This window comes from Microcoleus sp. FACHB-672 (assembly GCF_014695725.1).
Lineage (GTDB): Bacteria > Cyanobacteriota > Cyanobacteriia > Cyanobacteriales > Oscillatoriaceae > FACHB-68.
Window position 1 is genome coordinate 1 of sequence record NZ_JACJOU010000023.1, and the last position, 57,671, is coordinate 57,671.

Consider the following 57,671-nt stretch of genomic DNA (forward strand, 5'->3'; position numbering starts at 1 on the left):
GCCAAATCCCACTCCAGCTCCTACGCCAAATCCCACTCCAGCTCCTACGCCAAATCCCACTCCAGCTCCTACGCCAAATCCCACTCCAGCTCCTACGCCAAATCCCACTCCAGCTCCTACGCCAAATCCCACTCCAGCTCCTACGCCAAATCCCACTCCAGCTCCTACGCCAAATCCCACTCCAGCTCCTACGCCAAATCCCACTCCAGCTCCTACGCCAAATCCCACTCCAGAACCGACACCTACGCCAACACCAGAGCCGACACCAAATCCCACGCCAAATCCCACTCCAGAGCCGGCACCAGTTCCCACGCCAAATCCCACTCCAACACCAGAGCCGGCCCCTGTTCCCACGCCAAATCCCACTCCAGAACCGGCACCCAGCCCAACACCAGAGCCGGTACCAGTTCCCACGCCAAATCCCACGCCAAATCCCACTCCAGAACCGGCCCCAGTTCCCACGCCAAATCCCACTCCAACACCAGAGCCGGTACCAGTTCCCACGCCAAATCCCACTCCAACACCAGAACCGTCACCAACACCAGAGCCGGTACCAGTTCCCACGCCAAATCCCACTCCAAATCCCACTCCAGAACCGGCCCCAACACCAACACCAACACCAGAACCGGCGCCTGTTCCCACGCCAAATCCCACTCCAGAACCGTCACCAACACCAGAGCCGGTACCAGTTCCCACGCCAACACCAACACCAACACCAGAACCGTTACCAACACCAGAGCCGGTACCAGTTCCTACGCCAAATCCCACTCCAGTGCCGGCCCCATCACCAACACCAGAGCCGACACCGACTCCAACACCAGAGCCGACTCCAACACCAGAGCCGGTACCAGTTCCCACGCCAAATCCCACGCCAAATCCCACTCCAGAACCGGCGCCCAGCCCAACACCAGAACCGGCCCCTGTTCCCACGCCAAATCCCACTCCAGAACCGGCGCCCAGCCCAACACCAGAGCCGGTACCAGTTCCCACGCCAAATCCCACTCCAACACCAGAGCCGGCCCCAACACCAACACCAGAGCCGACACCGACACCAACACCAGAGCCGGTACCAGTTCCCACGCCAAATCCCACTCCAGTGCCGGCCCCATCACCAACACCAGAGCCAGTACCAGTTCCTACGCCAAATCCCACTCCAGAGCCAAATCCCATTCCAACACCAGAGCCGGTACCAGTTCCCACGCCAAATCCCACGCCAAATCCCACTCCAGAACCAGAACCGGCCCCAGTTCCCACGCCAAATCCCACTCCAACACCAGAACCGTCACCAGTTCCCACGCCAAATCCCACTCCAACACCAGAGCCGGCCCCAACACCATCACCAACGCCAAATCCCATTCCAACACCAGAGCCGGTACCAGTTCCCACGCCAAATCCCACACCAGAACCGACACCAACACCAGAGCCGGTACCAGTTCCCACGCCAAATCCCACTCCAGAACCAGCACCTACTCCAACACCAGAGCCGGCCCCAACACCAATACCAGAACCAGCACCTACTCCAACACCAGAACCAGCACCTACTCCAACACCAGAGCCGGTACCAGTTCCCACGCCAAATCCCACTCCAGAGCCGGCCCCAACACCAGAGCCGGTACCAGTTCCCACGCCAAATCCCACTCCAACACCAGAGCCGATACCAGTTCCTACGCCAAATCCCACACCAGAGCCGGCCCCGTCACCAACACCTGAGCCGGTACCAGTTCCCACCCCAAATCCCACACCAGAGCCGATATCGTCAGAAATACCAGAGCCAGCAGCAGAACCAAATCCAACACCACAGCCGGCCCCAATTCCCGCCCCAAGTCCAGTTCCCGCGCCCTATGCCACTCCAAATCCAACACCAGAACCTACACCAACACCAACATTAGAGTCGGCACCTGTTCCGCTGCCACGTCCCAATTCAACACCATCTCCAGATCCAGCTTCCATGCCCAGTCCGATTCCGGCACCCAGTTCTAGTTCTAATCCCACACCGGCACCTATTGCCACGCCTAGCCCGATTCCGACACCGGCACCAGATCCCACGCCCAGTTCACCATCCTACCCAGCGAGCGGCCTGCAGTATCAGCAGATCGTCACATCTTTAGTCACATCCGCTCCTAAACCACAAATTGAAACTAATAACAATTTTCCAAGGCTCAAAATCGATACCGCTGCTTTTGAAATCGACCAATCTTTCACGAATCAATTTGAAGCTTATCTGGGGATTTCTCAGGAAAACCAGTCTCCAACCCTGGCAGAAACCCGTAAAATTCTGAGCGAAATTGAACAGGCAACGGGTGTGAAACCGGCATTGCTGTATATTCGCTTTATCCCAGATGGGGGTGAAATTAATCCTTCAGTCAATCCTGAGTCTCAAACCCAAGGAAATAACAAGGGACGGGAGAACGATTCGCTAGAACTGGTAATGGTGACGGCAACGGGAGAGCCGGTTCAGAAGCGATTACCGTCTGTGATGCGCTCTCAGGTGCTAGAAGTGGCGAAACAATTTCATCAAGAGGTAACGACTGCCTCAAAACGCAACACTAACAGTTACTTGGAGCCGGCACAGCAACTTTATAAATGGATGGTGGCACCGTTAGAGGATGAACTTCAAGCGCAAGGCATCCAGAATTTGGTGTTGATTCTTGATTCTGGACTGCGAACAATTCCAGTTGCCGCACTGCATGATGGGCAACAGTTTCTCATAGAAAAATACAGTCTTGGCCTGATGCCTAGCCTGAACTTAACCGATACTCGTTACCAAGACATCAGGAAGATGGAAGTGCTGGCGATGGGAGCATCGGAATTTACTGACAAGAATCCACTGCCGGCAGTGCCGGTGGAACTCAACGCGATTGCCAAAGATGTGTGGACAGGTGAGTCGTTCCTTAATGAAGCATTTACTTTAGACAATCTGAAATCCCAGCGCAATACGCGTGCCTTTGGAATTATTCACTTAGCCACTCATGCAGAATTCCAAAGGGGGAAAGCTAGCAATTCCTACATTCAATTGTGGGACTCTAAGTTGCGAATGGATCAAGTACGGCAGTTGAGCTGGCATAATCCAGCAGTGGAGTTGTTAGTGCTTTCTGCCTGCCGCACCGCAGTCGGAGATGAGGAAGCCGAACTGGGGTTTGCCGGCTTAGCCCTGCAGGCAGGGGTCAAGTCAGCTTTAGCGAGTCTCTGGTATGTGAATGATGAGGGCACCTTGGCGTTAATGACCGAGTTTTACCAACAGTTGCATACAGTGCCTATCAAAGCCGAAGCATTACAGCAAGCACAAATTGCCATGATTCAAAATAATGTGCGCTTGCAGCAGGGTCATTTGCTAAGTTCTACAGAGAATATTCCCTTACCGGCCAGTTTAATAAATTTGGCAAATAAAAATTTATCCCATCCCTATTATTGGGCAGGCTTCACAATGATTGGCAGCCCGTGGTAAAAACAACAATAAACACTTAAAAGGCAAAAAGAACCATCTTTTATAGGCTAAAAATTCTGCTAAATTATTTAGTCAATAATAACGTCTGTTTGAGGTTCTTCTAAATAATGCTGCCAATCGATATTTGGCATATGATCAAACGCATTTTTTAGATATTCTTCCCATAATTTTCGCATTTTCGCGAGGTAAGGATCTCCCAGGCGCAATTGTAGCTGATGCCGAATCACAAACGTGTCAGTTTCGTACATCACCATGTTAATAGGAGGGCCAACAGAAATGTTAGATTTCATGGTGGAATCTATTGACAAAAGGGCGCACTTAGCCGCTGCTTCTAAAGGAGTTTCAAATGTGAGAGTGCGGTCTAAAATTGGCTTGCCATATTTAGTTTCTCCAATCTGAAGAAATGGCGTTTCTTTAGTGGCGTGAATACAGTTTCCCTGACTGTAAACCAAATATAATGACGGATCTTCTCCCTTGATTTGACCGGCAACAAGTACGCTAGCTTGAGCGTTAATACCATCTTGCTTCAGCCAAGCTTTGTCTTGCTCCTGAATCTGCCGAGTTTTGCTGCCAATATAGCGGGCAATTTCATACATCGTGGGCAGAGTATGGAGAGAGATTTCTTCCTGAGTTTGGATGTCTTTGCGTAATAAAGTGAGTACGGCTTGGGTCATCGACAGATTTCCTGATGTGCAAATCAGCAGCACTCGTTCCCCCGGATTGGAAAAATCAAAGAGCTTTTGATAAGTGGAAATATAATCGACACCGGCATTGGTGCGAGAGTCGGCAGCAACGACTAAACCACAACGGGTAACGATACCAAGGCAATAAGTCATGAACAAGCGCGTTGAAAAAACCCTTTTTAATCTTATTCTTTCTACCGGCTCGCTTTCGGTTCGATGACAATTTCAATCCGGCGGTTGCGCTGCCGGTTGAGATCGGTGTTATTTTCCGCCACAGGGCGAGTCTCACCGTATCCCATCACAACCCAGTGATATTGGTTGCCCAAGGTGCCGGCCAGATAAGCCAGCACAGCTTGAGCGCGTCGAAACGATAAAGCTTGATTTTCTTGAGCATCACCGGCATCATCTGTATGCCCTGCTATGCGGACACTCGCCCCCTGATAGTTTTTCAGATCTGCAATCAAGTTATCCAAAATTACCCCAGTTTGCGGGCGCAGCATTGCGCTACCTTCTGCAAATAAAACATCACTGGGTAACGTCACCATTGGGCCATTCGTGGCAGATACAGCCTCAGCAGTGCCGGTTGTTGCCTCTGAAGGTTGCGGAGTTGCTGCTGCCCCAGGTACATTGGCTGCGGGTGCAACTTCTGGAGTGCCCAGCTGCCGCGAAAGTACCTGCAACCGGCTTTCTACGGTCTCCGTCGGACGACTGCTACCCAGTTTGGTTTCCAACGTTGCAGTCCGCCCGATTAATTCATTTAACTGTGTCTCTAACTGCTGCAGTTCTGAACGCAGTTGTTTGCTTTGTTCAGGCGTGAGATTGGGTGGCGGAGTGGGGGTGGCAATTGGCGGTGGGGGCAGTTGTCTAGTGTTGGTGGCGAAATTTTCAGGCCCGCGGAAAACGTTTTGCCAGATAGGTGCTTGAGGATTTCTAGCGGGATGGAATTGTGCAATCGCCATGCCCACTGCAAATGCTAAACCGCCGCCCAAAACCAGCAGCAGCAGTCGCAAAGTGAAAAACAGAAGTCGCTGATTTTTGCCGGCTGGCTTGGGAGTGCCGGTAGATGCAGCAGAGGGCTTAGTCACGGGTTTCGATGCAGCAGAGGACTTTATCACGGGTTTGGCTAAATTTTATCGATATTTAATATCACATTAGATGCTACCGTGAACTACTCCCAATAGCCGGTAGTCTCAAAAAAGTCCGTATTTGCCGGCAAAGAAAGCAAGCCTAATCAATTGCTCCCCTAGCTTAGGGCAATGCATTCGGATACTCTCATCCTTGGCAAGCCACTGATCGCGCTCGCCGAATGCTTTGCCCTTACAGTATTTACATTTTGTGGTTTTTGTCAAACACTTCTACGAGACTAAGGATTTTGGAGTTTTTGAAATGGTTGCAATATCTATATCTCTCGTCAAATCAAGCATCTGTTAACCGGCCTTTCTCAAAGATATCTTCTAAAAACGTTTAATCTCTTTGACAGCCAAAAGCAGAGAGCTAACAGTCAAGCCAATGTAAACCAGCGATAGCCCACTCAAAAAAAATCCCTCAATTAGCTTTTCTCCGCTCAGGAAGGCCAGCGCAACTGCCCAAAGCCAAAAAGCAAAGCCGTAGCCCCCCACAGCGCCGGCAACTGCCACAGCAACCGCTCCCACGCCAGTGCGGAACCTCAAGCTGCCGGCTCCGATAAGTATCCCTCCAATGACTGCTGCTGCCACAGCAAACGCTGGGTTTTTACCCGCAGCGAGTCCACCATAAAAAAAACCAAGCAACGCTCCCGATGCGGTTGCTGACAAAGTATTTGCTACGGTTCTAAACCGTCGCGGCATAAAAGTTTTCAAACCAGAGCCGGCACCAGCAACGCTCAAGCTCACCAGCAACGCCACAATATAAGACCACTTCCGTCCTCCCACCGGCTCACCTAGAGAGGAAAATACAGTACGCGCTACCGCCGATCCCATTAAAACCGTTAGGATCACTGCCACTACGACTAAAACCGCCACCCGTTTGAAAGTTATGCCGGTGGGCACTCGTTCAAAATTAGTTTTCATCACTCAAACGCTTAGCCGGCGATATTAACTTTTACTATTAAAACTGACAGACTAACCCTATAACTTTTCACCCTGCCGGCCTGTGAGCGTAAATCAACAGAAACCAATCTGGATCAAGCAATTGCCATTGGCAGCAGGTATCGGTTTGTTGCTGCTGCCACTGCTGCTGTATGCACGACAGCATTTGCTGCGCCCAGTTCGCACCAACCTTGAGATGACGCTGTTTCAGGGTATTACCTACAAGCGCCAAGCCCGGAATACGCCCCGCCCGTATATGCTGCACATCGTCAGCATTGATTTAACCGCGTCAGGGATTGGAGTGCTAGTGACACCGGGAAACAGCCAGGCAGGGGACAACACACTCGACGCCAGCAAGGAGATCCAAGCGCGAACCACGTCTGAGTTTGTTAGTGAGTTCAAGTTGCAACTAGCGATCAACGCCGGCTATTTTTTTCCGTTTCGTGAACATACCCCGTGGGATTTTTACCCTCGTAGCGGTGAGCGCGTCAATGTAGTCGGACAGGCAATTGCCAACGGATCTACCTACTCTGGTGTGCAATCTGGCAGGCCGGTGTTGTGTTTTAATAGCGGCAATCGTGCTCAAATTTTTGACAGTGGGCAGTGTCCAACGGAGACGGTTCATGCTGTCGCCGGCAGCCATATTGTGCTGAAAAGGGGCGTTTTATCGCTGAGTCCAGAGTCAAGCCGGCAAGATAAACCTTACTCTCGTGTGGCGGTGGCGATAGACCGGCAGGGTCAAAAATTATGGCTGATTGTCATAGATGGCAAGCAACCACTTTACAGCGAAGGCGTTACTTTAGGGGAATTAAGTGAGATTGCACAGGAGTTGGGTGCTTTTGAGGCGCTCAATCTCGATGGCGGCGGTTCTGCCACTTTGGTTGTTGCCAATGATTCTGGCGTCAAGGTGTTGAATGCACCCATTCACACGAAGGTGCCGATGCGCCAGCGCCCTGTTGCCAATCATTTAGGTTTTTTTGCTGACTTCTAGGCGGAGTATTCACTGGGAGTTTTGAATGCCCCATGCCCCATGCCCCCTCAACATTTCGTGATTTCCCGAAACTGCTTGAAAATCCGCAGATTCTTTCCCTACCATAAAGTTATGTAACGACAATCGATGGAAAATCAGATTTAGAACTTATGGGAATATTTGGATTGGGCAAGAAGCTAACACTGCCGTCTCCCCAAGATGCTTTACCGGGGCGGACACAGGCGGTTAAAGTTCCCTCTAATCACTATGTCAATGGGAATCCGCTGCAGCCTCCTTTCCCTGCCGGCATGGAAATGGCCATGTTTGGCATGGGGTGTTTCTGGGGTGCAGAACGCAAATTCTGGCAGCTTGAGGGAGTGTTTAGCACAGCAGTCGGTTATGCCGGCGGGATAACGCCCCACCCCACCTATGAAGAGGTTTGCACCGGCATGACGGGGCACAATGAAGTCGTTCTCGTTGTTTTTGATCCGAAAGTGATCAGTTACGAAAGACTGTTGAAAGTTTTTTGGGAAAGCCACAACCCGACTCAGGGAATGCGCCAAGGTAATGACGTTGGCACCCAGTACCGTTCTGGAATTTATGCCTATTCAGATCGCCATAAAAAGCTCGCTGAAGCTTCGCTCAACGCTTACCAGAAAGCCCTTAGCGCTGCGGGTTACGGGACGATTACCACTGAAGTGATTGAGGCTCCTGAATTTTACTATGCAGAGAGCTATCACCAGCAGTATTTAGCCAAAAATCCTAATGGCTATTGCGGCTTAGGTGGAACCAACGTGGGATGTCCGGCAATGATTGAAATTTAATTGTAGGAATGCCGGCAGTAAAAATGGACGTTCAGCCTGCCGGCATTGAATTTTGGGGTGAAGAGAAAAATTTTCTCTTCACTTTTTTTAACTCATCAGGTTGAACTTGTTTCACGCAGAAATAAAGTGAACCCAAAAGTCCCCATCTGGGATGCAAACCCGGCGAATTAGCCCGTAGGAGTAGTGGAGATACGCCCCATTAAGATCCGTGCGATATCCACTCGGAAACCACTCTCCATAGGGATCGTGAACATAGAAGCCGGTGCTGTCATACCCAACCGCTACGAGAATATGACCAAAAGACGTGAAGTAACCGTGGATCACTGCCACATTGCCGGCGGCTAACCACTGCTTGACTCCATCAATGGTGGCGCGGGTTGTATAGTCATCGCGCCGACCATAATCTCTGACAATTTTCGCCAAGTCTACCGGGTCCCACCGGCTGTAACCCTTACTCAGCGCATATTGATAAAGTTCATCCTCAAATTGGCCAGAAGTCTTTCGGCGGGGAGTCTTCAGGTACTCCAGACACATGGCAAGTGAGGTGACATTACAAGCGCCGGTGGGATTGTACCAGTTGTCTAGTTGAGACTTGTAAGGAACTGACAACCTGACCCTTGCCGGTAGGGGTTTTGGATAAACAACGGGGGTTTGAGGCGTATCCCCCAGTATCTGGACGTGTGGTGCGTAAGCGTACCAGGTATTGAAGCCTTTGAAGGAATCTTTAAGCAGTGCAAATCGAATGTGATCGCGAACAATGACGTAGGAGTGGAGTTCAAACTGCTTCCCCCCTGCCATCTGTTGTTTTTCGGCCTCTGTGAGTTCAGCCGATTGAATGGGTCTAAGTTTGAAAAAGGTTTCCCTGAGAGTTTTAATAGTCAGTGGCATACGCAGAGCTTAATTTACAAATGATGCGCGAATTTTATTTTCCCACATCGGTTTATTTTCCCCCCTTTAGTTATTCTTCAGGATTTTACCTCTGTTGCCGGCTCCGGTTTTCCCGTGCTTTGGCCCAGTTCGGTGTTGAAGATATCATCGGATTTTACAAGGGAAATATTTAATACTTAGCCGGCTTCAGGATGTGCGAACAAGGCAATTGTTACGCAAATCAGTCTAAATTTCTACTTGACTAGCAACGGTATTTAAACCAATAACTTTTTCTTGTCTTATATAGGTTTGTTTCCCCGCTCATAAATTAATTATTGTTTAACTAGCGGTCAGGATCTGGCTAAAACTCTTAGGGTGCCGGTGGGGACGCCCATCTCTAGCAGCAAGTTGAATATTCCTCAGCTTACATCCATTAAGTAATTTGATCGCACAGGATTCAGCATCAAGTTAACCCATAGGCCAACCTGTTACCCAGATTGCCTTGCTATCCTGAATACAGAGTTGCCCTGCTACCATCGCCGGCCCAAAAACCTATGAATGAACAACCCGCACGCATTTGCATTCTCGGTGGAGGCTTTGGAGGTCTCTACACAGCGCTGCGTTTGAGTGAGCTTCCCTGGAATAAACTCGAGAAACCCGAAATTGTTCTGGTCGATCGTAACGACCGCTTTTTATTCTCGCCCCTGCTGTACGAACTCCTTACCGGCGAGTTGCAAACCTGGGAAATTGCCCCACCTTTTGAAGAAATTTTGGCGAACACCGGCATTCGCTTTCATCAAGGAGCGGCAGCTGGAATTGATGTAGACTCCAAGCTGGTACAGCTTCAAGATGGCCATGATTTCTCCTATGACCGGCTCGTCTTGGCAATGGGGGGTGAAACGCCCCTTGACATGGTGCCGGGAGCTGAAAATTACGCCTTCCCGTTCCGGACAGTCACGGATGCCTATCGCTTGGAAGAACGCTTGCGAATTTTGGAAGCATCAGACAAAGAGAAAATTCGCATCGTTATTGTAGGTGCCGGTTACAGTGGCGTTGAGTTGGCTTGCAAACTGGCAGACCGGCTTTCAACTCGCGGACGCCTGCGGCTGGTTGAACAAGGTGATATGATTCTGCGAACCTCGGCTGACTTTAATCGTGAGGCAGCCAGCAAGGCGCTAGAGGAACGGGGAGTGTGGCTTGATATGGAAACCGCAGTGGAATCCATCGGGCCAGAAACGATCTCCCTGGTGTATAAAGGACAGGTAGACACGATCCCAACAGATTTGGTGCTGTGGACGGTGGGAACCCAAGTTGCGCCGGTGGTGAAATCGCTTCCCCTCAAGCAAAATCACCGGGGTCAACTCGCTGCACTGCAGACCCTGCAAGCAGTTGACCACCCAGAAATTTTTGTTTTAGGAGATTTGGCCGATTGCAATGACGCAACAGGTCAGCAGGTGCCGGCAACCGCCCAGGCAGCCTTACAGCAAGCTGATTATGCCGGCTGGAATCTTTGGGCATCCCTCACAGGCCGGCCTTTGTTGCCGTTCCGCTATCAGGCAACCGGGGAAATGATGACGTTAGGCGTTGACAACGCGACCCTTAGCGGTTTAGGTATCAAACTTAATGGCCCCGCCGCCCATCTTGTCCGCCGTCTAACTTATCTCTACCGGCTGCCCACATTAGAACATCAGTTGAGAGTCGGTTTCAACTGGATTGCTCAACCGTTGCGGGAAATACTTTCTAAATAGAGAGACTAGGGGTAGTTTCACTCCGCCCACAGAACCCATAAAATTGATCTCAACGTGCGTCATTAACAACAAGTTGTCATTCAACCTGTCGTCAATGACGCAAAGACCGTTGAAATTATTTTGATAGGGCAACGATCAATGACAAATAATCAGGGACGCCCCAAAGTTATTTTTTTAGATGCAGTTGGCACTTTATTTGGCGTGCGGGGAAGTGTAGGTGAAGTCTATGGAGAAATCGCCAGCCGGTTTAATGTTAAAGTTTCACCGGAGTTAATCAATCAATCGTTTTATAAAAGTTTTAAAGCATCAACACCGGCAGCGTTTCCAGGGGCTACGCCGGCACAGATTCCAGAAAGAGAATTTGAGTGGTGGAAAGCGATAGCCGGTCAAACTTTCAAAACAGCCGGTGTCTTCTATCAGTTTTCAGATTTTGATGCCTTCTTTACTGAAGCCTTCGCTTATTTTGCCACTGATCAAGCTTGGTTTATCTATCCTGATGTCTTGCCGGCACTTGAATCTTGGCATCAGAAAAAAATTGAACTAGGAATTATATCAAACTTCGATTCACGCCTGCACGCAGTTTTAAAAGCACTAAATTTGGCGGATTTTTTCACATCTGTTACAATTTCAACAGAAGTCGGTGCGGCAAAACCAAATTCTCAAATATTTATTGCCGGTTTGCAAAAACATAACTGCTCTGCTGAGACTGCTTGGCACATAGGCGACAGTTTTAAGGAAGATTATCAAGGCGCTAAAGCTGTCGGAATGCAAGGCATTTGGGTAAAGCGATAACCAGCTGTTAGATTCCCTCACTAAAAAAGCCAAAATTAGAATATTTGGTAATAAAAATTATCGCCTACATCTCATTACACTTCTTGTTTAACCTAGCCGATAGCCGATCAACTATCTGTGTTTATTGCCGATCAACTATCTGTGTTTATTGCCGATCAACTATCTGTGTTTATTCTGGTTTTAAATTCTTATTTTTTAAACATAACAAATTTATTAAAATCTTGAATACATCCTTTCTTGAATAGATTGACAGGAGAAACATGAACGAACCCATTACTTATGAAGGTGGGTGCCACTGTGGGGCAGTAAGATTTCAAGTAAAAGTTGAAAAACATGAAGCCACAGATTGTAACTGCTCAATTTGCACAAAAAAAGGCTTCTTGCATCTAATAGTGCCGGCAGAAAACTTCACCTTACTACAAGGTGAAAATGAACTAACAACCTACACCTTCAACACCGGCATTGCCAAGCATATTTTCTGCCGAGTCTGTGGAATTCACTCATTTTACCGGCCCCGTTCCCATCCTGATAGCTTCGATGTCAATGTCCACTGTCTCGATGGTGAAGTAGAGGAACGCTTTCATATCGTGCCTTTTGACGGTCGTAACTGGGAGCAAAATATCGAACAGTTGCGATCAGACATCCCTTGATGAATTTGTAGTTTTGATGTAGTATATTAGTAGTGCGAAAGGAAAATAACATTCATGCCCCACGAAAATCTCGAACTTTCAACCCCCAAGCCGGTGCTGTCTTGGGCCGGCCACCCACTAAGCCGTGATGAAGAGAAAATGGCTAAAAACGTGGCGTCCCTGCCATTTGTGTTTAAGCACGTCTCGCTAATGCCGGATGTTCACCTGGGTAAAGGTGCCTTAGTTGGTTCAGTGGTAGCGACAAAAGACGCATTGATCCCCGCCGCTGTGGGGGTTGATATTGGTTGTGGCATGATGGCAGTTCAGACACCATTCACGGCTGATGAGTTGGAAGGTAAACTCAAGAAAATTCGGCTGGATATTGAAGCAGCAATTCCTGTTGGATTTAATGAGAATAAAAATGTTGAAAAAGCTGTTACCAATTGGCAAGGATGGCGTGATTTCAAAGAACTGCATCCAGGAGTGCGGCGCTTGGAAGGAAAAGCCATGAAACAGATGGGTTCTCTGGGTGGCGGCAACCACTTCATTGAAGTTTGTCTTGATACCGAGAACCATGTTTGGTTAATGCTGCACTCTGGTTCACGTCACATTGGAAATATGCTGGCGCAAAACCATATTGATACGGCTAAGGAGCTGTTAAAACTGGCAGATAATCGGTTACCTGATCCGGATTTAGCCTATTTTGTCGCCGGCACTCCTCAGTTTGCCGCTTACTGGCGGGATTTGCAGTGGGCGCAGAACTATGCCCGCTACAATCGGGATGTGATGATGAGTCGCTTTGTGCGGATTGTGGAAAAGCATCTTGGCGGCGGTAAGCAGACAAAGCCTTTATTGCAGGTAAATTGCCACCATAATTATGCCGAGAAAGAAGTACATTTCGGGGAACAAGTGTATGTCACTCGCAAGGGCGCTGTGCGGGCACAAGAGAATGACTACGGCATTATTCCTGGTTCAATGGGTGCGAAATCATTCATCGTTAAAGGCAAAGGAAATAGCGACAGTTACTGTTCTTGTTCCCACGGTGCCGGTCGTTTGATGTCTCGAAATAAGGCGAAAAACCAATTTAGTGTAGACGATTTGGTGAAACAAACACAAGGCGTTGAATGCCGCAAGGATGGGGGTGTTTTGGATGAAATTCCAGGCGCTTACAAGCCGATTGAGCAGGTGATGAAGCAGCAATCGGATCTGGTGGAAGTGGTGGCAACGCTGAAGCAGGTTGTTTGCGTTAAAGGTTAAGGCGCAAAGTGAAAAAGCCGGCTTCTCGATCTGATCTCGTCCCATCAGTAGCGGGGGAATCTATTTTCCCCCTCATAGCGAAAGTCCTCTAAAGAAAACTGGAATTTTCCGAGTTCTTTTTAGAGGACTTTTGCGATTATTGCGAGACTACCAGTTTAGGAAACCGGCAGTTTCAAGTCTGCTTTAGACAAAACTCACTACAGTGAGCAAGTCAACTGTTGTGATTCTTGTTCCAACATTTGCAGCAGTTGTCGATCTCCACGGGCTTTGGCTGCTTCAATGCGCCGTTCCAGGTTTTGGCAAATATTGGCGCGGTGAATTTCGGAGACTTGTGAGACGACGCTATGCGAAGCGTTGCGGGGCGAAACTGCCCACACCGGCGTTTTTTCTACTGGCGCGGCTGAGGCAATGACGCCAGCATCCGCAACTTCGCCGGTTTGATAGGCAACACCGCGATATTTCAACGATAAAGCCGGCTGAGGCACGGGAATATGTCTGGGATAGCTGACTGTCCAGGGTTGTCCCCGATATTTACCCCCAACTTCGCCTTCCATCATGTCAATGGTGGGGGGTTCGTAGTTGTAGCTAGCACCGCGATAAGTGAGTTTCATATCGGCATTCCTTAACGAATCGTTGTTTCTGGGTTGAGTTGAGAAGTTCATATTCAATAAAAAATTTATTTCTGTATCTTATTTTACCGTTTTTTACCCAAAATCCGCAAGGTCACGAAAATTTAACATAAATTTGGGTGGTGGGGGGCATCGGGTGCGGTAAAAGGGGGTTTTTGCCCCTATTTTCATGATCCCCCATTCCCCGCCTATTCGCTGTGATCGCCTACCCGTCTGTTTGTGACGTGCTACCCCTTGTTGTTGTGACGTGCTACCACTTCTTATAAGGCAAAAATTTCCCAGACATCGTGATCTTGACACGATCGCCTTTGGGGTCTTCTTCTTTGTCTACGTCGAGGGTGAAATCAATCGCACTCATGATGCCGTCGCCGAATTTCTCATGAATGACCGATTTCAGAGGCATTCCGTACACTTGCATAATTTCGTAGAAGCGGTAAATCAGGGGATCGGTGGGAACAACCGGCCCTAACCCTTTGAGAGAGGGTTCAGTGAGGAGTTGGGCGACACTGGCATCGAGTCCGAGTGCGTCGGTGAGTTGTTTGGCTTCTTCTTCAGAAGCACTTGCTTGCCGGTAGAAAACGGCGGCGATCCAGACTTCATCGCGTCCAAGAATTTTTTCTAAATCGGCAAAGCTGAGTCCGCTCGCTTTTTTTGCCGCTAAAAGTTTTGAGGTGATGTCTGGGATTTGCATTGAGTGTTCCTTTGTCTGTGTGATCGTTAAAGATTGCGCGTAATCATCCCAGATTTAGTTAAAGGAGTTGGTAATTTTTGACACCGACACTCTGTTCCCAGCAATGTACTACCAGATGAACGCTTCGAGAATACACCGGCATTTGAGAAACGCAATTTGAGAGGAGGCGCAGAAAGCTTGCGCCGCTCGACGGTTATGTATAAACTGAGTGCCGACGCTCTCAAAAGCCCGGATTGAGGCTCAAGGCTACGACAACACCGGCCTGAAAGTATGCAACCCAGATCCGCACAATCAGAGAAGGTGGGAGAGAAACATTTCAGGAAGCTGCATCTCCTCTAACATAATGATCGGAAGTTGAGGAAATTAAGTCAGATGGAAGAAGAGGCGTTAAAAATTCTTGTTGAGTCGCTGATCGAATATGAAGGTCGTTGGATTGGCACACCGGCTGTCTGCAATCCTGATGTAGCGCATCCTGTTCCTGGAGAGGTGCTAAATTACGACCAGGTTTTTATTCGTGATTTTGTTCCCGTTGCGCTGCTTTTTTTGGTAAAAAATGATGAGCTGCCGGTTAAACATCATAAACATACAGAGATTCCACTCAGCGGCAATGAAATTGTTCGCAATTTTCTGGAAGTAACTTTAGAGTTGCATCAGCAAGCCAGACAAAGAAGTTTTACGGGTCTAGCTTTGATGCCGGCCAGTTTTAAGGTAATTGTTGACAACGGACAGCAACATTTAGAACCAGATTTTGGCGATCGGGCGATTGCTAGGGTAACGCCGGTTGATTCTAGCTTGTGGTGGATTCTTTTGGTGCGGGCTTATTGTAAGGCGGTTGGAAATCAATCTCTGGCACATCAAGAGGATTTTCAAGAAGGCGTGCGATTAATTCTGGAACTGTGTTTTTCTGATCGGTTTGATATGGAACCGACGCTGCTTGTTCCAGATGGTGCCTGTATGATTGATCGCCGGCTGGGAATTTATGGGCATCCGCTAGAAATTCAAGCTTTATTTTACGCCTCTTTGCGAGCAGCTTCTGAACTGTTGCCCGATAATGAAACCAATGAAAAAGTGAGGCAGGCGGTTCAGTTACGCTTGCAAGCGCTCAAAGAACGAATTCGGATCGATTATTGGTTAGATATTAAGAGTTTGAATGATATCTATCGCTTCAGAGTCGAGCAATATGGGAAAGAAGTGCTTAATAAATTCAATCTTTATTCAGATTCGATTCCCTATGAGTGGTTGAGTGAGTGGTTGGAAGAAAAAGGGGGATATTTTGCCGGCAACCTCGGCCCTTCGCAGTTAGATTGTCGTTTCTTTACGCTGGCAAATTTGATGACGATTCTGTGTTCTCTGGCAACGAAGATGCAGTCGCAAGAGATTATGGAACTCATCTATCAGCAATGGGATAAACTGCTTGCCCATATGCCGATAAAAATTTGTTATCCGGCTTTGGAAGGTCGAGATTGGGAAATTTTAACCGGCTGCGATCCGAAGAATAAACGCTGGTCTTACCACAATGGGGGAAGTTGGCCGGTTTTAACTTGGATGTTGGCGGCGGCTGCTTTGAAAACCGGCAGATACGATGTGTTAAAAAGATTGAAAGAAGACCTTGTGGTTGTCGGTAAGCGTTTGTTAGCCGAAGATTGGCCAGAATATTATGATGGTGAGGATGGCCGGCTCATTGGAAAAGAAGCAAGAAAATTCCAAAGTTGGACAATTGCTGGTTTCTTTTTGACACAAGAGTTAATTGACAAACCAGAATTTTTAATGCTAGTCAATTTTGGGTTTGATGAAGATCCTTAAGAAGTCATAGTTGCGGTGAAGTTTGCCGGCTCATTCATCTGCCGGCATTTCTCGCAAGAAGTAAAAGCAATCATTTTGCCAATCATTTGCTTCTTCGCGTCCTAAATAGCCGGTTAAGGGTGAAGAAAGCTCGATGAGAACTTCGTGCAATTGTTCTCGATTTAACAGAGGCTCAGGTGGAGTTGAGTATACATATCCTCCGTGAAGTTGATTAAACACAACTTTTTGAGCTTGGCTTTTTTCCAAGTAATCTTTTACAAATTTAACGAGGTACACTCGAAGTTTAATTTGTTGGGAAACCTGCTGAATGTATTTTTCAACTTCACTATCAGATTTGCCTGGTTTGAGATATTCTTTTAGCTTAAACAAATCCACTGAACCGGGATATTTACTTTGAAGTTTTACTAACTTTTCTAGTGTTTCCGGGTTAATAATTGCCATATTATGCACCTTTGCGGCGTCTTCGAGTTGTGGAGTCGGCTCACCAGGGCCGATAATTAATTTTGCTGTTTGCTCAAGTAGTTTTTTGTCGTTTAGGCGTAGCGTTCCCAAATTCAGCAGTTGCACCGCTGTATCATTAGGAATCTTTTTGCCGGCTTTACACTCGCCAACTAAGGCATAGGGTTTTGAGCAGAATAAATCTAAGCCGCCGGCACCACCTTTATGAGCGTGATCAATCGTGAATCCTATAAATTCTAGGCTATCACGCACAGCAATTTCAAAGTCTGTGCCGGCTTGATAGTTACTCTTGCCCACATCTTCTTCTTTACTGCGATTACCTAATTGGGCAATGGTATCTATCCAAGCTAAATTCGGATCTGGTTGCGCTTTTGGCGAAGCTTCAGACCAACCCAAAAAGATTTTGATTTCTTGATCAAGTGCTTTGGCTGCTGGATTACTCAGAGACATCTGCTCTACTTGAGCCTGTAAAGCCTCTAAACCGCTATCGGGAACGTCTTCTCCTGCTAATAAAAGCGCTTTCCGTTTATTAAAACTAACCTCTGAAACGATAGGGGTATCGCTCTCACTGCCCATCGTTATAATATCTTCTGACTGATTAGGCCAGTAGAAATGTCCGGGTTCTGTTGGAATATTAACAGTGCAAGGATTCGATAAGCGATAAACGCGCAAAATCAAAAGTTTTAGAACCTTGTACTGCTCAAAGATATGTTCTAAAGCAGTTAAATTCCAAACAGTTGACTTGGCAATGTTAGGTAAAAGATGCTTTTGGTCTGGATTAATCCGCCATTGAAATTCACAACGCGCCCAGGTTTTAAGCTGGATGGGATGCTTTTCATATTGGGCAAATGAACTTCTCGCCTGAGTTAAATATTCAGGTTGGTAGTATTCTTCGAGACTGAGATTATCGGGAAGCTTTTGACTGGGATAAAGCCAGAATTCCTGATTGTCTGGAATATACTGTCTGAATGGCACAGCAATCAGCTTGCCTAAACTCAGCATTTCCACATCAAAAGCCGGCAGTTGAATCCCCTTAATAATCTGAACTGTCATGTTACAGTGCCGCCCTCGCTCAGAATTTCACGGATAAGTTTATTATCCGCAGCGAGTTTGAGTTCTTTGACGAAATTTGAAACGTCCTCTTTTGTAAAACCGTAGTTTTCAGCTTCTTCATACATTGTATAAATCCCTGCTAAAGGATTAATTTCATCTTTCTTCAAAACAACAACCTCACCCCCTTGTTGATTCACAAGTTGCTGTTCAAGTTCTTTAGCTTTTCTCCAACTTTTTGGGAGGGGTGTAGAACGCACTAAACAACCGCGAGTAATCCCATATTTGCCGTAGTCTAGCAGTTTCTTCATCGCCGCAGTGAAGGTTGCAGCCGTCTGAGTTTCACAAATTCTGACACCTATCTTTACATTTTTTTGTTGGGTGGAATCAGAGCCAGAGATTGTCAAATGAAGGTCATGAGACTTCGCTTTAATAGACTCGACTTTTTGAATGACTAAATTTTCGATAGCTTCTTCTGGCAACATTTTCATTGCACAGGCAACGATTGCAGCTAACTGATCATCATTTTGCTCAGGGGCAGAAGTTCGACCTAACAATTCGTTATAAGCATCCAAAAATTCTTGACGTTTCTTTTCTTCTGGGTTTAAGGATGGGGTGACTGACCCTCCGATTTCCACTGAATCGAATTTTTCAGTACACCATTTCATTAGAGAGCGAACTCCAGCTCCCTTACTGGCAATTCCTTTGATTTCATTTTCATCGAAAGGATATAAAAAAGGGTAGCCATCCGGATTTAAATTCTTTTCAGAATAAAACCAATCCAACCTCAATTTCACAAGTTCTATCATCTGCTCAGCCGTGGGTGGTTTTGTAGATTCAGACCATTGGCCGACCCGATCTGGGATACCACTTCCCATTTGTTCGATTTCCCGCCACCTATCGCTCATAACGCAGCAAAGGATAATCACATTGCTACATTGAAAGTAAATTTTATCAATACAGCTTGCTACAATTTGAGCGGCGCTATCTCCACAATCAGCACTGACATTAGGCTGGTCTAATTGATCAAAACAAATCACTACAGGTCGTGAGGCAACGCTAGCTAGCTTACAAATTTGCTGGATAAACCAAATAGATTTCGCATCTTGCTCTGGTTGCGACAACTCTGGTAAGCCTCTTTGTCTGGTCTCTGGATGCTCGATACCTTGAATCCAAGCCATGCCAACCTGAGCAATGGGGGCAGTTTTGAAGAGTAAAAACAAAACTGCTTTCAAAAAATCAGGATGAAGATCGGATTGATTCTCTAGAATAGCTTCAACCAGTTCATCAACCAGTTCATACCTTTGGGCTGTACTATGAGTTCTGAGGATGTATTTTCTTAGTTCTTCAGGATTCTCACATTTTTCAAGATAAGGCTGGTATTTTTCTTCAAATTCCGTTCCTTTGAGAGTGGCAACCATAGCCGTTGCTAACTGCTGCCATTGTGTAATTCCCCCGACATCTTTGTGATTAAAACTGAGTGATAGATAGAAGCGCACATGGGAGTCAATGCGATTGGCATCAACAAATTGAGGAATGTAGGCAAATACTGCGCCCCCTTCCCTCTCAATAGTTTTCCAGATCCGATGAATTACGTGACTTTTACCAGTGCCTCGATCGCCCTTGATAGCAATTCCAATTTTGTCCGAATACCTTTTGCGAACTTCGGAAATGGCTTGATATATTGTTCGATCAACGTGCTGATTGAGGTTAGGCAAATCAGTGACTACGTCCCCCCAAACTTCATCCGCGCTGACGATTGGTTTTAATTTGAAAGGATTTGGGCCTTGTTTCCGCGCTTCTTCAAATAGTGTGTATGGATCTGTCATGATTTTCTTCCTTTATCTCAAGATTGTTGACTGGCGAAAAATAACAGTCCTCTCACGTCGTCGGTGATAGAGTCGCGTTTTTGCTCGTCTGTTGCGCCACGCGCTTCGCCGCTTTGGAGATAGAACAATTGTTCACCCTGCATTTTCATCAGCCACTCATTAAAATCTTCACGTCCCACTCGCTCGCCTAGTTCACGGCGCAGATGCCAGAGGGGAACAAGTCCACTGTAGTTGTGGCCTTTATCCAGCTTTTCAAATAAGGCGAGAACTTCAGGCTTAAATTTCTCATAAGATGTGATTTCAGCCGTCGGCTTGCCTTGAGATGCCGGCACACTTACCGCACCATCCATTTGACGAATCCACTTCAGCAACGCATTAGCAACCCTGCTACCAACTTGAGTGCCGTCAAACTCAAATTCAGCACTTTTTAATCCTTCAGCTAGGCTTTGTCGGCCTTCATTGGTTAAAGAAATCTGCGTGACTCGATTTTTATTGGCAATCTCAATTGCTTTAGATTCTTCTAATTCCGTCAAGATATTTTTATAGTCTTGACTTGTCTCACCTGTGCGTACGATGCGTTTTGTCAAATCCCCTTTCTTAACCCCAGTTTCCGATCCTCCCAAATCCCACAAAGTTAGGAGCAGGCGAGTTCTTGCTTGGGATTGAAAATCCTTTGAATCCTTATTCTTGCCGGCTTTAGATGACATATTCAAAATTCCTGATAACGTGGATACCGTCTCACACTCTCCAAGTTATAGTACCCAAAAATTCTTAACTCTCCCTATCAAGTCCCTGGAAAAGCGAAATCAAATTTTTACATAAATTGAAAAATGTTAATTTGTTCTTTCAAACCTTGACAACTTTTGCAATTAACAATATGAGAACTTAAATAAACTGAAAAAGCCCGCTTCGGCGGGCTGAGCTGTAAATTTACAAGTTCATTCAGGAAAACCCATCTATTTGCGATTAAGTCAACTCTCCACGCAAAACTGTTACTGCTTGACCGCCTAAATAGACGCGTTCGCCGGCTAAACGTACCCGCACAACGCCACCCCGCGCTGATGCCTGATAAGCTACAAACTCATTTTTATGTAATCGCTGGCTCCAAAAAGGTGCGAGGCAGCAATGTGCAGAACCCGTCACCGGATCTTCATTAATTCCGGCTGCCGGTGCAAAAAAGCGTGAGACAAAATCATACTCATGGGATGCGGATATACAGGTAGCAATGATGCCGCGCACCGGCAGAGTTTTTAATAATACAAAATCTGGCTGCATTTGCCGCAGCTCTTCTTCAGAATCAACCTCAACCAAATAATCAAATTTATTCTTCCCAACATACTTCAGCTTAACGCCTAACGCTTGCTCTAAAAGCGGCGGCGCAGATGCCGATTCAGGCGCGTTTTTGGGAAAATTCAATTCAATCCAATTTCCCTGGCGTTCCGCTGTCAGCAAACCGCTGCGAGTGTAAAATTTTGCCTGTGCTGCTGCATCTAAATACTGCAATTCCCACAACACATGAGCACTCGCCAGTGTTGCGTGTCCGCATAAATCGACTTCGACTGCCGGCGTAAACCAGCGCAAATTATAACCCTCTTCTTGGGGATATAAAAATGCGGTTTCTGACAAATTCATTTCTGCGGCAACATTCTGCATCCACTTTTCATCTGCCGGCTCATTTAAAACACAAACCGCTGCTGGATTACCGGAAAACCGTTTATTAGTAAATGCATCCACCTGAATCAGTGTTTTTTCCATCGTTTCCTCTGATTTATTTTCATTTCCTAGAAAGCGTGAAAACGAGATTTTCTCGTAAACTTTTTGCTATTTTTTCTTCTTTTAAGTTGCTTGCCTCAAAGTCACCCAAAAATCAGCACTCAGGACTTTGTAAAATCTCTCATCAAATTCCGCTGATCTGCCGGCTCCACTTGCTCTACAAACACTGCCTCATTCGTTTCCGCTTCAGGAACAACTTCAACGGTAGCTTGAGGAGTTTCTCCTCTGACAATTCCTCGAATTAAAGGATTATCTATTGCCAACCTTCTTTGAGCAATAAATTCAAAAATTTCCGTCTCACTAAATTGATCGGCTTGACGATGCCGGTGAAGTGACCAAATTGCGATCAACGGCTTAATATCTTCTAATTTCAAATTTACCCATTTTCCCCCCAGTTCAACTGTAAGCTGGGTGAGATAATCATAAGCTTGCCAGTGAGTAGCAATTTCTCGCTCTGAAGCGCGAACGAAACAACCGCAACTTAGTGCGAAAGTTCCATATTGTGTTAAACGTTTTAATCCTGCTGCCACACTTTGAGCGCGAGTATCCTGAAGCACAGCCACGCCTATCTTGACAGTATTTTCATTTTGCGTGCCGGTGATTATAAATTGAATATATTCTTGATTGGCTGATTTGGGTTTCACCTCACCGTCAACCGCTTCTATTTTTACGCCTTCCACAGTCTGACCGATTAATGTTTTAAAGCTAAAGTTAATCGCTTCAGCCAGCAAAGAATTATTACTCAATTCCTCGCCGAGTTCAATACTCATTGCTTGCTCAAAAGCTTGTTCCACTTTTTCCAAAGGATCAAGCTCAACAGGGCGAAAATTTTCTGCACACCACTCTAAAACCTGCCGTACTGTCAGTTGTTCTCGACCTAGAGATTGTAATTGACCGCTATCAAAGGGATAAACCGGCGTAGGCGGGATTAAGTTTTTAGATGTATAAAAGATTTCCAGCCAGTCACTGACTAACTCGACAATTTTATCTCCAGTAATATTATTTAATTCAATAACTTCTTTTTTGCCTGAAAAATAAGTGACAAGTCCAGCCGGCAGAGTCAAAATTTTCTCAGTCCAGGTTGCCGGTGTCATTGTCGAAAGAATCACAACCCCATGATTGAGGCGACTCATCTGAAGGCTATCCCATAAACGCCTGATTAAGCTTGCCACCACCCGTTCCCGCTTCAAACTGTTATCGCTGCTTTCTGTCGAATCCAAGTCATCAAAACAAATAATCAGCGGATAATAATCACTCATTAAATGCAGAATTTGTACCACCGTATCCCAAGCGGTGGATTCTCGTTCCTCGCGGCTGTGATTCGGTAATCCCAACTCATCTGCCTTCCAAGATGCCAGGGATTTGCCGGCTAACCATTTCACCGCAAAAGGCGCTTGTGCGTTGCAAAGTGTCCACACTAATGCTCGAACAATATCCGGTTCAGGTACATCAGGTTGCGTTTTGAAAACAGCTTCTGTTAACTGGTTTACCCAGTTTTGATTTTTTGCCTGGGAGTTCCCCGCTAGTTTTCTCACCAATTCGGCAGCAGTAAACGCTTTCGCCATAGGAGTCAGCGCTTTTAAAGCTTCGTTAATCATCACGGTTGCAAGTTGCTGACACTGTAAAACACCTTGACTTCCTTGGCGTCTCAAGCTATCAACGAGAAGTTGCAGGAATTGGTAGCGAATTAGATTAACTTCAGTGAATTGATGAGCGTTGGCATAAATAAATAAGCCACTGCTTTGAACTTGTAGCCGATGGCGAATGCGATGAATTAGGTGACTTTTCCCTGTACCACTGTCACCAGAAATCGTGATTGATATAACTTTAGTTTGCCCAGTTCGCACTTGCTCAATCGCTTGAAAAACATCATCAGAAGCGTGATTGTTAACTGTAGTAATATCCGGAAATATTAGACTCCAAATCTCTGAATCTTTTACAGCCGCCGGGCTATTAAATGGGTTGTGAGTAGCGATGGCAGTATTAAGCGCTTTAATCGGAGAGATAAAATCACAAGCCATAGTATATTGCTTTAAGAGGGTCAATAAAGTTACTAGCTGAAGCGGCGGCGCTATCTAACTGTTTTACCGCCGGTTCTATCAAAAATTGTCGCTTGCCCCAACTCGAAATAGATTTGCACCCTTGCCGATCAGTTGCTGATGACATCGCACAGCAGGATAGCTATATAGTTGCCGCCTGTTCCTCATCTTTCATGGATTTGCATGATCATCAAGCCCAAAAAGCATGGAAGTAGCGACACAGGGAATCACCTAAAATTTAGCACATTAAATTTATATCTACCCACTTCTCTAGTCTATTGCAAAGTAAATATACAAACTATACCCACCTTACTCTCTGGAGTTTGAAAGGGCTAAAGCTTGAAGGGCGAAGGAGGAAAGAGGCTGGCAAGGCAGGCAGAAATTTTGCAAATTAATTCAAGTCATCTCAAGAAAAGTTTTGGATTTTTTGGCATAAAGTCTCCTTGAGAAGACGGGATGAAATATCAATTGGTTGCCAGCTAGCGTGTTATTGCCTTAACCCTACTATGAGAAAAGTTAGTGTTTTTTAATAATAAATAGGGTAAAGCCGGCAGTGCCGGCCCTACTTTGCTTGCCTAAGACTCGGAGGCGCTAGCAATCAGTTCTTTTGCCCGATCAATGTTTTGCCGAACAGATTCAGCGGAAGCCTTGAACGCAGTTTGTTCGTTTTCAGTTAAGGGCAGTTCCAACACTTTTTCTACCCCACGGCAACCCAGCCGGCAAGGCACACCCAAGAAAAGATCCCGCAACCCATACTCGCCTTCCAGATAGGCTGCTGCCGTTACCAAGCGCGACTGATTTAATAAAATCGCTTCCACCATCAAGGCAACCGAAGAAGCCGGTGCAAAATAAGCGCTGCCGGTTTGCATCAGTTCCACAATTTCTGTCCCGCCATTGCGAGTTCGCTCAACGAGGCGTTCAATCGTTGCAGCATCCATCAAATCTGTGATGGGAATTCCCCCAACCGTACAGTAGCGAGGCACCGGCACCATCAGCTTGCCATGATCCCCCAACACTAAAGCGTTGATATCCTGCACCGAAAGGCCCAATTCCATCGCAATAAAGGTCTGAAAACGGGCGGAATCGAGTACCCCTGCCATGCCTATTACCCGGCGTCCCGGCAACCCACTCGCCTGCCAAGCTAAGAAAGTCATGACATCTAGCGGGTTGGTGACGACGATAAAAATGGCATCGGGAGAGTTGGCAACCGCGTTTTTTGTTGCTTCAACAACGATTTTTGCGTTGGTTTTGATTAAGTCGTCCCGACTCATCCCCGGTTTGCGCGGCAAGCCGGCGGTGATCACGACAATGTCACAACCGGCTGTGTCTTTATAATCGTTAGTGCCGGTAATTTGCCGGTCGTGGCGTTCCACCCCTCGCGCTTCCATAAGATCGAGGGCGATACCTTGGGGCATTCCGGCCAAGATATCCAGCAATACCACATCAGCAATGTTTTTTTCAGCAATTCGCTGTGCCAAGGTGCTGCCAACTCTGCCGGCACCAATAACCGCGACACGAGGGCCACTACAAGTAGGTGGAGAGAACGAGGTAGAGGTCATCTTGGGGGGTACTCGCTACAGGTTCAAGGGCTTTAAGAGTAGCCGGTGGTGACTACTTGGTTTTTTGTAACTGATCGAGGCGCAACCAAAAGTTTGGAGTAGGCACTATGCCAAATTTGACGAAGGCATATTCACCGCGAATATCTACAACTTCACCGTCAGTTTCAAACATATAAGGCGGAAAGCGAGGATCGCTGGCTTGCGCTTCCAAGCTATTCTCTAATTTTTCGCGGACGGCGCGAACCAAGTCACCTCTTTTAATGGCTGCTTCTTTTTTATCTGGCATAGGTTGCTTTGTCGCCTTTGTTTAATGACTTTCTTTAAAAATTTTAAGCTGCTTGAGCACTCAGTTATCTTTGCTTGCTCTGATTCGAGAACAAGAAATGCCGGCAGTTCCTTACTTTTCTCCGCCTCTCCCCTACTCTCCCACTCAAAAGCTCAGGACTCTCCCTCACTCCTGACACTGAGGGCAAAAGTGGGAGGATCGACCGGCTAACTTAAGTCGCTCAAGGGGGGTGCTACAGACACGACAAGGTTGACCGGCACGATTGTAAACCCAGGCTACACCGGCATAGTTTCCGTTGATGCCTTGGACGTTAAGAAAGTTACTGAAGGTTGTGCCACCGGCTGCGATCGATGCTTGCAAAACCTGAATGACAGCATCATGTAAGCGTTCTATCTGTTGCCGGCTCAAATTTGCACATAGAGTTTCTGGGCGGATGCCGGCTTTAAATAAGGCTTCATCGGCATAAATATTACCCACACCGGCAACAATGGACTGATCAAGCAAAGCGGTTTTGATGGGGCGTTGGCGTCGCGCTAGCTTGCTGACAAAATATTCCAAGTCAAACTCAGCAGAAAAGGGTTCGGCACCCAGTAGCTTAAGGCCGGTGATAATTTCTTGGGGATTGGATAGGGGGGGCACCCACCACATTTGGCCAAAGGTACGCTGATCCACAAAGCGCAATTCTCGGTTGCCGGCGAAAAATAGGCGGACGCGGGTGTGTTTTTGTAAAGGGGTGTCTTGATCAAGCCACAATAACTGGCCGGTCATCCGCAGGTGAACACCTAGCCAGCCCGTTCCTTGAGCGCTGAGTCCTGAGTGCTGAGTGCTGAGTTTTAGTGAGGAAGACGGGGACTGCTCAATGCCCCTTGCCCCTTGCCCCTTGCCCCTTGTCCCCTGCAAATCATCTAGTTCAGCAAGCAAGTATTTACCCCGCCGGTGCCACTGGGCGAGGGTTTTCCCTTTCAGGCCGGTTAAAAAATCCTCAACAAAAAGAGGATGGGCGATGGTGCGAGCAAGCAACACATCCCCACCCAATATTTCTTGGCCCAGGGTCAATTGATTTAGACCCTGGCGCACTGTTTCTACTTCAGGCAGTTCAGGCACAACTTAGCGAGAATCAGTCCCTTGATTGGGGCTGCCTTCTACAACAGCACTGCCTTCGCCCGATTCGGGTTTAGCAGTTGACTTCGCTTCTGAGTTGACACCCGCACCCATACCCGTCTTGCGCTTAGCCTCATCGACAGGAGTTTGTTTGGTGCGTCCGACTGCCTCTCCGCCTTGCTTGGCTTTGCCTTTAGGCGCTGCAATCTCGACGACTTCGTTGGTTGCGAAGTTGTTCGTATTGACGCCGGCATAGTTGGGGTTGTTGAAACGAACGATGACCGAGTACTTGATGCCGCTTTGGTCGATAGAAGCGACCGTGCCCGTGTCTTGGAACCAATAGGACTCTTTACGGAGAATGCGAACTGTCGAGCCGCGTTGAACCATGAGTTTTTCTCCCTTTGTAATTGATATTTAAAGCACACAGCTAATTGCTTTTCAGCGTACTATCCCTGATAGACCCTTGGTTCACTCAATTCTTTAAGTTTTATTGCTATTTAGGGGCAAGCGTGGCTAGAACTTCCCTTTGTTATTGGTTTTCTGCCTCTGGCGCTCTCATTCGTTCCAGCGCACACGAACAAAATGGGCTGAACGTCCCCACAGATCGCGGGTGAGCGTAATGTCATCAATGACTAGATTGAAAGGAATGGCAGTAGTTACATATCGCTGGGCGACACTTCCCACATCTGGAGCCAACTGGGAAGCTGTTGTGGCTGCTATGCCCAAACCTATGAGTTGCTCAATAGGCCCTCGTGGCAACAGCAAATGGATGCCAACAGCAAGGCCGGCTGTCAGCAGCATTCCCACTGACAAATTCGTGCCGCAGCGCGGATGTACTGCCAGATCCCACTCGCCGGTGGTGATGCGCTGCAAGGCTCTTCGCACAGCCCGCTGAAGCGAAGCCGTACTTACATTGCCATACAGGTAAAATCCTGAGTCAGTAGACATCCCGCCCAACCCCTCATTATCGGCGGGTGATGCCGAAGCAATTCTGCTGGGTGCCGGTGAAGTCGGAGATTGACTCAACACCCAAACAGTCGCGTGTTCCAAGGCATGAACCTGCCGCAGCATTAAAAGTTCTTTTAACCCTGGAACAAACGCCAATTGCTTGAGTAAATCAGCATCTTGCGTGGGTTGAGGGACAAAATCAAAGGGAGACTGGCCCATCTGCGAAGAAGCAGAAGCGGCAGTTGTCATAGCAGCAAGCCTCCAAAACCTAATTCAGTAAAAGAAATCTCCCTCAACTTTAGCGCTGACAACTCGGAGCCGGTGCTAAATTTGAGGGGAGATTTTGTTTTTACCTTAAACGGTCGCTACCATCCTTATCATTTAGGCTTTTTCGGATCGAAGGGCTGGCCCTCACGGAACTCTCCCTGGAAGCGCTGACCGTTGGCTTTTACAAGCGACCCTCTGCCATGTGGTGCCGCACCGCGTAACTCTCCTTGGTAGCGGTCGCCATTTTTGTATCTACAGCTCCCTTTTCCATAGAGACGGCTATTGTAAAACTGTGCCTCGCATCGGGTGCCATCTGCGCGAGTGAATACGCCATTACCAAAAATAGCGCCGGCGAAAAATGCTCCCTCATAGCGATCACCGTTGGCAAAGATAAACCGCCCTTGACCATGTGGCTGGCTACTAACTTGACCACTGCTAATGTCTTCAACAAGTTGAAAAGGGCCTTCATAGCGGTCGCTATTATCAAAGGTGATTTTTCCGCTAACGATATTACCATCGCGGAATGTCCCCTCATAGCGGGCATTACTCGCCCCAAAAATGAAGACTCCTGTGCCATTGGGGCGACCGTTGCGAAATTCCCCTTCGTAGCGATCGCCACTTGAAGCATATACATATACCCCTCTGCCATTAGGCACACCATTGGCGAAGTTTCCTACATAGTTGTCGCCTGCATTTGCACCCGTACCGTAATTGCATTTCACAAACCCATTGGTGGTGTTTCCTTCGCAATAGGGAGGTTGATATTTTTCTCCTCCTCCGGCTTCTTGTGCAATAGCGGGGAAGGGACTCATATAACCGCTAATCTCGAAGACAAACGCCCCTAATATCATTAGTCCTAGTTTCTGAATTGAGTTAGGCATTAGGTAAAGTCCTCCCATCAGTTGTTACTTGTTATTGGTCAAGTTGATATGGACACTCCCATCTCGGCCACTTGTAAAAATGCGTTGGCGGGATGCCTAGAGTTTGTTTTAAGTTAGTCACAAGAAAGTAAAAAGCCAAATACTTTCTTTTTAAATTTTAATTTTTAATTCGAGCGACCTGAAAAAAATAATCCAACTTTATAGATACTGTCATAAAATACAGTATCCCCATGTGGAGCAGGGTTGGGTTCAAAAGCAACTAAAGTCTCTGCCATCCTGATAATTAAGGCTTTTTTGGATCGAAAGGTTGACCGTTGCGGAATTCTCCCTGGTAGCGCTGACCGTTGGCTTTTACAAGTAGCCCTCTGCCATGAGGCACTGCGCCGCGTAACTCTCCTTCATAACGATCCTTGTTTGGGTATCTGCAACTGCCTTTACCGTCTAGCTCATTATTGTAGAACTGCGCTTCACAGCGGGTGCCATCTGTGTGAATGAATACGCCATTACCAAAAATAGTACCCCCGAAGTATTCTCCCTCAAAGCGAGAGCCGTTGGCGAAGAAATATTTGCCTTGGCCGACCGGCTCAAAACTCAGGTCTTGCGGCTGCCCTTGAGCGTCAACAACGATTATGAGATTAATGCGTCCTTCAAAGCGATCACCAGTAGATAAGAAGAATTTTCCACTTGTGATAAAACCTTCGCGGAACACTCCCTCGTAGCGTGTATTATCCTTGCCAATATATACCCCGGTGCCATGAGCCTTGCCGTTGCGCCACTCTCCGTCATATCGCTCGCCCGTGGGAAATACAAATATCCCTCTGCCGTTGGGTAGACCATTAGCCCAGCCTCCTACATAGTTTGCACCCGTCGCGTAAGTACATTTCACCGGGCCGTTGCTGGGATTACCTTTGCAGCGTGGACGTAGATAATTATTTTCTTGTTGGGCTACTGATGGGGCGCTATGAGTGGCATAACCGGCCATCTCAAAGAGCAATGCCACTACGATCATCATCCCTAGTTTCTTGATTGAGTGAGGCATAGTTCAGTTTCTCCAATCTGTTATTAGTTGTTGTTAAGTGGGTAGGAACAAAAGCTAGTATGATTTTTCCTTCTTAAAATTTAATTTTTAATGTTGATATTTGGCGAGCTGAGAGAAATAATTCAACATCCAGGCGACACTCATAGAGCGATATATTTTACTATTCTGAACGATGAAATTCAAAGGCCACAAATCGATACCGCTAATTGCTAAATAAAGGTTGTCCAGAGAAAGCCTAATAAGCCTGCCGAGCAGAAGGAAATATCAAACAGCAACCGTCGTAAGAAAACTAAGGTTCCCGATTTCCATTAAGGCTTTTGAAAATGGCTCTGAAACCTTGAGGGGCAAAATCTGCGAAAGCGAGTTCCCCACACCGACTCAAGAGAGTTAACACATAGATCCACAACTTTAGACAGTTACCTGATGTTAATGACATCGCCACCTGCCTAAAGTTGTATTAATGTGAGTCATCCAAGCAAGAGGGGACTGAGTAGCAAAGCTGAAAAATTAACAGCAATGTCCTAAGAGATTGCCCCTGGTGCCGCTGCCGGTGCGACGGGTTTTTCCCCAATCGATTTAGGAACCTCTATGCCCTTCTCCTCTAAAATCACGACCGGCTCTGCACCTTCAGTCATTTCCACCCGTTTAACGAGTACCTGGCCATTAGAGAGCCGTTGTCCAACTTTGACATATCGACTCGCAGCTTCATCCGGTGCTTTTACAATAATCTGAGTCTCTCTACCCACTTGGACAACGCCAGTGACTTCCACCGCTCTCGCGATGTCTGGCTGCGGCGGTGGCGGTGCTGCCGGCGCGGCGGGTACTGGGGGAGCCGGGGGAAGCTGAGGGCCAATTGCCACCGGCAACTCTGGCAGTCCCGGCACTTGCCGAGTCGGTGCGCTGGGTAGTTTAGGTGGTGTAGGTGGTTTTGGGCGCGAAGCTACGGCAGCAGGGGGTTTAGGCGGAAGTTGAGGGCCAATTGCCACCGGCAACTCTGGCAGTCCCGGTACTTGCCGAGTCGGTGTGTTGGGAAGCCTAGGCGGTGAAGGCGGTTTCGCCTGCGCTGTATTTGCGGGACTTGTACGACCGTTTTGTGCTCTATTTGCGGGACTTGTACGACCGTTTTGTGCTCTATTTGCAGGGTTTGTGCGACCGTTCTGCGCTGTATTTGCGGGGCTTGTGCGAGCGTTTCGATTGGGGAGATTGGGTCCAATTGCCACCGGCAACTCTGGCAAACCAGGAACTTGTCTGCCCGGTGTGCCTGGAAGTTGAGGGACTCCTGTTGCAAGGCTTCTGCGATTGGGCTGAGGCAACCCAATCCCCGGCAAATCACCTGGCAGTGATGCGACAGTCTGTGATTTCAGTTCCGGAAGCTTGGGTAATGCCGGCACGTTTTGCCCACCGGCTGCGGCGGTTTTTGGCGGTGTCAGGGGTTGAACGGCAATACCGGCAAAGGGGTTTGTCCGACCTGTCTGCACCAGCTTTGTCCGTTGTTCTGCGGAGGTAGACGGTGTGATGCCGGGTGGTGGGCCAATAGCGGGTGATTTTTCCGCTATTGGCGGCTTGGTGGTTGCCGGTGCTTGAGCCGTGGCGGCTGGAGACTGCCCTGGAGTTGCTGCTGGGGTCGCTGCTGCTGGGGTGGCAGCCGGCGATGGGGTGGCTGGCTGGCTACTTTGATCGCCTGATCCTCCACAGCCACTTAATAAAAGTACAAGAATTGCTACCGACACCCTCATTGATGGTCTACGCATAATGGCTCACCCACACAAGCTTTAATTTTACGAGAGCTTATATATCATAAGATGCTATCATTATAAGTTGATTTACTTCTATTGATAGAGAATTTAAAACAACGATATTTGTAAGTGTTTTAGGATTTTTGTAAGAGTTTATTCCATAAGAGAGGTTAAGAAAGTAAAGGTCAATGATATGATGAGGGCGAAATTGCTGAACTAAACGGTAACTGATTATGGCCCAAGCACCTGTATATCCGGTGGTGCTAGTCATTTTAGACGGTTGGGGCTACCGTGAGGAAACTGACGGTAATGCGATTGCCCTAGCCAACACACCCGTGATGGACAGCCTCTGGGCAGCCTATCCGAAAACGTTAATCCGCACTTCCGGGAAAGCCGTAGGCTTGCCAGAAGGCCAAATGGGCAATTCCGAAGTGGGTCACATGAATATTGGTGCCGGTCGGGTTGTCAAGCAAGAATTGATGCGGATTTCTGATGCGGTTGAAGATGGCTCGTTGCTGAGGAATCCAGCCCTATTAAAAGTTTGCCAAGAAGTGCGGGAATCGGGCGGCAAGCTGCATTTGGTGGGTCTTTGCTCAGAAGGAGGTGTGCACTCCCATATCTCCCATCTGTTTGGATTGTTAAAGCTAGCAAAGGCTCAGGGCATTTCAGAGGTTTGCATCCACGCGATCACAGACGGTCGGGATACTTCGCCAACAGAGGGAATCCAAGCGATTGGGCAAATTCAAGATGCGATTGAGCGTATTGGAATTGGGCGAATCGTCACCCTTAGTGGCCGGTACTACAGTATGGATCGCGACCACCGCTGGGATCGCAACAAACGTGCTTATGATGTGATGACTCAGGATGGCCCTGGAGATGGCCGTTCAGCTTTAGAGGTCTTGCGAACTTCTTACAACGAGGGAATCACAGACGAGTTCATTGCGCCGGTTCGGCTCGCACCCGGAGCAGTGGAAGCCAAAGATGGGATGATTTTCTATAACTTCCGCCCAGACAGGTCTCGGCAGCTTACTCACGCCTTTGTTAGCGAGAATTTTAACGGCTTTGAACGCGAACTCATTCGTCCCTTGTCGTTTGTGACCTTCACCCAATATGATTCGGAACTGCCGGTGTTGGTCGCCTTCGAGCCGCAAAACCTGACTAAGATTTTGGGAGAAGTGATTGCCGAAAACGGTCTACGGCAGCTTCGCACTGCAGAAACGGAGAAGTACGCCCACGTGACGTATTTCTTTAATGGGGGTCTCGAAGAGCCGTTTGAGGGCGAGGATCGAGAGTTAGTGCAAAGTCCGATGGTGGCCACTTATGACCAAGCACCGGCAATGTCGGCGGAGGCTGTAACGGATGTGGCCAGCGCAGCCATTAAAAAAGGTATCTACTCGCTTGTGGTGATCAACTACGCCAACCCCGATATGGTGGGGCACACCGGCCAAATAGAACCCACGGTCACAGCCCTTGAAACGGTGGATAAGTGCCTCGGTCGCTTGCTGAGCAGTATCATTGGTGCCGGCGGCTCCGCCATCATCATTGCTGATCACGGGAACGCTGAATGTATGCGAGATGATGCTGGAAACCCCTGGACAGCTCACACCACAAATCCGGTGCCCTTTATCTTAGTAGAAGGGGAGGGGTTGAAAATTCCAGGGCACGGAACCGAAGTTTCTCTGCGAAGCGATGGCTGCTTAGCTGATATTGCTCCGACTATTTTAGAAATTTTGAAACTGCCTCAACCCTCCGAAATGACTGGCCGCTCTATGATAGAGCCAGTAGAATTTGAATCCCGCGCAAATCGCACGCCAGTGCGGATTCGTCTATAAGATGGAAATCGGTAAATGAGTCATAAGTCATTCATCATGAGTTGCTTATGACCCATTACTGATTAACCATTACTGATTAATAACTGACAACACCATGACCATTGTTAGCTTTTTGCAGATTATCTGGGCCTTGTCCGCACTTGGCTTGATTGTATTTGTGTTGCTGCACAGCCCCAAAGGTGATGGCATCGGGGGCATTGGCGGACAAGCCCAACTTTTCACAAGTGCTAAGAGTGCTGAAACCTCGCTCAACCGCATTACTTGGGGTCTCAGTATCATTTTTATGGGCTTAACGGTGATTTTGAGCGCCGGGTGGCTGGGCAAATAAGTCAGCTGACGAACATTTTTTTGTCCCTTGTCTCTCGTAACCGGCAAAGGACAAGACTGGTATTTCTGGCCACCAGCACAGTCTGGCTCGTTATCTTGATTAATATCACTCTCTCAGCTGCCGCCCCCACCGGCAGCTGTTATGGTGTTTTAGGGAAAGAAACAGCGATCGGGGCGCAGCAATGCCACCCACAGGCCGGCCTGGCAAATCGGATCTTAAGCTTAGAAGAGACAACATCCCCACCGGCAGCCTTACCGCCCCTACAGACGCACCCCCTGCCCCCCTCGCTAGCTCAGTGGCAAGATCCGACTGGCAGCGGCGATTATTTCTCCGAGGTGAAATCTCTGCCCGTTGGGTATCTGATCTGGTCGCGATTTCCGGTTAAAGTTTTTATCGAGTCAACCGCCTCTCCCTCATCCCAGCAGTGGGCTAACGCTGTCTTGCAAGCGGTGCGGGAATGGAGCGTATATTTACCCTTAGACATCGTCAAAGACTCGGAAACGGCAGATATTGCGATTTTGCACCGGCGTCCCCCCTTGCGAATGTCTCCTGATGGCAACCTACCCCGCGCTCGTTCTGCTGAAACCCGCTATGAGTTTTATATCAGCCACGAAGCAGACTCACGGGCAATGCTGTGCCACCGCTTCACAATCTTGTTAAGCCCTAACCAGGCTGGTCCATACATTCAAGCAGCCGCCCGTCACGAACTTGGCCATGCTTTGGGACTCTGGGGCCATAGTCCCCTGGAAACCGACACTCTCTACTTTTCCCAAGTTCGCAACCCACCCTCCATTTCCGCTAGAGACATCAACACCCTTAAGCGGATTTATGAGCAACCGACTCGCTTGGGCTGGTCTGTGGATTAATATTTGTCTTGATTTAGATGGATATATACCCTGAGCGAAACAAAAAGTGAAAAAAAGGCACCAAGAGAAAGGCGCACTTTGTCGCTGATTAACTTGCGATTAGCATAAAAAGTAGCAAGGAAAAAACAAGACTCTTTTGCTTTTTTTTAAAATTTCTGTGTAGATTTAGAAGCCAATTAAGCATTTGCCGATCTTCGCGCTACAATATCTTGCTTATATCCGGATCAGTAAAGCATCGGCTGGCTGCTTACCGGCTCAGTTTTTAAAGTTAGGCTAGGGTTTTTGTCACCTTGGTAAAATATCTGAGGTGTCTAAGCAGTCGGTAGCGGTTTATTTTAGAAGGAATGGGTAATATAAGTAATAGCGAAGAGGCGACTTTCTTCTCTTAGCCTCTAAATGGCTGTTTGCCCTCCCTAATTAGCAATAGAAGTGTGCTGCCGGTCAGAAAAACCTGATAAACCCCGATTTGTGCTGGGAGTGACATCCAATAAGACTCTTTTATTTTTCACCGATTACAGATCCCCCCAAGCTTGTTTTGAAGGGAGTGTTCAACCTTCCTTTTCAAAGCCGGCACAGCGATTTGAGCCGCCAAGGGTGCGGGAGAAGCACGCTCAACCAACTCTTTTTGAGGCAAAAATTCCAGGATTGGGATGAGAAATGTTAAGTTCTGAAAGCTACCCACTGTCAACTATCAAAAGGATTCATTAGAATAGCGGAAAGTAGTGGGCTTAAGTATCCGGTTCAGCGATCCTGTCTCAATTAAAAATAGGGATGAGGATTGTAACGAACCAGAGCAAAAGACGCAAGGATTAAAGAGGCGTCGGGGAATTGACCCAAAAAAGCCCTCTCCAGTGGGTACTTCAGAGACTTCCCCAGTTAAGACTGCTAACAAGCGGTTGGGTTCAGACGCTTGAAAAGGAGACATTTTCGCAGGGATGGATATAGTAAGTTAGCGCACATTGTGCCAGTTTCTCGCCTTCTCGGTCCTTAAAAACTGGCATCCTACCCACCCAAGCAAAATTGGATGAGGTACTTAGGGGAAAGCACGATGAATTTTGTCAAAAATTTAAGTAGTATTTAACAGAATGCAAGACACGGCCTAAATGAGTTAAAAAGGGGTGGTGAACCTGGGCAGGATGGTTCAAAACAGAAGTTGGCGGATTGAGACATCTACTGAGTTCTTGTGGCTAACACGCTGCCGGCACCAACACTCCAACTCTCCCACACCCAATTTGGGTTGATTTAATGACTGAATGCTGTGACTGCGATGCTGCACTTCTGGATCGCATGAAGAGGCAATTGTAGAAAGCAGTTTGAAAGTATCTACTGCCGATCCCACCAAACCGGCTTGATTAAAGCGCAAAGTGCGTATGAAGTTCAAGGATACAGGGTAAATATGGGTGCATTAATGATTATCGGTTTCCTGATCAACTCAGATGGCAAAACCGAATGGCTTTTTTACCACTGACTTGCTAGTGGAATTAGAACGCAACGGTGCAGCGAGATTCTCATTTCAGGATCGCGCTTTTCCAAATACCTAGCATCTTGCACACTTTTCAAGAGTTCAACTGAGATGACATGGTTGATGTAAACCAAGCTAGCTTGGCAGGACTCTCCGAAACTACAATTAAGCCAACAAAGTAGCGTGCTATTTTTGTGAAAAAGGCTACAATCGGAGAGGTCTGAGCAAGATTCAACCTTTACTTATCCCACACTCGCTATATGCCGGCATATATGGTGGCGGCGAAGGGATTTATCTTCCAGTTAACTAGCCCGCAGTTGTTCAAGCCATTGAGCGCTTGTAAAAAGCTGTAACCGGCTATTTTGTATAAAGCTCTATTGAGCACAAGCTATCTAGTTATTGATTGTTTCATGAAGGAGCATGAGGAACGCAGCATGACCCAGGCTAAAAACGTACTTGCAACCCTTGATCAGCCTGAGCTGGAAACTTTTACCCAGCCTGAGATCGAGTTAGAAGATCTTTTAATTGAAGAAGCAGAAGATGAGTTGATTGGTGCCGACTCCGGCGATCAAGAAGCCTTTCTAGATGCTCAGTCTGATGATGAGGACGCGAAGTCTGGGAAGGCTCGCTCTGGCCGGCGGAAAGCCCAGGCTAAGAAAAAGCATTATACAGAAGACTCGATTCGCCTCTACCTGCAAGAAATCGGCAGAATTCGACTGCTGCGTGCAGACGAAGAAATTGAGCTGGCACGTAAGATTGCCGATTTGCTTGAATTAGAGCGTGTGCGAGAGAAACTCTCTGATGACTTAGCTCGGATTCCCAAGGATGCGGAGTGGGCTGAGGCTGTGAAGATGCCATTGCAAGACTTTCGTCGTCGCCTGCATTTAGGCCGGCGCGCAAAGGAAAAAATGGTGCAGTCTAACCTCCGGTTGGTGGTTTCGATTGCGAAAAAGTATATGAATCGAGGTCTGTCATTCCAAGACTTGATTCAAGAAGGCAGTCTGGGTTTAATCCGGGCGGCTGAGAAGTTTGACCACGAAAAAGGTTATAAATTCTCGACCTATGCGACTTGGTGGATTCGTCAGGCAATTACCCGTGCAATCGCCGATCAGTCGCGCACCATTCGTCTTCCCGTTCATCTTTACGAAACAATTTCTCGAATTAAGAAAACCACCAAATTACTTTCCCAAGAAATGGGTCGCAAGCCCACGGAAGAGGAAATCGCCACTCGCATGGAGATGACCATTGAGAAATTGCGGTTTATTGCCAAGTCCGCGCAGTTGCCAATTTCTCTGGAAACTCCTATCGGGAAAGAAGAAGACTCTCGCTTGGGAGATTTTATTGAATCTGACGGAGAAACCCCGGAAGATCAAGTTGCTAAAAATCTACTCCGGGAAGACCTTGAAAGTGTCCTCGACACCCTCAGCCCTCGCGAACGTGATGTTTTGCGTTTGCGCTATGGCTTGGATGATGGGCGCATGAAGACGTTGGAAGAAATCGGTCAAATATTTAACGTCACACGCGAACGAATTCGGCAGATCGAGGCAAAAGCATTGCGGAAGTTGCGCCACCCCAATCGCAATAGCATTCTCAAAGAATATATTCGCTAGTATCGCTAATGGTTAATCGCTGAATAATTAGTGATTAGTCATTAGTAAATTAAAAAAAAACTGGGCGTTCCCTTTGGAATTCCCAGTTACTTTTTTTTGGAGATTGTAGAGATTGATAAACTGAGTGTGGGCTACATCGGCACTCTTAGCGCATAGGATTTTTCGGCCTTACAAGAGATGAATGCAATTTGATATTACGAGGTTTTGAAGAATTAGATTAAGCCCCAGAAGTGAAGCAAACCTTTTCCCGTTACCAATTCCAGAATCATTGCGCCGGCAAAGCCAATCATTGCCAGACGACCGTTCCAGTTCTCGGCACCGGGGGTGAAGCCAAAGCGCCAAGCGTTGCGATTTTCTTTTTCCATGAAGATGAATGAGCTTTAGCTACATTTTTTTAAGTTGTGTAAATAAATGTAACAAATAATCTTTGTAGGTGCAAGAAGCAGCCGATTCTAATGACTGTGAGAAAACTTCACTGCTAGACAAAAAAAACTGATTGAACGCAGCTAAGGCAAGATCGCAATGCCTGTTTCTGGGTCAAATAAATGAATTTTGTCCGGTGCAATCGCCAGCCAAAGTTGCTCACCGGCATTTACAAGACGATCTGGCTCAATTCGCACCTGTAGCATTGAGGGATTGCCGGCATTCTCAATGGGACTAACATGAAGTTGCGTTTCCGCGCCGAGGGATTCCACAAGATCAACTTGAACTTGGATATTTCTCAGCGCTGGCAGACTAATGTTTAAGTGTTCTGGGCGGATGCCTAAAATCAGTGATTGGCCCTTATATTTTTCCAAAGCCGGTGCCCAAGTGTCTGGCAGCGTGAGGCGGAATTGGTTCTGGTAGAGCAACAGGGGTGCTTGAAACTGCACCGGCAAAAAGTTCATCGGGGGTGAGCCAATGAAGCCGGCAACAAAGCGATTTACAGGCCGGTTGTAGAGTTCCAGTGGTTTTGCCACCTGCTGAATTTGGCCGGCATACATAACCGCAATGCGATCACCCATTGTCATCGCTTCAGTTTGGTCGTGAGTGACGTAAATCGTGGTTGTTCCTAGCTGGCGTTGTAGTTTGACGATTTGAGCGCGGGTTTCAGCACGAAGTTTCGCGTCTAGGTTCGATAGGGGTTCATCCATCAAGAAGACTTGGGGGTTACGGGCGATTGCCCGTCCAAGGGCAACTCGCTGCTTTTGCCCCCCAGATAGCTGCTTCGGCAGCCGATCAAGGAGTGATTCAATTTGCAATAGCTGGGCAACCCTTTCCACCTGTGTGTCAACCGCTTTCTCTTGCGCTGAGAGGTAGCGCAGATTTTTCGGCAAGGATCGCGTCATGCCGGCGAACATTTTTTCAGCAGATTTACCGATTGATAACGAGTCATTTTCCCCATTGCCAAATTTGGTGCGCCGCAGCCCAAAGGCAATATTGTCATAAACTGTCATGTGGGGATAAAGGGCGTAATTCTGGAACACCATCGCAATGTCTCGCTCTTTCGGGGGCAATTCATTGACGAGGCGATCACCGATTTGAATCTCGCCGCCGGTGATTTCTTCTAAACCGGCGATTAAGCGCAGTAGGGTACTTTTCCCGCAACCCGACGGCCCAACCAGTACCATAAATTGGCCATCTGGCACTTCTAAATTGATGTCCCGCAAGATGGACTTGTTTTCGCCTTTGCGACCGGGAAAACTTTTGTAAACACTTTTGATAACAACTTTTGCCACGGCGGTCAATATCTAATACATCTGGAAAGTTGAGGGAGATTCGATCTCTTCACCCGATATTTCTAAAATATATGAGAAGTCACAAAATTAGGAAATTTAATAATGAGGGCAAAAAGGTTAGCCGGCTTCGTGATCTCGATACTCGCGCTTATAACTTTAGCAGGCTGTAGGACGAAAGACACGATCCCTGCTCAACAAGTTGTTACACTTGCCGGTTGGCAAAGCAATCTCAGCGAACAGCGGCTTCTCAAACAGCTTATTCAGAAATTTGAAGAAAAATATCCTCATATTAAAGTTAAATATGAAGTGATTAACAGTGAGTATATGTCTGTTATTTACACCCGCTTAGCCGGGGGAACTGCGCCAGATGTATTTTATTTAGAGGCATTTGAAGCCCCTAGATTGATGAAGGAGGGGGCATTAGAATCTCTAAACGCTTATGTAACCACAGATTTTAATATTGCTGATTTTGAGAAACGGTTACTAGATGCTTTTAGAAATGACGGTGAAATATATGGCATTCCGAAGGATTTTTCTACTTTAGCTCTTTTTTATAACAAACAAGCTTTTAAAGAAGCCGGTATTTCCCAACCCCCTAGAAATTGGGAGGAGTTGATTAGATATTCCCAAAAACTGACGGCTGATAAAAATAAAGATGGCAAAATTGATCGCTACGGTTTTGGAGTTTCTCCAGAATTGGCGCGACAATATTTTATGATTAAAGCTTGTGGAGGAGAGTTAACGGATCAAGCGGGTAAAGCGGCTTTTGCAACACCAGTCGGGTTAAAAGGTCTGCAATTTGTGATTGATCAGTATCGAAAAGATCAGTCTTCCGCACAACCTTCAGATGTTGGAGCAAGTTGGGGCGCTGAAATGCTTGGCGCTGGAAAAGCGGCGATGGTTATTGAAGGATTGTGGGCAATTCCTAATTTAAAGGATACGTTTCCAAGGCTAAATTATGCAGTAGTGGAGGTGCCGGCAGTTTGTGGTAAAAAAGGCACAATGGCTTTTACGGTTGCTTATGCAATGAATAAAGATGCGAAGAATAAACCGGCTGCTTGGGAGTTAATTGCTTTTTTAACCGGCACAGAAGCGATGAAAATATCAACAAGTACAGGATTCGCCTTACCTAGCCGCCAATCTGTTATGCAAACGTTTAAACAAAATCCCCAATATATTCCGTTTACTACAGGTGCCGGTTATGCAACCGTTTGGCAAGGAGGTGAGAGGCTTAGCAAAATTGTTACCAGTTTTAATAATCAATTTATCAGTGCGATGATTGGGCAACAATCTTTGTCGGAAGCCATGCAAAAATCTCAAGAAACAGCCAACAAAGATTGTATGACTCCCTAAATTAGCAGAGAAATAGACTTATGTTTAATTTAAAAACGTTAAGCAAAAATAAAACTATAAGAGAAAGTTTCTCTGCTTATTTATTTATGACTCCTACAATCCTAATTTTAGGAGTATTTTTAGTCCTTCCAATTATTTTTGCTGTATTTTTAGCTTTTCATAAAGTAAAAATTTTAGGTGAACTAAATTTTAAATGGATTAACGGACAAAATTTTCTGTGTCTTGTTAATGATGAGCGAGTTTGGATTGCGCTAAAAAACACGGCTGAGTATGTGGCGATAGTGGTGCCGGTTCAAACAATATTAGCGCTTGCTTTAGCGACAATTTTAAATGCTCAAATTAAAGGAAAAAACTGGTTTAGGATTATTTTCTTTCTCCCAACCGTTACATCTTCAGCAGTTTTAACCTTAATTTTTATGTGGATGTTAAATTCTAACGGCTCAATTAACACGCTGTTAGGATTTATCGGGTTGCCGGCTTACAATTGGATAGGCGATCCAGATGTAGCGCTGAAAGCCATTATGCTGATGAATATTTGGTCAACTGCGCCATTTTACATGGTGATCTATTTAGCGGCGATGCAAGATATCCCTGAAAGTTTATATGAAGCAGCAACGCTTGATGGCGCGACAACCTGGGAAAAATTTTTATATATTACCTTGCCGTTTTTAAAACCGGTGACTTTTTTTATTATTGTGATCGGAATTATTGGCACATTTCAACTCTTTGATCAATCTTATATCTTTTCTGCCGGCTCAGGTGGCCCTAATAACGCTACTCTAACGCTTGTGCTTTTAATTTATCAGTATGCTTTTAAAAATTTAGAAATGGGTTATGCTGCTGCCCTCGCTTTAATGTTAGCCTCAGTTATTATGATGGCAACCGTTATTCAACGCAGTTTGTATAGAGAAGAACAATTGAAGTAGGGGGTGAAAAGCAGTGAATCGTTTTTATTGGTCAAAAGCAATCTTATACGCAAGCTTAATTTTTTATGCAATTATAACGATACTGCCCTTTATATGGGCGCTTTCTGCTTCTTTCAAACCCCTGGAAGAGATTTTAACCGGCGGTTTAAGTTTTATCCCCAAACAACCCACACTTGATAACTACAAACAGATTTTTATTGAACAACCGATCTTTCTGCGGTGGTTTTTAAATAGTTTAATTGTCGCTATTTGCGTCACCGCTTTCAATCTATTATTTAACTCAATGGCTGGTTACGCTCTTGCACGACTTCAGTTTCCCGGCCAAAATTTATGGTTTTTCTTGATTTTAGCAGTTTTAATGGTTCCCGGCCAAGTTACTTTAATTCCCAGTTATTTAATTTTAAAAACTTTGGGATGGTTGAATTCTTATCAAGGTTTAATTGTCCCTAGCGCTGTTAATGCAACATTTATATTTATGATGCGACAATTCTTTGTGAGTTTCCCCAGAGAATTAGAAGAAGCTGCTACGCTAGATGGATTAGGGCGGCTAGAGACATTTTTTAAAATCGTGTTGCCTTTAGCAAAGCCGGCTTTAGCCGCACAAACAATCTTTGTCTTTATGGGTTCTTGGAATAATTTTTTAATGCCCCTGGTTATTCTATCCGATCAAGAGCTATTTACGCTTCCCCTTGGTTTAAATGCCTTTAAAGGGCAATATGTAACTTATTGGAATTATCTCATGGCTGCCTCAATGATTTTTACGCTGCCGGCTTTGGTAATTTATGCCTTTTTTAATCGTTATTTCATTCAAGGTGTTACCTTCACCGGCGGTAAATGAGGTAGAGATAAAATTAATATAATTTTAAGAATTTAAAGCAAAGATGACTAAGAATCGGCAGAGAAAGTTGGTGAAAATAAGATGACGCGACTGCCTCACGATCAGTTTTCCAAGCAATATTTTCAAGAGTTGTTAGCGCTGCTAGGTTCAGTAAAGACAAGCCGAAAGTATCACCGGAAGTCCTGCAAGTGGATGTCTAGTTTGTGCCGGCACCCCAAACCTGGACAGAAGCCCAAGTTCTAAGTTTACTGGGTCAAATGGCATCAACGCCAAAGCAGCCCTTAAAATCGACAAAGCCATATAACGGCTGTAATTGCTTTGCCGTGAAGATTTCCCCTTCAGCTGGGCAGCCTTTACTTACACGAAGGGCAAACAAAAAACCCGCTGATGCGGGCTTTGTTCGTAATAACTTTAAATGTTAACCGGCACGCAAATCATCTCTACCCCAATTCCTGGGAACACAGTGTCAGGGAAATTACCTTCTCCCCAGAATTGAGTAAAGGCACCCGATCACCGGCACCATCTTTACCCCAGATTGCCACCTCACCAATCGGCAACTTCACCAACCGATCCGCAGAAGTGTGTAACATCACCGAAGCATCCTTCGCTGCCGGCACGATCCCCGCTAAGGAATCACTCTTGGTGGTAAACTGCAACGCCTGAGTCCCAATTTCTCCCCGATTTGCCGGTCTCAATAAGTGTATCGGCAACCGCTTCGCAAACCCTAACTCAGACACCAGCAACAAATCTTTATTCGTTCCCATTGTTGCACAGCCAACTAACTCCTCCTGCTTCCGCAAGCGCAATGCCTGATAACCCTGTGCCGTGCGTCCCATCACCGGCAACTGCTCCTCATTCACCTCAAAGCGCAACAGCCGGCCTCCAGAAGTTGCCAAAACTACCTCCTCATCAGCAGCCGCCAGATGTGCATACACGAGCAAATCGTCATCCTTCAACTTCATCACCGTCAGACCTCGACCTGTCATATTGGCCAACTCTAATAAGGGAATCCGCTTAATGCGTCCCTGCTGCGTTAGCATAATTAGCGTCATACTGTCAAGATAGTCTGAGATAATAAATTGAGCGGTGATCGCTTCCCGATCGTTGTGGACAGACTGAGGTAGCAAAGTCACAAACGGCTTGCCCTTCGCGTCCCGACCCGTTGCCGGTGGAATGTCCCCAACCTTAAGCGCAAACGCCTTGCCGGTGCGAGTCAAGGCTAAAACATCCTGCCCCGTCTTAGCCAACTCAGTCTGAACTGAAAAGTCCTGATTACTCGGCACAGACTCCGCGCCCTTGCTCTTTTTCCGACCGCGAGTAGGCTGCTGTAACGCCGCCACCGGCAGCCGGCGCACATATCCCCGGTGCGTGAATTCCAGAACCGTTTCTTCCTCTGGGAAAGGAAGAGAGGCAGGGGGGGAGACTGGAAGCGGGGGAGAGTCTGACTTATTTCTCCCTTTTTCTGCTTTCTCCTGAGTTCCCTTGCCGGCTTTTTCTTCTGCACCTTTACCCTTCTGCCGTTGTGCCGATTTATTTCCGTAAATCCGGGTACGGCGCGGGTCGCCATACTTCTTTTTCTGGGATCTCAAGTCTTTTTTCAGGGCTTTGAGCAGTTCCTGACGATCACCCAGCAACAGTTGCAATTCCTGCCGGCGCTGCGTTAGCTCCGTAAACTCCGTCTGCAAATTCTGCCGTTCTAAACCCGTCAGCCGGCGCATAGGCATCGCCAAAATCGCATCTGCCTGCCGATCACTCAAATTCAGCTGCTCCTGAAAAGCGATCTTGGCAGTCGTGCCATCCGGCGCATTTCTGAGAATGTCAATCACTGCATCGAGATTTCCCAACGCATTGAGCAAACCCTCAACAATATGCAGCCGTTCCTCAGTCTTATTCAGTTCATGATTATATCGGCGCGTCAGTGTCAGCTCTCGGAAATTCAAAAACTGCAGCAATAACTCCCGCAGCGTCAACTGGCGGGGCTGACCCTCCACAATCGCTAGCAAAATCGCCCCAAAGGTAGACTGGAGCGCTGTTTGGTGGTACAGGTGATGCAGGATGTTTTGAGGCTCTACCTCTCGTTTGAGTTCAACAACGACACGCATCCCCTCACGATCGCTCTCGTCGCGGATATCAGAAATGCCCTCAATTCGCCCTTGATTGACTAACTCTGCCATCTTTTCAATCCAAGCCGCTTTATTGACTTGGAATGGCAGTTCTGTCACTACAATTGCCATGCGCTTGTGCCGGCCTCGCCCTCCTTGAACCTCTTCAATTTGAGCAATGCCCCGGACAGAGATGCTGCCCTTGCCGGTGGTGTAAGCTGCTCGAATTCCCTCTGTCTCGACGATTTCGCCGCCGGTGGGGAAATCTGGCCCTGGAATCAGCTCAAACAACTTCTCATCGGGCAGATCGGGCCGGTCGATTAAGGCAATTAAACCATCAACAATCTCTCCCAAGTTGTGGGGAGGAATATTGGTGGCCATCCCCACCGCAATCCCAGAGCAACCGTTGAGCAATAAGATCGGCAGTTGCGCCGGCAGTACCACCGGCTCTTGCTGTGAGTTATCGAAGTTGCCAATAAAGTCAACCGTCGCCGCGTCAATTTCAGCCAGCATCGCCTCGTGGCTTACCGGCGCTAAGCGAGTTTCGGTGTAACGCATGGCTGCCGGTGGGTCATTGTCCACCGAACCAAAGTTGCCATGACCGGCTAGCAGCGGATAGCGCGTCGAAAACTCCTGCACCATCCGCACCAATGCGTCGTAAACCGCCTGATCTCCGTGGGGATGATATTTCCCCAGCACATCCCCGACCACACGGGCGCATTTGCGGTAGGGTCGGTCTGGTGTCAGCCCCAACTCGTGCATAGCGTACAAAATTCGCCGGTGGACGGGTTTTAAGCCATCGCGAACGTCCGGCAGTGCCCGCCCGACGATCACACTCATGGCATATTCAAGATAGGACTGTTGCATCTCCGTGTGCAGGGCAGTGGAGATCACCTGTCCTGTCGAGAGCAAGTTCAACTGTTTGGCCATGAGTTCAGTTCCTTAATTCCCAACTTTTAACAGTGTCGTGCAATTTAAGCCATGTCATCTAGCGTAACGGAAGACTTGGTCTCGATCAGACTTCTGTGCCGGTGCTTGATGGTTTGTTATAGATTCTTTGGTGGGGGGCTAAGGCTATAGCTGAGTTCGCTTTTAAAATTGAAAATCAGTTATCCCTCAAACGAAACCACCTTCAACCACTTTATTCACACCGGCTGACGGCAGCATCGCATAGCACCCCAGTCTTCACAAAAATTGTTTCTGTGAGAATTAATCAATTAATGCCGGTTTAGGAAAATAGCTTGAGAAATACTTTTTTGATTGACTAACCTTCGATGGGTCTTTAAACCTAGACTATAAGAGTAGCTTGCCAAAATTTCTAGGTGTAAACCACTTCGGGTGATTTTACGGGCCGGCTCTGACTTCAGCCTTCTGGCTAGGTAGCACACAGACAAGACATACTGGTAGGGATAGGCGAGGAGGTACGGATGTCCTTTATTGTGTGCCCCTTAGCGCATGGCATTCAAACTTATAACTTTGTGGCTCAACCCCAAGTTTTTCGGGCGAATGCTATGCCTTGCGACCACGTTGTGCTAACGGTGTCGGTCGCTTATAAACGGGGACATGACTGTTCTGTAGCTGGCGGTAACGCCCAGCTTTTCTCCAGTCCTAAACAAGTTTAGATGGTATCCAGTGGGAAGTTCAAAATGAAAACCGTTTTGATTGTGGAGGACGATCAGGTCAATGCGCGAGTATTTTCTAAGATCCTGACCAAACGGGGCGGCTTAGCCGTAAAGCATACCGAAAATGTGGAAGAGGTGATGCAAATTGCCCAAGCTGGGGAAGCGGACATTATTTTGATGGATGTCTCCCTCGCTCGCAGTGTTTACAAGGGCAGAGCGGTTGATGGCATCAAAATCACTCAAATGTTAAAGTCAGACCCTCAAACGGCTAGTCTGCCCATTATCCTGGTGACGGCTCATGCGATGGCCGGCGATCGCGAACAATTTCTAGAGCAGAGTGGAGCAGATGGGTATATCTCCAAACCTGTGGTCGATCACCAAGAGTTTGTTGATCGAATTATGGCTCTGCTGCCCAAGGATTAAAGTGGGTTTTAGATTTTAGATTTTAGATTCTTACCCAATCCAAAATCTAAAATCTAAATGCTTTAGGGCGACATGACAGGAGGTGTAGGAGCTTCTTGATTTTGCGCTAGGGAGGCTTGGATACGAGGCGTTTCTAAGAATTTTTGGGTGTCTTGGAGCAAGCGCTCTCCCCAAAGATTTTCTTTGAGAAACTCTATATCCCCATATCGGTTGTCTAATTTTAGCGCCGCTTCTCCCATCGCTAAGCCCTGTTCTTGGTCGCCTTTGGTGTAAAGGGCGACAGCAAGGGCCAGCATTGGTTCGGCTGCTTTGTCGTCAATGGAAACAGCGGTTTTCCACCTTTGAATCGCTCCTTCAATATCGCCTTTCTCGTAGTTGACTAATCCAATGTTGTTAATCGCCGGCCAAAAGTTTTTCTCTTGGGCGTAGGCTTTTTCATACTCTGCGACAGCTTCGGGAAATTGATTGAGCTTGTAGTAAGCATTTCCCAAATCGAATAAAGCACCCGGAACATTGGGTTTTAATTTCAAGCCGGCTTGTAACTCTTGAATGGCTGCGGCGTAGTTTTCCTGCTGAAACCGCGCCGATCCTAGGGCAAACAAGATTGAAGCATTCTCAGGATCTAGGTTTTGAGCTTGTTGCAGGGCTGCAACTCCTTTTTCTAGTTCCTCGGTTTGGATATATAAACTACCCAGCAGCGCCCAAGTTTGAAAACTTTTCGGTGCCAACTGAGTGGCTAGCTCAGCTCTGGGCAAAGCCAATTCATATTGCCTGAATCGCGCTAGCTGCGCGGCTTCCTCTGCTATGCTCAAGCCCGTTTTCTCCATTTGGGTTGAGTCAAGTTGCAGGGGATGGGGCAATAATGCCTGTCCAAAAGCAGGCACAGCAGCACTCCCGACAGCAAGAGTGATTAAGAAACAGATGAAAGGAATACGCTTTGGCACAGTACAGCTTTGAAAAAATGCTAAGGGTTCTCGGCTAGCTTAGATCATCTCATTTCAATCGTGACAAAAATCCGCTCGAAAAACTAGCCCTGTCCACTTCTTCAATCTCTTTTCTGGCTAATCTGTATAAATTACATCGCTTCCCACTCTATCTGCCGGCAGCAGTGTATGGGGTTTTCTCCGTAAAGTCTTACCGCGTTATGATCACTTGTGCTTCCAAAATCCATTAAGTTATACTTTTTTAATGCACGTATTTTAAATTAAAGAACATTATTGTATATAGCATTTATCCATTTGTATTTTGCAAAATAATCACAAAATGAGCAAACAGCCTGAAAGAGAAGTTCCGCTCAAATGGCTAAACTCGGCTCGAACTTGGAACCGTTGAATTGAGCCAAAGTCGGGGTTTTGCGCCGGCAGCGTGGTACGAGGCAAAAACTGAGCTTAGTATTGCAACTTGAGTGCGTTGGCAACAAGCCGATTGCTTCAGCCGGCTCACTCAAAATTTCAGCGGGATGGATCTACCCCAAGAGGGACAAATGAACGGGGATCACCCTGTTAGTATCTATATTAAAGATTAGTACACTTTGAATAGGATATTTTATGCCAGAAAATCAATCTGAAAACTTCGATGTTCAGCAGCAAAATGAGAGCATTCAAGCCGGTGAACAAAAATTACCAGAAGTTAATGTAGAGGACGACTACGAAGCTTCAAAACAATTTAGTGGTGGTGTCAGTGCCGAGGCGGCTGAAGCTGCGACGGCTCCTAACTTTAGGGTTTCCCAACCTCAAGAAACCACAAACGCAACTCAGCAAACTGGCGCTCCTGGAGATTACCGCCAGATGGCTAAAGATATCAACCCTTCATCACAAGCTAGCAGTACCGTCAGTGATGAACTGGTAGAAAAAGCTTTGGAAAAGGGCCAGTCGGCTCAGTAAGCTTTCCGAATTTTTTACACCTAAATACTGCCCTCGCTCAACCGATTCATGGTTGGGCTTTAATTGTTGGATAAACCAAATTTTTATTTAGAATTATGCCGATATTTAAAAGGTATTTTCTGGGAAAATTCAAACTTTGGGTGAGTCAAAATCTCGCTGCTTTAAGCTTTCTATCACCTCAATCAGTTCTTCGGGTCGATCAATTAAAAAATCTGGATTTTGCGCGGCTAACACTTGTTTGGAATTAAACCCCCAAGTCACGGCAATTATTTTGATCTGACTTTTTTTAGCCGCTTCTATATCGCGCGTTTCATCGCCAACATAAACAACTTCTTCAGGAGTGAAACCTTCTTTGATTAGAAATTTCTTAATGACTCTATGTTTACCAAATAAAGTCGTTTCTGCATAAACAAATTCAAATAAATCTTGTGCCTCATTATTTTGAAGAATGCTCATAACATTTGGCTTAGAGTTAGAAGTAATAATTCCTAGCTTATTGCCTTGACTTCTTAGTTGTGTCAGAACTTCCTTTATTCCTGGCACTGGATGGATTCGAGGGATCTCATGAGCTAATTCTAACTTTACTTTTCTTAATAAAAACGGAACTTTAAAAATAGAAACTCCGGAATCCTTAATAACTTCTCTAGAGCTTAAGTTTTTGAGCTGTTCAATATCCGCCCGACTCGCTTGCTTGTATTTAAATTCAACAGCCAAGCGATTAATAACAACAATGAGTGCCTCAAGAGTATCGGCAATTGTGCCATCAAAATCAAAAACTATTACTTTTACGGTCATAATTTAGCTAAACTTATTTGCAACGAAATATCGGCTGTATTTGAAAATGACGATTAAGCGCAATTCAGAAGCTATTTTGACGCTTGGAATGTAAGTTTTTTGTACATTTATTTCCACGTTTCACATTTCTCTTCAATAACTGCTTGACCGGCTTCCAGATTAACCCTGGCATTGCGCCGCAGCATCTCTGGTTTAATCCGCCGCAGCGCTGATGCACGAAAGCGCTGATCCCACTGTTCATCGGATATCTGGGCTAATTCTGCGAGAGTGGGAGCAACATTCTCAGGATAAGGTTGAAACTCTGCCACATCGGTTTCTTTAGCAAATCGTTGGTTCCAGGGACACACATCCTGGCAAATATCGCAGCCGGCAACCCAACCGTGCATCTGGGAGGTGATGGCATCTGGCAAATCTTCCCCGCGATTCTCAATCGTATGATAGGCAATGCAGCGATTAGCATCCACCACAAATGGCTGGACGATCGCGCCGGTGGGACAGGCATCCAGACAGCGAGTGCAAGTACCGCAGTGTTCGGTATGCGGTTGATCCGGCGTTAGAACCAGATCAGTCAAGACTTCTCCTAAAAACACCCAAGAACCGTACTCTCGCGAGATCACATTACTGTTCTTCGCGACCCAACCAATCCCAGCTTGCTGCGCCCACATTTTATCCTGAATCGGGCCGGTGTCCGCATAGTAACGTGCTTGGATGCCGTCGCCTTGCGCTTGCAACCAGTTTGCCAACGCCTTCAGTTTTTTATGCAGTACCTTGTGATAATCCCGTCCCCATCCATAACGGGAGATTTTGGCATATTTTTGTTCTTCTGGACGCTGCTGAGGAGTGTAGTAGTTGAGTGCTACGCAGATGACAGACTGCACCTGTGGCATTAACCGGCGAATCTCTTGACGGTTCGGGTTAGCCATCCAATCCATATCAGCGTGGTAGCCTTTCGCGAACCACGCCTGTAGGTGCGCCGCATCTGAAATGCCGGCAGCCGCATCTGCTGTAGCGATTCCAACCTTGTGGAATCCCAACTCTGTAGCTTTCTGTTTAACCTGGGTGCTACTAACTGGTGAGTTCACAGGCTTAAAAATTAGGGCAGGGGCAAGTTTATGCTTCTTTCTCACCAGCCGAATAGCGCATTTATCCTGCGAAGACAAATCGATCTAGCGATCAGGAGCGCAAACGATCAAAGTATTATAATTTTTGTCCGACCTATTGGTAAATTTTATAGATAAATTGTTGAAAAGCGTTACATAATTGCCATTGCTCGGCGAGTTTGCAGTTTCACCCTCTGATCAAGGTATGAATGATTGCGTCCCAATATTCGTTTAAAATCGATTTGCCGCCTATGCTTTCTCCAGGGTGAATCTGATGGAAACCGAAGACGCTATCAACTCAAACACTGAATCGGCATCTGCAACTGACATCACAATAGAAGGCATTACAGAGCCGGTGGTGCAGCGCTATTTTGAAACGTTTAATGCCGGCGAGTTTGAGGCTACAGCGGCGCTGTTTGCCGCAGATGGACAGATGAACCCCCCTTTTGAGGAGCCGCTGGTCGGCCCTGAAGCAATTGCGGCTTACTTAGAGGCGCACGCGAAAGGGATGCAGCTAAATCCGCGCCAAGGCATCACCGAACCCTTAGAAAATAACCAAACTCAGATTCAAGTGAGCGGTAAGGTCCAGACTCCGTGGTTTGGTGTGAATGTCAGTTGGATTTTTATACTCAATCAAGAGCAGGAAATGATTTCTGCCACGATTAAACTGCTGGCGTCTCCCCAGGAATTGCTAGATATGCGCCAATCTCAGTCTTAATAGCTGAAGCATCACTCGGCGTTTAGGCATGAAGGCTTCCTAAACGCGAGTTAAGTGGATCAACGGCTGCGAATCTTAAGGGTTTGCCGGCTTTAGATTAGCATAACTAATTAGAATTTCTAATTTTATTTCACATCAATTTAGTTTATTTGACACTCCCATAAATTGCGATGTGCCGGCTATTCTGCGATTAACCTAAGCAGAAGATTAATATGATTTCTCAATGGTTTAGGAAAGGGTTAAACCGGCTCAAAGCTTATGCCCAGATAGATAGCGCCGGTGGAGTTTCTATTCTCCGCTTGAGCGCTATCGTGAAAGACATTTCACTCATCGCGGTTGCTGAAGCCTGATCCAGACCCCTAGATGACTAAGCTTTTTTCACTTCTGGCAAACTGGCTTCCAACTTGAGACAGTTACGACCGTCTATTTGCAAGCAATATTCAACCCTATCCATCAGACGATTCATAATCAGCCAGCCATAGCCGCCATCAGACATCGCTTCAGGTGATGGGGCCATATAGGTAGACAGATCGTATCCTCTGCCGTGATCCCAAACTTCCAGGGCAATGTCACGCTCCTTAAGTTCTAAGCGAATTAGCACCGGCAGGTTAGGCTGATCTCTATGGGCGTGCCGAACTACGTTGGAATAAGCTTCCGCTAGAACCAGGCGCAAGCGATTGGACTGACGGGGCCAATCTACATATTCGCCGACTTCAACCTCTAAAGAACCCAGCAGCCAGTTTTCGACGATCGTCAAAAACCTCAAATCACTTGGCACATGAAGCTCAGTTCTCATAGCTCACAGAACCTCCAGAGAAAGAATAGTTTGGTCATCTTCTTGCTCCACCGCTTGATCGCGGATGCGAGCTAATAAATTATTCAGGTCTAAAGGAGCCGGCTCAGCCAGTAGAAGCTCCCATAGCCCCGACTGTTGGAGCATGGACCCTGCATTTGACCCGCTGCCGGCGGAGCCTTCTTCAGAGATAGTGGCTTCTGTAATGCCATCGCTCGTTAGTAGAAAGATATCCCCTGGATTTAACGCTAAGGTGCCCGCTTTGGCTTTCCACACCGGCAAGATCCCCAAAGGAACGCCTCGAACTTTTAGGAAATTTGGCTCGATCTCTGCTTTGTCAGCCACCGCTTGCTTAGACCAAACGAGGGGATAAATGTGTCCCGCATTTGCATAAACCAGTTGCTTGGTTGCCGGTGTGTAACGAGCCAGAACCATAGTGATAAAGCAGTTATTACTCACCAGATCCTCTGAGAGGATGCTGTTAAGGTTTTGCATCACCTGTTCGGGTTCAGGCGTATTTTCCTGAGACAATTCCCGTCGCATGACTGAAATGGCACTTGCCATAAACAGTGCGGCTGGAACCCCTTTACCCGAAACATCCCCCACCGCTACCCAAATATCTCCTTGAGCGTGAATATAAACTTCAAAGAAATCGCCTCCCACTTCTCGCGCCGGATAGCAGCAAGCTTGGACCTTCGCACTCTCCATCTCTGGCCAACTTTGGCGCAGCAGGTTCGTTTGAATTTGACGCGCCACTTCTAGCTCAGCTCGCATTTGCTGGGCTTGTTCTTGGCTGCGCTGGTAAAGCTTGGCTTGCGAAAGCGCGAGGGCGGCTTGTTCTGCCATCCCTTCAATTAGCTGGACATCTTCAGATGACCAAGCAGCAGCGTGGTTGTCTTGGTAAAGCGATAAAACCGCCAGAAAATCCTTTTGGTAGAGCAGTGGCAACACCAGCCGATTTGCACTGTTGCTGTCTTCTTCACCCAGGCTAACTTGGCGCTGCCGGCTTTCTAGGACTGTGTGAAGCAGGGGATCTTCGTGATAGAGGGGCGTTTCCGAGTTAAGCGCTTGATAAGAAAAGGTTTCTGGCATCAAGCGATCACTTTCCACCGGACGCAGGATGCCGGCGCTAGCATGAAAAGTCCGGCCCATCGTCTCCACAATGGTTTGGAGCATACTGCGATAGTCCAGTGACTCGCGGATCGCACTCATCACGTCGTTAAAGAGTAATTCCCGCCGCAAAGCTCTTTGCAGTTCGTTGGTTCGTTGCTTGATAACTTTATAAGTTTCCGAAGCTTGTTGAACCACCGCCTTTAGTTCTTCAGGCTGCCACGGTTTAGTAATGTATTTAAAGACTTGGCCTGAGTTAATTGCCTCCACCAAATCTTCCACATCGGTGTAGCCTGTCAGTAAGATGCGAATCGTATCGGGATAACGATCTACCGTTTTTCCCAAAAACTCTGTGCCATTCATTTCTGGCATTCGCTGGTCAGAGATGATGACAGCCATTTCCCCCTGCTGATCCAGCGTTTCCAGGGCACTCAAGGCACTGTCGGCTCTGTAGACCTGAAAATCTCGCCGAAACGTCCGGTACAGCAAGTCTAGGTTGTCTGCCTCGTCATCAACTACCAAGAGTTTGAGTTTGCTTCGATTTCCTTGACTCATGCAAGACCCCACTTCCCGGCTAATCCATCAACTCGCGCTCGAAGATCCATTATCCAAACACTATAAGTTCGGGTCACAGGAAGATATCCGGGATGTTTGGACAATGGATCTTCAACTAAAGATACAGCCAATAGCATCAGTACATCCGGCTTTATGCCAATATGTTTGCGACACGTCTGGCAAATAGCTAGCGAGATATTCCCTTAAAGAAAGTACCCTAAAATTGGGTGTCTCTAACAGGTAGAAGTTGCCCAGTTAAAACCGGCATTCCCAGTTTTAGCTCTCGTCATCGCTTCTAGCTCTGTGCAATTCCCATTGGGTGAGGGGTGTTACCCCCTATTTTTATATCACGCACTTGATTTTTCGGCTAACCTGAGTTTTGCCGAGCGTGATCGAGGATTGATTCCCAGTTCATCAGCTTGCGGCAAAATGGGCTTTTTCGTCAAGACCTTTAGCAGGGGGGAGTCTCGCAGGCGATGTTTTACGATCCGGTCTTCCAGACTGTGAAAACTGATAACTCCCAATCGGCCTCCTGGTTTTAGCCAATTGGGGGCGAGGTTAATAAATGTTTCTAAAGAGGTTAGCTCTTGGTTAACCACGATTCGCAAGGCTTGAAAGACGCGGGTAGCTGGGTGGATGCGACCATGACGGTATTTAGGGGGAACGCTGCCGGAGATCGCATCTGCGAGTTCTGTGGTGGTGTGGAAGGGACGCCGGCCTACAATTTGACGCGCTAGCCGGCGCGACAGGCGTTCTTCTCCATAGGTGTAAAAAATATTGGCTAGTTCAGTTTCATCCCAGTGATTGATAATTTCTGCGGCTGTCAGGGATTGCCGGCAATCCATCCGCATATCTAGCTCAGCCTTGTGGCGAAAGCTAAATCCTCGTGCCGGTGTATCAAGCTGGCCAGAACTTACGCCCAAATCTGCAATAATTCCGTCAAATAGAGTGTTATTTGGCTTAAATTCGGCATAGTTTCCCCGCCAAAAATTGACACGTTCGCTATATTGTGCAAGATGGGCCTTGGCAGTAGCGAGTGCTTGCTCATCCCGGTCAATTGCCGTTACTCTGACACCAGGAGACAGGGCCAAAAGCAAACTGCTGTGGCCGCCGGCACCCACCGTTGCATCCAAATAATGACCATCCGCAACGATCACCACACCCTCAAGCAATTCCCGACTCAACACCGGCACATGGACAAATCCAGGTGTTTGCGTGTCTGTCTTCTCTTCCAAATCTCTCAATTCTTCATCCTTCATGTTTGTAAATAGCCGCACCCTGTATTTCTCGCAAGATTTGTTCTAAATTTTTGAAGTTTTTCTCTTGAGAATTAAGAAGAATAACATAAGCTTGTCCGGGAAGCTTTACTTCAGACACAAACTGGTTGAAAAATTGTTGATCACTGTCCGAACTTTGGAATTTATACCAAGTCCGACGTAATTTTATTCCTAACACATAAAAAGGCTTTTCGGGAAAATAGATCACCCTTTTCCGGACTAAATAGACCTCTTTAACTTGAGTGTAACGAGAAACTAGCTGCCGCAGAGGTTCTAGAGCTGGTGATGGCAGATCGTGAGGCAGAAACGTGTCACTTTCCTGCACAAAAGACCGCTCTTGCTGAGCTATTAACAGTAACTCATAATGTTGTTGAGCGCGTGCTTGGTAAGCTTTTGCTTTTTCGATCTGTCCCTGCTCTTTGAAAAAAGCATAAATCAACTCACACCCAGGCAGCACTTTTTCCGGGTCTTTTTCCATCGCTTTCTCGATGTGACCGATGCCAGAAAGTTCATTTTTCTCTAATAAAATTTGACCTAGTAAAAAGTGTGTTGAAGGATGTGCCGGCGCAGTCGTGAGGATTTCTCTCAAAAGTGGAATCGCTGCTTCATTTCCCTTAAATTCTGCCGTCCAAGCGGCGTGATCCCAAGCGTCCTCCGGCGTGAGCTGCTGAGTTTTAGCTTTCTTCTCAAGGATTTTTAACTGATTTTGTGCTTCTTTAGCGTAGGCATAGCGTTGCCGCCAAGGCGTTTCCATTTCCTGTTTCCAGGTATGGTCAAAATCTGCGAGAAACTGTTTAAATTTACTTTCTAAAAATTCTTGAGCTGCACTAATTTTGATATCAGCCGGCAGGGGAAGTTGCTTGGGTTTGCCTTTGAGATAACCTAAAGCAGAAAGTCTGTCTGTTAGGCAAGGATGGGTGTCATCCAGATCGGTCTTTTGTGCAAGCGCTCGGTCTAGCCAAATAGTCGCCTCATCAGCCGGAATACCTGCAGCCAAGGCTTTGACCAAATCCGTATAAATTGTTGCCGGCGGCTCGACTTGATGAATTACTTGTTTGTCAATATTTGGCCAGAAAGAATTGTGCAAAAATCTAGCGCTGATTGTAGTATTAATCAGGGCTTCAGCCACATTTTGCGCTCCTGCGAGGGCCGCCGCACATCGATCTGCTTCATATTCATCCATTCGCGCTAAAACAAACGAGTAAGCGTAAAAAAATGGAGCATACCAGTTAAAAAAATTCTGAAAAAGAACGGAAGATCCCCCGTGATTGCTTTGTTGTAATCTTTCTAATATTTGAACATAAATTTGCCTAACGCGATAAATCCAGCCGGCAAAGCGACTGTGGTTACCAGATAAATGTCCTAATTCATGAGCAAGAACCGCACGCAACTGTTCTGGAGAAAGCGCTTGCATTAAAGGCAGTCCCACGCGTAAATAGTTTTGCTGCCATCCAAATATTCCTAAACGAGGTCTTTGGGTAACCCCTGCACTGAACTCTTCGGTGAGCAAGATGTGATGAAAACGTGGCGCTTCCAACTTTAACGTGAGTTCGTCAACCAGCTCAAACAAGCGAGGGACATCTTGCTGGCGCAATTCTAAACCCGTAGGTGGGGGAAAATGCACCCACAGGGATTTGAGGACGATGAATGTGGGAACGAGAATCAGAATAGCGAATTTGATCATGTAACCATTGAGTCTGCCGGTTGAGATCACCATCGCCACAAGCAGTCCTAGGATAGCCAGTAGCAGTGCCAGGATGGTGAAGATGTAGGCGTAGCCAAGCATTGCAAGCAACGCTACACAAAGCTTGTAGAGTGCCGGCTGCTGATGAGCAAACTTTTCAAGGCGCTGGATGAGCGCATCAAACTGTGGTTGAGTTATGGCCATGAGACATATTCTTTTGTTGGGAAGATCGAAGCTGATCAATCTTGCCGATAGCTTTGTTTAATCTTGGCCTATTCCCTTACCCTTCAATCCATATAATTAGAAGAAGTGCAACAAAAATCAATATTAGGTGCTAGACCTGCCGGCTCACCGAGGATTGGAGATGGGCGATTTTATCCAACATCCACAATCCAACATAAACTGGGTGCGGCGGCTCGAAACTGTATAAAGGGGAGAATGCTGAGCGATGTCAAGGATTGAAACAAGAACAGAACCCATGATCCTCAACATGGGTCCCCACCACCCTTCCATGCACGGGGTGCTGCGGTTAATTATGACTCTCGACGGTGAGAACGTGGTGGATTGTGAGCCGGTGATCGGCTACTTGCACCGAGGAATGGAAAAGATCGCCGAAAACCGCACCAACATCATGTACGTTCCCTACGTCAGCCGGTGGGACTACGCCGAGGGAATGTTCAACGAGGCAGTTACCGTTAATGCGCCGGAAAAATTGGCTGATATTGCCGTTCCCAGACGCGCCAGCTACATCCGCGTGATTATGCTGGAGTTGAACCGGATCGCCAACCACTTGCTCTGGCTTGGGCCATTTATGGCTGACGTTGGTGCTCAGACACCCTTTTTCTACATTTTCCGGGAACGTGAGCTGATTTATGACTTGTGGGAAGCTGCCACCGGCTACCGGATGGTAAATAATAACTACTTCCGCATTGGGGGAGTTGCGGCAGATCTGCCTTACGGTTGGGTTGATAAGTGCGAAGATTTTTGCGACTATTTCGATCCCAAAGTTGATGAATATGAGCGCTTAATTACAGATAACCCAATTTTCCGCCGGCGCGTTGAGGGAATTGGCACGATCAGCCGTGAAGAAGCCATTAACTGGGGACTTTCTGGCCCAATGTTACGCGCTTCTGGCGTTAAGTGGGACTTGCGAAAGGTTGACCATTACGAGTGCTACGATGACTTCGACTGGGAAATCCACTGGGAAACTGCCGGCGACTGTATGGCGCGTTACGTGGTGCGAATTCGAGAAATGCGCGAGTCGGTGAAGATTATTCGCCAAGCTTTGAAAGCATTGCCTGGTGG

The 57,671-nt window shown here is 47.0% G+C and carries 55 protein-coding genes (1 of these 55 running past the window's edge); 22 read left to right on the top strand and 33 right to left on the bottom strand.

All coding sequences use genetic code 11. The annotated features are described in order from the left end of the window. On the bottom strand, positions 1 to 1,728 hold a 1,728-nt coding region (locus H6F56_RS27060; protein WP_190671240.1), incomplete at its 3' end, for a hypothetical protein. Beyond that, positions 1,665 to 1,853: a hypothetical protein gene (locus tag H6F56_RS18865; protein WP_206753418.1), complete on the bottom strand. Its 189-nt coding sequence runs from the start codon at positions 1,851 to 1,853 to the stop codon at positions 1,665 to 1,667. The genes H6F56_RS27060 and H6F56_RS18865, both read right to left, overlap by 64 nt. Positions 1,854 to 1,948: 95 nt before the next feature. On the opposite strand from H6F56_RS18865, the gene H6F56_RS18870 reads away from it, so the two are divergent. Beyond that, positions 1,949 to 3,445: a CHAT domain-containing protein gene (locus tag H6F56_RS18870; RefSeq protein WP_190671244.1), complete on the top strand. Its 1,497-nt coding sequence runs from the start codon at positions 1,949 to 1,951 to the stop codon at positions 3,443 to 3,445. Positions 3,446 to 3,513: 68 nt separating this feature from the next. Here H6F56_RS18870 and H6F56_RS18875 read toward each other — a convergent pair whose 3' ends face one another. The 3 genes from H6F56_RS18875 to H6F56_RS18885 all read right to left on the bottom strand — a co-directional run bounded on the left by H6F56_RS18875 (position 3,514) and on the right by H6F56_RS18885 (position 6,176). Beyond that, positions 3,514 to 4,281, bottom strand: coding sequence for a proteasome-type protease (locus H6F56_RS18875; protein ID WP_190671248.1), 768 nt, complete (start codon positions 4,279 to 4,281; stop codon positions 3,514 to 3,516). Between the two features lie 41 nt (positions 4,282 to 4,322). Then, positions 4,323 to 5,213, bottom strand: coding sequence for an OmpA family protein (locus tag H6F56_RS27110; RefSeq protein WP_309236573.1), 891 nt, complete (start codon positions 5,211 to 5,213; stop codon positions 4,323 to 4,325). Positions 5,214 to 5,582: 369 nt separating this feature from the next. Continuing rightward, complete coding sequence (locus H6F56_RS18885) at positions 5,583 to 6,176, bottom strand: low-complexity protein (protein ID WP_190671250.1); 594 nt, start codon at positions 6,174 to 6,176, stop codon at positions 5,583 to 5,585. A gap of 82 nt (positions 6,177 to 6,258) precedes the next feature. On the opposite strand from H6F56_RS18885, the gene H6F56_RS18890 reads away from it, so the two are divergent. Further along, positions 6,259 to 7,185, top strand: a complete 927-nt coding sequence (locus H6F56_RS18890) for a phosphodiester glycosidase family protein (protein ID WP_309236574.1) — start codon at positions 6,259 to 6,261, stop codon at positions 7,183 to 7,185. Positions 7,186 to 7,334: 149 nt separating this feature from the next. Beyond that, positions 7,335 to 7,988 (top strand): peptide-methionine (S)-S-oxide reductase MsrA, encoded by a 654-nt coding sequence (gene msrA, locus H6F56_RS18895; RefSeq protein ID WP_190671252.1) that lies wholly within the window; start codon positions 7,335 to 7,337, stop codon positions 7,986 to 7,988. Between the two features lie 111 nt (positions 7,989 to 8,099). Here the strand turns inward: msrA and H6F56_RS18900 are convergent, their stop codons facing one another. Continuing rightward, positions 8,100 to 8,876, bottom strand: a complete 777-nt coding sequence (locus H6F56_RS18900; RefSeq protein ID WP_190671255.1) for a C39 family peptidase — start codon at positions 8,874 to 8,876, stop codon at positions 8,100 to 8,102. Between the two features lie 533 nt (positions 8,877 to 9,409). On the opposite strand from H6F56_RS18900, the gene H6F56_RS18905 reads away from it, so the two are divergent. The 4 genes from H6F56_RS18905 to H6F56_RS18920 all read left to right on the top strand — a co-directional run bounded on the left by H6F56_RS18905 (position 9,410) and on the right by H6F56_RS18920 (position 13,281). Then, positions 9,410 to 10,603 (top strand): NAD(P)/FAD-dependent oxidoreductase, encoded by a 1,194-nt coding sequence (locus H6F56_RS18905; protein WP_190671258.1) that lies wholly within the window; start codon positions 9,410 to 9,412, stop codon positions 10,601 to 10,603. Between the two features lie 138 nt (positions 10,604 to 10,741). Beyond that, positions 10,742 to 11,395 carry an HAD-IA family hydrolase gene (locus H6F56_RS18910; RefSeq protein WP_190671260.1) on the top strand — a complete coding sequence of 218 codons (654 nt, stop codon included), beginning with the start codon at positions 10,742 to 10,744 and terminating at the stop codon, positions 11,393 to 11,395. 260 nt (positions 11,396 to 11,655) lie between these two features. Beyond that, positions 11,656 to 12,045, top strand: coding sequence for a GFA family protein (locus H6F56_RS18915; protein ID WP_190671262.1), 390 nt, complete (start codon positions 11,656 to 11,658; stop codon positions 12,043 to 12,045). Between the two features lie 54 nt (positions 12,046 to 12,099). Further along, complete coding sequence (locus tag H6F56_RS18920) at positions 12,100 to 13,281, top strand: RtcB family protein (protein ID WP_190671265.1); 1,182 nt, start codon at positions 12,100 to 12,102, stop codon at positions 13,279 to 13,281. A 197-nt stretch (positions 13,282 to 13,478) separates the two neighbouring features. Here the strand turns inward: H6F56_RS18920 and H6F56_RS18925 are convergent, their stop codons facing one another. Both H6F56_RS18925 and cynS read right to left on the bottom strand, forming a co-directional pair. Then, positions 13,479 to 13,892: a DUF4278 domain-containing protein gene (locus H6F56_RS18925; RefSeq protein ID WP_190671267.1), complete on the bottom strand. Its 414-nt coding sequence runs from the start codon at positions 13,890 to 13,892 to the stop codon at positions 13,479 to 13,481. A gap of 268 nt (positions 13,893 to 14,160) precedes the next feature. Next, a complete protein-coding gene (gene cynS, locus H6F56_RS18930) occupies positions 14,161 to 14,601 on the bottom strand; it encodes a cyanase (protein WP_190671269.1) in 441 nt (146 codons plus the stop codon). Positions 14,602 to 14,973: 372 nt separating this feature from the next. Here cynS and H6F56_RS18935 point away from each other — a divergent pair, with 372 nt between their 5' ends. Further along, complete coding sequence (locus H6F56_RS18935) at positions 14,974 to 16,404, top strand: glycoside hydrolase 100 family protein (protein WP_190671270.1); 1,431 nt, start codon at positions 14,974 to 14,976, stop codon at positions 16,402 to 16,404. A gap of 30 nt (positions 16,405 to 16,434) precedes the next feature. Here H6F56_RS18935 and H6F56_RS18940 read toward each other — a convergent pair whose 3' ends face one another. The 14 genes from H6F56_RS18940 to H6F56_RS19005 form a co-directional block, all read right to left on the bottom strand. Beyond that, entirely contained in the window at positions 16,435 to 17,916 is a 1,482-nt protein-coding gene (locus H6F56_RS18940) for a DUF1802 family protein (RefSeq protein ID WP_190671271.1), read from the bottom strand. Continuing rightward, the gene (locus H6F56_RS18945) at positions 17,913 to 19,334 is read right to left on the bottom strand and encodes a hypothetical protein (RefSeq protein ID WP_242032079.1); all 1,422 of its coding nucleotides are present in this window, start codon (positions 19,332 to 19,334) and stop codon (positions 17,913 to 17,915) included. The genes H6F56_RS18940 and H6F56_RS18945 overlap by 4 nt, the downstream gene beginning before the upstream one ends. Positions 19,335 to 19,759: 425 nt before the next feature. Next, positions 19,760 to 20,449 (bottom strand): hypothetical protein, encoded by a 690-nt coding sequence (locus H6F56_RS18950; RefSeq protein WP_190671273.1) that lies wholly within the window; start codon positions 20,447 to 20,449, stop codon positions 19,760 to 19,762. A 259-nt stretch (positions 20,450 to 20,708) separates the two neighbouring features. Next, on the bottom strand, positions 20,709 to 21,497 hold the full coding sequence (locus H6F56_RS18955) for a PhzF family phenazine biosynthesis protein (RefSeq protein ID WP_190671274.1): 789 nt from the start codon (positions 21,495 to 21,497) through the stop codon (positions 20,709 to 20,711). A gap of 119 nt (positions 21,498 to 21,616) precedes the next feature. Then, positions 21,617 to 23,536, bottom strand: coding sequence for an ATP-binding protein (locus H6F56_RS18960; RefSeq protein ID WP_190671275.1), 1,920 nt, complete (start codon positions 23,534 to 23,536; stop codon positions 21,617 to 21,619). Beyond that, complete coding sequence (locus tag H6F56_RS18965; RefSeq protein WP_190671276.1) at positions 23,526 to 23,681, bottom strand: hypothetical protein; 156 nt, start codon at positions 23,679 to 23,681, stop codon at positions 23,526 to 23,528. The genes H6F56_RS18960 and H6F56_RS18965 overlap by 11 nt, the downstream gene beginning before the upstream one ends. Positions 23,682 to 24,129: 448 nt before the next feature. Beyond that, positions 24,130 to 25,113: a malate dehydrogenase gene (gene mdh, locus H6F56_RS18970; RefSeq protein ID WP_190671278.1), complete on the bottom strand. Its 984-nt coding sequence runs from the start codon at positions 25,111 to 25,113 to the stop codon at positions 24,130 to 24,132. 52 nt (positions 25,114 to 25,165) lie between these two features. Continuing rightward, positions 25,166 to 25,399: an NAD(P)H-quinone oxidoreductase subunit O gene (locus H6F56_RS18975; RefSeq protein ID WP_190671279.1), complete on the bottom strand. Its 234-nt coding sequence runs from the start codon at positions 25,397 to 25,399 to the stop codon at positions 25,166 to 25,168. A gap of 165 nt (positions 25,400 to 25,564) precedes the next feature. Beyond that, complete coding sequence (locus H6F56_RS18980) at positions 25,565 to 26,503, bottom strand: DNA-formamidopyrimidine glycosylase (protein ID WP_190671280.1); 939 nt, start codon at positions 26,501 to 26,503, stop codon at positions 25,565 to 25,567. A 3-nt stretch (positions 26,504 to 26,506) separates the two neighbouring features. Then, positions 26,507 to 26,887, bottom strand: coding sequence for a photosystem I reaction center subunit IV (locus H6F56_RS18985; RefSeq protein ID WP_190671281.1), 381 nt, complete (start codon positions 26,885 to 26,887; stop codon positions 26,507 to 26,509). A gap of 168 nt (positions 26,888 to 27,055) precedes the next feature. Continuing rightward, positions 27,056 to 27,697 carry a DUF6391 domain-containing protein gene (locus tag H6F56_RS18990; RefSeq protein ID WP_190671282.1) on the bottom strand — a complete coding sequence of 214 codons (642 nt, stop codon included), beginning with the start codon at positions 27,695 to 27,697 and terminating at the stop codon, positions 27,056 to 27,058. 128 nt (positions 27,698 to 27,825) lie between these two features. Further along, entirely contained in the window at positions 27,826 to 28,596 is a 771-nt protein-coding gene (locus H6F56_RS18995) for an MORN repeat-containing protein (RefSeq protein WP_190671283.1), read from the bottom strand. 283 nt (positions 28,597 to 28,879) lie between these two features. Beyond that, a complete protein-coding gene (locus tag H6F56_RS19000; RefSeq protein ID WP_190671284.1) occupies positions 28,880 to 29,635 on the bottom strand; it encodes an MORN repeat-containing protein in 756 nt (251 codons plus the stop codon). A 521-nt stretch (positions 29,636 to 30,156) separates the two neighbouring features. After that, positions 30,157 to 31,386, bottom strand: coding sequence for a hypothetical protein (locus tag H6F56_RS19005; protein ID WP_190671285.1), 1,230 nt, complete (start codon positions 31,384 to 31,386; stop codon positions 30,157 to 30,159). Positions 31,387 to 31,604: 218 nt separating this feature from the next. Between H6F56_RS19005 and gpmI the strand changes: the two genes are divergently transcribed. The 4 genes from gpmI to H6F56_RS19025 all read left to right on the top strand — a co-directional run bounded on the left by gpmI (position 31,605) and on the right by H6F56_RS19025 (position 35,051). Beyond that, positions 31,605 to 33,203 (top strand): 2,3-bisphosphoglycerate-independent phosphoglycerate mutase, encoded by a 1,599-nt coding sequence (gene gpmI / locus H6F56_RS19010; RefSeq protein WP_190671286.1) that lies wholly within the window; start codon positions 31,605 to 31,607, stop codon positions 33,201 to 33,203. A 94-nt stretch (positions 33,204 to 33,297) separates the two neighbouring features. Next, positions 33,298 to 33,531: a preprotein translocase subunit SecG gene (secG, locus tag H6F56_RS19015; protein WP_190671288.1), complete on the top strand. Its 234-nt coding sequence runs from the start codon at positions 33,298 to 33,300 to the stop codon at positions 33,529 to 33,531. Positions 33,532 to 33,551: 20 nt separating this feature from the next. Beyond that, a complete protein-coding gene (locus H6F56_RS19020) occupies positions 33,552 to 34,397 on the top strand; it encodes a peptidase (RefSeq protein ID WP_309236575.1) in 846 nt (281 codons plus the stop codon). A 477-nt stretch (positions 34,398 to 34,874) separates the two neighbouring features. Further along, entirely contained in the window at positions 34,875 to 35,051 is a 177-nt protein-coding gene (locus H6F56_RS19025) for a hypothetical protein (protein WP_190671290.1), read from the top strand. A 487-nt stretch (positions 35,052 to 35,538) separates the two neighbouring features. Here the strand turns inward: H6F56_RS19025 and H6F56_RS19030 are convergent, their stop codons facing one another. Beyond that, entirely contained in the window at positions 35,539 to 35,778 is a 240-nt protein-coding gene (locus H6F56_RS19030; RefSeq protein ID WP_190671292.1) for a hypothetical protein, read from the bottom strand. A gap of 515 nt (positions 35,779 to 36,293) precedes the next feature. Between H6F56_RS19030 and rpoD the strand changes: the two genes are divergently transcribed. Next, positions 36,294 to 37,469, top strand: a complete 1,176-nt coding sequence (gene rpoD / locus H6F56_RS19035; RefSeq protein ID WP_190671294.1) for an RNA polymerase sigma factor RpoD — start codon at positions 36,294 to 36,296, stop codon at positions 37,467 to 37,469. A 212-nt stretch (positions 37,470 to 37,681) separates the two neighbouring features. Here rpoD and H6F56_RS19040 read toward each other — a convergent pair whose 3' ends face one another. After that, positions 37,682 to 37,834: a chlorophyll a/b-binding protein gene (locus H6F56_RS19040; protein ID WP_190671296.1), complete on the bottom strand. Its 153-nt coding sequence runs from the start codon at positions 37,832 to 37,834 to the stop codon at positions 37,682 to 37,684. A gap of 141 nt (positions 37,835 to 37,975) precedes the next feature. Then, complete coding sequence (locus H6F56_RS19045) at positions 37,976 to 39,187, bottom strand: ABC transporter ATP-binding protein (protein WP_190671297.1); 1,212 nt, start codon at positions 39,185 to 39,187, stop codon at positions 37,976 to 37,978. Positions 39,188 to 39,289: 102 nt separating this feature from the next. Here H6F56_RS19045 and H6F56_RS19050 point away from each other — a divergent pair, with 102 nt between their 5' ends. The 3 genes from H6F56_RS19050 to H6F56_RS19060 are packed head-to-tail and all read left to right on the top strand — an operon-like array spanning position 39,290 to position 42,304. Continuing rightward, positions 39,290 to 40,540, top strand: a complete 1,251-nt coding sequence (locus tag H6F56_RS19050) for an ABC transporter substrate-binding protein (RefSeq protein WP_190671300.1) — start codon at positions 39,290 to 39,292, stop codon at positions 40,538 to 40,540. A gap of 20 nt (positions 40,541 to 40,560) precedes the next feature. Continuing rightward, complete coding sequence (locus H6F56_RS19055; protein WP_190671302.1) at positions 40,561 to 41,466, top strand: carbohydrate ABC transporter permease; 906 nt, start codon at positions 40,561 to 40,563, stop codon at positions 41,464 to 41,466. Between the two features lie 13 nt (positions 41,467 to 41,479). Further along, positions 41,480 to 42,304, top strand: a complete 825-nt coding sequence (locus tag H6F56_RS19060) for a carbohydrate ABC transporter permease (RefSeq protein WP_190671304.1) — start codon at positions 41,480 to 41,482, stop codon at positions 42,302 to 42,304. Positions 42,305 to 42,744: 440 nt separating this feature from the next. On the opposite strand, the gene H6F56_RS19065 is transcribed toward H6F56_RS19060, so the two are convergent. Continuing rightward, complete coding sequence (locus H6F56_RS19065; RefSeq protein ID WP_190671306.1) at positions 42,745 to 45,336, bottom strand: DNA gyrase/topoisomerase IV subunit A; 2,592 nt, start codon at positions 45,334 to 45,336, stop codon at positions 42,745 to 42,747. A gap of 497 nt (positions 45,337 to 45,833) precedes the next feature. Here H6F56_RS19065 and H6F56_RS19070 point away from each other — a divergent pair, with 497 nt between their 5' ends. Both H6F56_RS19070 and H6F56_RS19075 read left to right on the top strand, forming a co-directional pair. Continuing rightward, complete coding sequence (locus H6F56_RS19070) at positions 45,834 to 46,028, top strand: hypothetical protein (RefSeq protein ID WP_190671308.1); 195 nt, start codon at positions 45,834 to 45,836, stop codon at positions 46,026 to 46,028. A gap of 24 nt (positions 46,029 to 46,052) precedes the next feature. Further along, positions 46,053 to 46,451, top strand: coding sequence for a response regulator (locus H6F56_RS19075; RefSeq protein ID WP_190671310.1), 399 nt, complete (start codon positions 46,053 to 46,055; stop codon positions 46,449 to 46,451). 62 nt (positions 46,452 to 46,513) lie between these two features. On the opposite strand, the gene H6F56_RS19080 is transcribed toward H6F56_RS19075, so the two are convergent. Further along, a complete protein-coding gene (locus tag H6F56_RS19080; protein ID WP_416361002.1) occupies positions 46,514 to 47,395 on the bottom strand; it encodes a tetratricopeptide repeat protein in 882 nt (293 codons plus the stop codon). 603 nt (positions 47,396 to 47,998) lie between these two features. Here H6F56_RS19080 and H6F56_RS19085 point away from each other — a divergent pair. Next, on the top strand, positions 47,999 to 48,334 hold the full coding sequence (locus H6F56_RS19085) for a hypothetical protein (RefSeq protein ID WP_190671312.1): 336 nt from the start codon (positions 47,999 to 48,001) through the stop codon (positions 48,332 to 48,334). 129 nt (positions 48,335 to 48,463) lie between these two features. Here the strand turns inward: H6F56_RS19085 and H6F56_RS19090 are convergent, their stop codons facing one another. After that, positions 48,464 to 49,129, bottom strand: coding sequence for an HAD-IA family hydrolase (locus H6F56_RS19090; protein ID WP_190671314.1), 666 nt, complete (start codon positions 49,127 to 49,129; stop codon positions 48,464 to 48,466). 107 nt (positions 49,130 to 49,236) lie between these two features. After that, positions 49,237 to 50,211 (bottom strand): tRNA epoxyqueuosine(34) reductase QueG, encoded by a 975-nt coding sequence (queG, locus tag H6F56_RS19095; protein WP_190671316.1) that lies wholly within the window; start codon positions 50,209 to 50,211, stop codon positions 49,237 to 49,239. Between the two features lie 292 nt (positions 50,212 to 50,503). Here queG and H6F56_RS19100 point away from each other — a divergent pair, with 292 nt between their 5' ends. After that, the gene (locus H6F56_RS19100; RefSeq protein ID WP_190671317.1) at positions 50,504 to 50,947 is read left to right on the top strand and encodes a ketosteroid isomerase family protein; all 444 of its coding nucleotides are present in this window, start codon (positions 50,504 to 50,506) and stop codon (positions 50,945 to 50,947) included. Between the two features lie 212 nt (positions 50,948 to 51,159). Then, on the top strand, positions 51,160 to 51,297 hold the full coding sequence (locus tag H6F56_RS19105) for a hypothetical protein (protein WP_190671319.1): 138 nt from the start codon (positions 51,160 to 51,162) through the stop codon (positions 51,295 to 51,297). A gap of 17 nt (positions 51,298 to 51,314) precedes the next feature. On the opposite strand, the gene H6F56_RS19110 is transcribed toward H6F56_RS19105, so the two are convergent. The 4 genes from H6F56_RS19110 to H6F56_RS19125 all read right to left on the bottom strand — a co-directional run bounded on the left by H6F56_RS19110 (position 51,315) and on the right by H6F56_RS19125 (position 56,570). Further along, the gene (locus tag H6F56_RS19110; protein ID WP_190671321.1) at positions 51,315 to 51,743 is read right to left on the bottom strand and encodes an ATP-binding protein; all 429 of its coding nucleotides are present in this window, start codon (positions 51,741 to 51,743) and stop codon (positions 51,315 to 51,317) included. 3 nt (positions 51,744 to 51,746) lie between these two features. After that, positions 51,747 to 53,405, bottom strand: a complete 1,659-nt coding sequence (locus H6F56_RS19115; RefSeq protein ID WP_190671323.1) for a SpoIIE family protein phosphatase — start codon at positions 53,403 to 53,405, stop codon at positions 51,747 to 51,749. 347 nt (positions 53,406 to 53,752) lie between these two features. Then, complete coding sequence (gene rsmH, locus H6F56_RS19120; protein ID WP_190671325.1) at positions 53,753 to 54,664, bottom strand: 16S rRNA (cytosine(1402)-N(4))-methyltransferase RsmH; 912 nt, start codon at positions 54,662 to 54,664, stop codon at positions 53,753 to 53,755. Then, the gene (locus H6F56_RS19125; RefSeq protein WP_190671327.1) at positions 54,654 to 56,570 is read right to left on the bottom strand and encodes a M48 family metallopeptidase; all 1,917 of its coding nucleotides are present in this window, start codon (positions 56,568 to 56,570) and stop codon (positions 54,654 to 54,656) included. Before H6F56_RS19125 ends, rsmH begins: the two co-directional genes overlap by 11 nt. A 244-nt stretch (positions 56,571 to 56,814) precedes the next feature. Between H6F56_RS19125 and H6F56_RS19130 the strand changes: the two genes are divergently transcribed. Next, a protein-coding gene (locus H6F56_RS19130; protein ID WP_190671329.1) for an NAD(P)H-quinone oxidoreductase subunit H crosses the window boundary here: on the top strand, positions 56,815 to 57,671 show its 5' portion. 328 nt of this gene lie beyond the right edge of the window; the window shows 857 of its 1,185 coding nt (coding positions 1-857); the start codon lies at positions 56,815 to 56,817; the stop codon falls past the right edge of the window.

Bases quoted from the DNA above. Each gene is read 5' to 3' on its own strand.
- H6F56_RS19110 (WP_190671321.1), bottom strand. From the start codon at position 51,743: ATGAGAACTGAGCTTCATGTGCCAAGTGATTTGAGGTTTTTGACGATC.
- H6F56_RS18875 (WP_190671248.1), bottom strand. From the start codon at position 4,281: ATGACTTATTGCCTTGGTATCGTTACCCGTTGTGGTTTAGTCGTTGCT.
- H6F56_RS19050 (WP_190671300.1), top strand. From the start codon at position 39,290: ATGAGGGCAAAAAGGTTAGCCGGCTTCGTGATCTCGATACTCGCGCTT.
- H6F56_RS19005 (WP_190671285.1), bottom strand. From the start codon at position 31,386: ATGCGTAGACCATCAATGAGGGTGTCGGTAGCAATTCTTGTACTTTTA.
- H6F56_RS18995 (WP_190671283.1), bottom strand. From the start codon at position 28,596: ATGCCTAACTCAATTCAGAAACTAGGACTAATGATATTAGGGGCGTTT.
- H6F56_RS19070 (WP_190671308.1), top strand. From the start codon at position 45,834: ATGTCCTTTATTGTGTGCCCCTTAGCGCATGGCATTCAAACTTATAAC.
- H6F56_RS18915 (WP_190671262.1), top strand. From the start codon at position 11,656: ATGAACGAACCCATTACTTATGAAGGTGGGTGCCACTGTGGGGCAGTA.
- rsmH (WP_190671325.1), bottom strand. From the start codon at position 54,664: ATGAAGGATGAAGAATTGAGAGATTTGGAAGAGAAGACAGACACGCAA.
- H6F56_RS18900 (WP_190671255.1), bottom strand. From the start codon at position 8,876: ATGCCACTGACTATTAAAACTCTCAGGGAAACCTTTTTCAAACTTAGA.
- H6F56_RS18920 (WP_190671265.1), top strand. From the start codon at position 12,100: ATGCCCCACGAAAATCTCGAACTTTCAACCCCCAAGCCGGTGCTGTCT.
- H6F56_RS18935 (WP_190671270.1), top strand. From the start codon at position 14,974: ATGGAAGAAGAGGCGTTAAAAATTCTTGTTGAGTCGCTGATCGAATAT.
- H6F56_RS18945 (WP_242032079.1), bottom strand. From the start codon at position 19,334: ATGGTTGCCACTCTCAAAGGAACGGAATTTGAAGAAAAATACCAGCCT.
- msrA (WP_190671252.1), top strand. From the start codon at position 7,335: ATGGGAATATTTGGATTGGGCAAGAAGCTAACACTGCCGTCTCCCCAA.
- H6F56_RS19075 (WP_190671310.1), top strand. From the start codon at position 46,053: ATGAAAACCGTTTTGATTGTGGAGGACGATCAGGTCAATGCGCGAGTA.
- H6F56_RS19125 (WP_190671327.1), bottom strand. From the start codon at position 56,570: ATGGCCATAACTCAACCACAGTTTGATGCGCTCATCCAGCGCCTTGAA.
- H6F56_RS18960 (WP_190671275.1), bottom strand. From the start codon at position 23,536: ATGGCTTGTGATTTTATCTCTCCGATTAAAGCGCTTAATACTGCCATC.
- H6F56_RS19115 (WP_190671323.1), bottom strand. From the start codon at position 53,405: ATGAGTCAAGGAAATCGAAGCAAACTCAAACTCTTGGTAGTTGATGAC.
- H6F56_RS18975 (WP_190671279.1), bottom strand. From the start codon at position 25,399: ATGCCAGATAAAAAAGAAGCAGCCATTAAAAGAGGTGACTTGGTTCGC.
- H6F56_RS18990 (WP_190671282.1), bottom strand. From the start codon at position 27,697: ATGACAACTGCCGCTTCTGCTTCTTCGCAGATGGGCCAGTCTCCCTTT.
- H6F56_RS19100 (WP_190671317.1), top strand. From the start codon at position 50,504: ATGGAAACCGAAGACGCTATCAACTCAAACACTGAATCGGCATCTGCA.
- H6F56_RS18910 (WP_190671260.1), top strand. From the start codon at position 10,742: ATGACAAATAATCAGGGACGCCCCAAAGTTATTTTTTTAGATGCAGTT.
- H6F56_RS19040 (WP_190671296.1), bottom strand. From the start codon at position 37,834: ATGGAAAAAGAAAATCGCAACGCTTGGCGCTTTGGCTTCACCCCCGGT.
- cynS (WP_190671269.1), bottom strand. From the start codon at position 14,601: ATGCAAATCCCAGACATCACCTCAAAACTTTTAGCGGCAAAAAAAGCG.
- H6F56_RS19090 (WP_190671314.1), bottom strand. From the start codon at position 49,129: ATGACCGTAAAAGTAATAGTTTTTGATTTTGATGGCACAATTGCCGAT.
- H6F56_RS18885 (WP_190671250.1), bottom strand. From the start codon at position 6,176: ATGAAAACTAATTTTGAACGAGTGCCCACCGGCATAACTTTCAAACGG.
- H6F56_RS18870 (WP_190671244.1), top strand. From the start codon at position 1,949: ATGCCCAGTCCGATTCCGGCACCCAGTTCTAGTTCTAATCCCACACCG.
- gpmI (WP_190671286.1), top strand. From the start codon at position 31,605: ATGGCCCAAGCACCTGTATATCCGGTGGTGCTAGTCATTTTAGACGGT.
- H6F56_RS18940 (WP_190671271.1), bottom strand. From the start codon at position 17,916: ATGACAGTTCAGATTATTAAGGGGATTCAACTGCCGGCTTTTGATGTG.
- H6F56_RS19065 (WP_190671306.1), bottom strand. From the start codon at position 45,336: ATGGCCAAACAGTTGAACTTGCTCTCGACAGGACAGGTGATCTCCACT.
- rpoD (WP_190671294.1), top strand. From the start codon at position 36,294: ATGACCCAGGCTAAAAACGTACTTGCAACCCTTGATCAGCCTGAGCTG.
- mdh (WP_190671278.1), bottom strand. From the start codon at position 25,113: ATGACCTCTACCTCGTTCTCTCCACCTACTTGTAGTGGCCCTCGTGTC.
- H6F56_RS18905 (WP_190671258.1), top strand. From the start codon at position 9,410: ATGAATGAACAACCCGCACGCATTTGCATTCTCGGTGGAGGCTTTGGA.
- H6F56_RS19105 (WP_190671319.1), top strand. From the start codon at position 51,160: ATGATTTCTCAATGGTTTAGGAAAGGGTTAAACCGGCTCAAAGCTTAT.
- H6F56_RS18950 (WP_190671273.1), bottom strand. From the start codon at position 20,449: ATGTCATCTAAAGCCGGCAAGAATAAGGATTCAAAGGATTTTCAATCC.
- H6F56_RS19085 (WP_190671312.1), top strand. From the start codon at position 47,999: ATGCCAGAAAATCAATCTGAAAACTTCGATGTTCAGCAGCAAAATGAG.
- H6F56_RS19000 (WP_190671284.1), bottom strand. From the start codon at position 29,635: ATGCCTCACTCAATCAAGAAACTAGGGATGATGATCGTAGTGGCATTG.
- H6F56_RS19055 (WP_190671302.1), top strand. From the start codon at position 40,561: ATGTTTAATTTAAAAACGTTAAGCAAAAATAAAACTATAAGAGAAAGT.
- H6F56_RS18925 (WP_190671267.1), bottom strand. From the start codon at position 13,892: ATGAAACTCACTTATCGCGGTGCTAGCTACAACTACGAACCCCCCACC.
- secG (WP_190671288.1), top strand. From the start codon at position 33,298: ATGACCATTGTTAGCTTTTTGCAGATTATCTGGGCCTTGTCCGCACTT.
- H6F56_RS18965 (WP_190671276.1), bottom strand. From the start codon at position 23,681: ATGTCATCAGCAACTGATCGGCAAGGGTGCAAATCTATTTCGAGTTGG.
- H6F56_RS18985 (WP_190671281.1), bottom strand. From the start codon at position 26,887: ATGGTTCAACGCGGCTCGACAGTTCGCATTCTCCGTAAAGAGTCCTAT.
- H6F56_RS18955 (WP_190671274.1), bottom strand. From the start codon at position 21,497: ATGGAAAAAACACTGATTCAGGTGGATGCATTTACTAATAAACGGTTT.